At 63.1% G+C, this 56,115-nt stretch carries 55 protein-coding genes (2 of these 55 only partly in view); 32 read left to right on the forward strand and 23 right to left on the reverse strand.

The features are described 5' to 3' along the window. The 6 genes in view from V1293_RS03920 to V1293_RS03945 are tightly spaced (at most 47 nt apart) and all read right to left on the reverse strand, a layout consistent with a single transcriptional unit that may run on beyond the window. Nucleotides 1-38: the 5' portion of an O-antigen ligase family protein gene (locus V1293_RS03920; protein WP_442894205.1), read on the reverse strand. The gene continues 1,294 nt to the left of window position 1, outside the view; the window shows 38 of its 1,332 coding nt (coding positions 1-38); the start codon lies at nt 36-38; its stop codon lies beyond the left edge, outside the window. 47 nt (nt 39-85) lie between these two features. Then, a complete protein-coding gene (locus V1293_RS03925; protein WP_334506856.1) occupies nt 86-1,507 on the reverse strand; it encodes a glycosyltransferase family 4 protein in 1,422 nt (473 codons plus the stop codon). Continuing rightward, entirely contained in the window at nt 1,504-2,244 is a 741-nt protein-coding gene (locus tag V1293_RS03930) for an ABC transporter ATP-binding protein (protein ID WP_334506858.1), read from the reverse strand. Before V1293_RS03930 ends, V1293_RS03925 begins: the two co-directional genes overlap by 4 nt. A gap of 3 nt (nt 2,245-2,247) precedes the next feature. Next, entirely contained in the window at nt 2,248-4,176 is a 1,929-nt protein-coding gene (locus tag V1293_RS03935; RefSeq protein WP_334506859.1) for a glycosyltransferase, read from the reverse strand. A gap of 6 nt (nt 4,177-4,182) precedes the next feature. After that, complete coding sequence (locus V1293_RS03940; RefSeq protein ID WP_334506861.1) at nt 4,183-4,620, reverse strand: hypothetical protein; 438 nt, start codon at nt 4,618-4,620, stop codon at nt 4,183-4,185. 28 nt (nt 4,621-4,648) lie between these two features. Continuing rightward, the gene (locus V1293_RS03945) at nt 4,649-4,804 is read right to left on the reverse strand and encodes a hypothetical protein (protein ID WP_334506863.1); all 156 of its coding nucleotides are present in this window, start codon (nt 4,802-4,804) and stop codon (nt 4,649-4,651) included. Between the two features lie 116 nt (nt 4,805-4,920). Here V1293_RS03945 and V1293_RS03950 point away from each other — a divergent pair, with 116 nt between their 5' ends. Continuing rightward, nucleotides 4,921-5,793, forward strand: a complete 873-nt coding sequence (locus tag V1293_RS03950) for a DUF6502 family protein (protein WP_334506864.1) — start codon at nt 4,921-4,923, stop codon at nt 5,791-5,793. Beyond that, nucleotides 5,790-6,947 (forward strand): DUF5666 domain-containing protein, encoded by a 1,158-nt coding sequence (locus V1293_RS03955; RefSeq protein ID WP_334506866.1) that lies wholly within the window; start codon nt 5,790-5,792, stop codon nt 6,945-6,947. Before V1293_RS03950 ends, V1293_RS03955 begins: the two co-directional genes overlap by 4 nt. A gap of 80 nt (nt 6,948-7,027) precedes the next feature. Here V1293_RS03955 and V1293_RS03960 read toward each other — a convergent pair whose 3' ends face one another. Both V1293_RS03960 and V1293_RS03965 read right to left on the reverse strand, forming a co-directional pair. Further along, nucleotides 7,028-8,383 carry a M23 family metallopeptidase gene (locus V1293_RS03960; protein WP_334506868.1) on the reverse strand — a complete coding sequence of 452 codons (1,356 nt, stop codon included), beginning with the start codon at nt 8,381-8,383 and terminating at the stop codon, nt 7,028-7,030. Between the two features lie 101 nt (nt 8,384-8,484). After that, on the reverse strand, nt 8,485-9,519 hold the full coding sequence (locus tag V1293_RS03965) for a redoxin domain-containing protein (RefSeq protein WP_442894206.1): 1,035 nt from the start codon (nt 9,517-9,519) through the stop codon (nt 8,485-8,487). On the opposite strand from V1293_RS03965, the gene V1293_RS03970 reads away from it, so the two are divergent. Next, the gene (locus V1293_RS03970) at nt 9,463-13,134 is read left to right on the forward strand and encodes a YhdP family protein (protein ID WP_334506869.1); all 3,672 of its coding nucleotides are present in this window, start codon (nt 9,463-9,465) and stop codon (nt 13,132-13,134) included. The two genes, V1293_RS03965 and V1293_RS03970, sit on opposite strands and share 57 nt — an antisense overlap. A 24-nt stretch (nt 13,135-13,158) precedes the next feature. Here V1293_RS03970 and V1293_RS03975 read toward each other — a convergent pair whose 3' ends face one another. Further along, entirely contained in the window at nt 13,159-13,581 is a 423-nt protein-coding gene (locus tag V1293_RS03975; protein ID WP_334506871.1) for a hypothetical protein, read from the reverse strand. 7 nt (nt 13,582-13,588) lie between these two features. Then, complete coding sequence (gene bla, locus V1293_RS03980) at nt 13,589-14,383, reverse strand: class A beta-lactamase (RefSeq protein ID WP_334506873.1); 795 nt, start codon at nt 14,381-14,383, stop codon at nt 13,589-13,591. Nucleotides 14,384-14,589: 206 nt separating this feature from the next. Between bla and V1293_RS03985 the strand changes: the two genes are divergently transcribed. Beyond that, nucleotides 14,590-15,504 (forward strand): LysR family transcriptional regulator, encoded by a 915-nt coding sequence (locus tag V1293_RS03985; RefSeq protein WP_334506875.1) that lies wholly within the window; start codon nt 14,590-14,592, stop codon nt 15,502-15,504. Here the strand turns inward: V1293_RS03985 and V1293_RS03990 are convergent, their stop codons facing one another. Together V1293_RS03990 and tyrS are read right to left on the reverse strand one after the other, a co-directional pair. Next, on the reverse strand, nt 15,505-16,752 hold the full coding sequence (locus tag V1293_RS03990) for an MFS transporter (RefSeq protein WP_334506877.1): 1,248 nt from the start codon (nt 16,750-16,752) through the stop codon (nt 15,505-15,507). A 69-nt stretch (nt 16,753-16,821) separates the two neighbouring features. Then, nucleotides 16,822-18,075 (reverse strand): tyrosine--tRNA ligase, encoded by a 1,254-nt coding sequence (tyrS, locus tag V1293_RS03995; protein WP_334506879.1) that lies wholly within the window; start codon nt 18,073-18,075, stop codon nt 16,822-16,824. Between the two features lie 176 nt (nt 18,076-18,251). Here tyrS and V1293_RS04000 point away from each other — a divergent pair, with 176 nt between their 5' ends. Then, entirely contained in the window at nt 18,252-19,352 is a 1,101-nt protein-coding gene (locus tag V1293_RS04000) for an anhydro-N-acetylmuramic acid kinase (RefSeq protein ID WP_334506881.1), read from the forward strand. A gap of 130 nt (nt 19,353-19,482) precedes the next feature. Next, nucleotides 19,483-20,160 carry a glutathione S-transferase family protein gene (locus V1293_RS04005; RefSeq protein WP_334506883.1) on the forward strand — a complete coding sequence of 226 codons (678 nt, stop codon included), beginning with the start codon at nt 19,483-19,485 and terminating at the stop codon, nt 20,158-20,160. Nucleotides 20,161-20,359: 199 nt separating this feature from the next. Here V1293_RS04005 and V1293_RS04010 read toward each other — a convergent pair whose 3' ends face one another. Next, a complete protein-coding gene (locus tag V1293_RS04010) occupies nt 20,360-21,007 on the reverse strand; it encodes an alpha/beta hydrolase (protein ID WP_025589847.1) in 648 nt (215 codons plus the stop codon). A gap of 291 nt (nt 21,008-21,298) precedes the next feature. On the opposite strand from V1293_RS04010, the gene V1293_RS04015 reads away from it, so the two are divergent. From V1293_RS04015 to V1293_RS04050, 8 genes are all read left to right on the forward strand, one after another. Beyond that, nucleotides 21,299-22,453 (forward strand): cysteine desulfurase family protein, encoded by a 1,155-nt coding sequence (locus tag V1293_RS04015; RefSeq protein ID WP_334506885.1) that lies wholly within the window; start codon nt 21,299-21,301, stop codon nt 22,451-22,453. Nucleotides 22,454-22,541: 88 nt separating this feature from the next. Continuing rightward, nucleotides 22,542-24,023 carry a Fe-S cluster assembly protein SufB gene (gene sufB, locus V1293_RS04020; RefSeq protein ID WP_334506887.1) on the forward strand — a complete coding sequence of 494 codons (1,482 nt, stop codon included), beginning with the start codon at nt 22,542-22,544 and terminating at the stop codon, nt 24,021-24,023. Nucleotides 24,024-24,152: 129 nt separating this feature from the next. Next, nucleotides 24,153-24,905, forward strand: a complete 753-nt coding sequence (sufC, locus tag V1293_RS04025) for a Fe-S cluster assembly ATPase SufC (protein ID WP_334506889.1) — start codon at nt 24,153-24,155, stop codon at nt 24,903-24,905. Nucleotides 24,906-24,916: 11 nt separating this feature from the next. Then, a complete protein-coding gene (gene sufD, locus V1293_RS04030; RefSeq protein ID WP_334506891.1) occupies nt 24,917-26,242 on the forward strand; it encodes a Fe-S cluster assembly protein SufD in 1,326 nt (441 codons plus the stop codon). Then, nucleotides 26,239-27,486: a cysteine desulfurase gene (locus V1293_RS04035; RefSeq protein WP_334506893.1), complete on the forward strand. Its 1,248-nt coding sequence runs from the start codon at nt 26,239-26,241 to the stop codon at nt 27,484-27,486. Before sufD ends, V1293_RS04035 begins: the two co-directional genes overlap by 4 nt. Continuing rightward, on the forward strand, nt 27,483-27,854 hold the full coding sequence (locus V1293_RS04040) for an SUF system Fe-S cluster assembly protein (RefSeq protein WP_334506895.1): 372 nt from the start codon (nt 27,483-27,485) through the stop codon (nt 27,852-27,854). Before V1293_RS04035 ends, V1293_RS04040 begins: the two co-directional genes overlap by 4 nt. Nucleotides 27,855-27,920: 66 nt before the next feature. Then, nucleotides 27,921-28,325, forward strand: a complete 405-nt coding sequence (locus tag V1293_RS04045) for a HesB/IscA family protein (protein WP_334506897.1) — start codon at nt 27,921-27,923, stop codon at nt 28,323-28,325. Between the two features lie 26 nt (nt 28,326-28,351). Beyond that, nucleotides 28,352-28,801, forward strand: coding sequence for a TfoX/Sxy family protein (locus V1293_RS04050; RefSeq protein ID WP_334506899.1), 450 nt, complete (start codon nt 28,352-28,354; stop codon nt 28,799-28,801). A gap of 1 nt (nt 28,802) precedes the next feature. Here the strand turns inward: V1293_RS04050 and V1293_RS04055 are convergent, their stop codons facing one another. After that, nucleotides 28,803-29,870 carry a GGDEF domain-containing protein gene (locus V1293_RS04055; RefSeq protein WP_334506901.1) on the reverse strand — a complete coding sequence of 356 codons (1,068 nt, stop codon included), beginning with the start codon at nt 29,868-29,870 and terminating at the stop codon, nt 28,803-28,805. Nucleotides 29,871-29,999: 129 nt separating this feature from the next. Then, complete coding sequence (locus V1293_RS04060) at nt 30,000-31,502, reverse strand: DEAD/DEAH box helicase (RefSeq protein ID WP_334506903.1); 1,503 nt, start codon at nt 31,500-31,502, stop codon at nt 30,000-30,002. 388 nt (nt 31,503-31,890) lie between these two features. Here V1293_RS04060 and V1293_RS04065 point away from each other — a divergent pair, with 388 nt between their 5' ends. Next, entirely contained in the window at nt 31,891-33,390 is a 1,500-nt protein-coding gene (locus V1293_RS04065) for a caspase family protein (RefSeq protein ID WP_334516615.1), read from the forward strand. Nucleotides 33,391-34,248: 858 nt separating this feature from the next. Here the strand turns inward: V1293_RS04065 and V1293_RS04070 are convergent. Beyond that, complete coding sequence (locus tag V1293_RS04070; RefSeq protein WP_334506905.1) at nt 34,249-34,536, reverse strand: hypothetical protein; 288 nt, start codon at nt 34,534-34,536, stop codon at nt 34,249-34,251. Nucleotides 34,537-34,546: 10 nt separating this feature from the next. Here V1293_RS04070 and V1293_RS04075 point away from each other — a divergent pair, with 10 nt between their 5' ends. The 3 genes from V1293_RS04075 to V1293_RS04085 all read left to right on the forward strand — a co-directional run bounded on the left by V1293_RS04075 (nt 34,547) and on the right by V1293_RS04085 (nt 38,063). After that, nucleotides 34,547-35,665, forward strand: a complete 1,119-nt coding sequence (locus V1293_RS04075) for an O-antigen ligase family protein (protein ID WP_334506907.1) — start codon at nt 34,547-34,549, stop codon at nt 35,663-35,665. A 149-nt stretch (nt 35,666-35,814) separates the two neighbouring features. Next, a complete protein-coding gene (locus tag V1293_RS04080; protein WP_334506909.1) occupies nt 35,815-37,032 on the forward strand; it encodes an FAD-dependent oxidoreductase in 1,218 nt (405 codons plus the stop codon). A gap of 263 nt (nt 37,033-37,295) precedes the next feature. Continuing rightward, nucleotides 37,296-38,063: an outer membrane protein gene (locus V1293_RS04085; protein WP_334516617.1), complete on the forward strand. Its 768-nt coding sequence runs from the start codon at nt 37,296-37,298 to the stop codon at nt 38,061-38,063. 93 nt (nt 38,064-38,156) lie between these two features. On the opposite strand, the gene V1293_RS04090 is transcribed toward V1293_RS04085, so the two are convergent. Together V1293_RS04090 and V1293_RS04095 are read right to left on the reverse strand one after the other, a co-directional pair. Further along, on the reverse strand, nt 38,157-38,927 hold the full coding sequence (locus V1293_RS04090; protein WP_334506911.1) for an SDR family NAD(P)-dependent oxidoreductase: 771 nt from the start codon (nt 38,925-38,927) through the stop codon (nt 38,157-38,159). Nucleotides 38,928-39,190: 263 nt separating this feature from the next. Next, entirely contained in the window at nt 39,191-39,376 is a 186-nt protein-coding gene (locus V1293_RS04095; protein ID WP_334506913.1) for a hypothetical protein, read from the reverse strand. A gap of 212 nt (nt 39,377-39,588) precedes the next feature. Between V1293_RS04095 and V1293_RS04100 the strand changes: the two genes are divergently transcribed. Beyond that, nucleotides 39,589-39,924 carry a hypothetical protein gene (locus tag V1293_RS04100; protein WP_334506915.1) on the forward strand — a complete coding sequence of 112 codons (336 nt, stop codon included), beginning with the start codon at nt 39,589-39,591 and terminating at the stop codon, nt 39,922-39,924. Nucleotides 39,925-40,007: 83 nt separating this feature from the next. Here the strand turns inward: V1293_RS04100 and V1293_RS04105 are convergent, their stop codons facing one another. Continuing rightward, on the reverse strand, nt 40,008-40,775 hold the full coding sequence (locus V1293_RS04105; RefSeq protein ID WP_334506917.1) for an outer membrane protein: 768 nt from the start codon (nt 40,773-40,775) through the stop codon (nt 40,008-40,010). Between the two features lie 223 nt (nt 40,776-40,998). Further along, a complete protein-coding gene (locus V1293_RS04110; RefSeq protein WP_334506919.1) occupies nt 40,999-41,187 on the reverse strand; it encodes a hypothetical protein in 189 nt (62 codons plus the stop codon). A gap of 48 nt (nt 41,188-41,235) precedes the next feature. Between V1293_RS04110 and V1293_RS04115 the strand changes: the two genes are divergently transcribed. The 4 genes from V1293_RS04115 (at nt 41,236) to V1293_RS04130 (ending at nt 42,658) form a co-directional block, all read left to right on the forward strand. After that, a complete protein-coding gene (locus V1293_RS04115) occupies nt 41,236-41,580 on the forward strand; it encodes a type II toxin-antitoxin system RelE/ParE family toxin (protein WP_334506921.1) in 345 nt (114 codons plus the stop codon). Then, complete coding sequence (locus tag V1293_RS04120) at nt 41,577-41,909, forward strand: helix-turn-helix domain-containing protein (protein ID WP_334506923.1); 333 nt, start codon at nt 41,577-41,579, stop codon at nt 41,907-41,909. Before V1293_RS04115 ends, V1293_RS04120 begins: the two co-directional genes overlap by 4 nt. A gap of 182 nt (nt 41,910-42,091) precedes the next feature. Continuing rightward, nucleotides 42,092-42,367: a type II toxin-antitoxin system RelE/ParE family toxin gene (locus V1293_RS04125; protein WP_334506925.1), complete on the forward strand. Its 276-nt coding sequence runs from the start codon at nt 42,092-42,094 to the stop codon at nt 42,365-42,367. A gap of 3 nt (nt 42,368-42,370) precedes the next feature. Then, nucleotides 42,371-42,658: a HigA family addiction module antitoxin gene (locus V1293_RS04130; RefSeq protein WP_334506927.1), complete on the forward strand. Its 288-nt coding sequence runs from the start codon at nt 42,371-42,373 to the stop codon at nt 42,656-42,658. 22 nt (nt 42,659-42,680) lie between these two features. Here V1293_RS04130 and parE read toward each other — a convergent pair whose 3' ends face one another. Then, a complete protein-coding gene (gene parE / locus V1293_RS04135; RefSeq protein WP_334506929.1) occupies nt 42,681-44,735 on the reverse strand; it encodes a DNA topoisomerase IV subunit B in 2,055 nt (684 codons plus the stop codon). A gap of 366 nt (nt 44,736-45,101) precedes the next feature. On the opposite strand from parE, the gene V1293_RS04140 reads away from it, so the two are divergent. From V1293_RS04140 to V1293_RS04170, 7 genes are all read left to right on the forward strand, one after another. Then, nucleotides 45,102-45,632 (forward strand): DedA family protein, encoded by a 531-nt coding sequence (locus tag V1293_RS04140; RefSeq protein WP_334506931.1) that lies wholly within the window; start codon nt 45,102-45,104, stop codon nt 45,630-45,632. Nucleotides 45,633-45,825: 193 nt separating this feature from the next. Further along, complete coding sequence (locus tag V1293_RS04145; protein WP_334506933.1) at nt 45,826-46,815, forward strand: MBL fold metallo-hydrolase; 990 nt, start codon at nt 45,826-45,828, stop codon at nt 46,813-46,815. A 328-nt stretch (nt 46,816-47,143) separates the two neighbouring features. After that, a complete protein-coding gene (locus tag V1293_RS04150) occupies nt 47,144-47,830 on the forward strand; it encodes an FMN-binding negative transcriptional regulator (protein ID WP_334506934.1) in 687 nt (228 codons plus the stop codon). Continuing rightward, nucleotides 47,827-48,819, forward strand: a complete 993-nt coding sequence (argC, locus tag V1293_RS04155; RefSeq protein ID WP_334506936.1) for an N-acetyl-gamma-glutamyl-phosphate reductase — start codon at nt 47,827-47,829, stop codon at nt 48,817-48,819. Before V1293_RS04150 ends, argC (V1293_RS04155) begins: the two co-directional genes overlap by 4 nt. Nucleotides 48,820-48,915: 96 nt before the next feature. Then, on the forward strand, nt 48,916-49,965 hold the full coding sequence (argC, locus tag V1293_RS04160) for an N-acetyl-gamma-glutamyl-phosphate reductase (protein WP_334506938.1): 1,050 nt from the start codon (nt 48,916-48,918) through the stop codon (nt 49,963-49,965). Beyond that, nucleotides 49,962-50,573, forward strand: coding sequence for a class I SAM-dependent methyltransferase (locus tag V1293_RS04165; RefSeq protein ID WP_334506939.1), 612 nt, complete (start codon nt 49,962-49,964; stop codon nt 50,571-50,573). The genes argC (V1293_RS04160) and V1293_RS04165 overlap by 4 nt, the downstream gene beginning before the upstream one ends. Before the next feature lie 181 nt (nt 50,574-50,754). Then, entirely contained in the window at nt 50,755-52,161 is a 1,407-nt protein-coding gene (locus tag V1293_RS04170) for an outer membrane protein (protein ID WP_334516618.1), read from the forward strand. A gap of 85 nt (nt 52,162-52,246) precedes the next feature. Here the strand turns inward: V1293_RS04170 and V1293_RS04175 are convergent, their stop codons facing one another. Together V1293_RS04175 and V1293_RS04180 are read right to left on the reverse strand one after the other, a co-directional pair. Then, entirely contained in the window at nt 52,247-52,645 is a 399-nt protein-coding gene (locus V1293_RS04175) for an MAPEG family protein (RefSeq protein ID WP_334506941.1), read from the reverse strand. An 81-nt stretch (nt 52,646-52,726) separates the two neighbouring features. Further along, the gene (locus tag V1293_RS04180) at nt 52,727-54,532 is read right to left on the reverse strand and encodes a PHA/PHB synthase family protein (protein WP_334506943.1); all 1,806 of its coding nucleotides are present in this window, start codon (nt 54,530-54,532) and stop codon (nt 52,727-52,729) included. A 296-nt stretch (nt 54,533-54,828) separates the two neighbouring features. Here V1293_RS04180 and V1293_RS04185 point away from each other — a divergent pair, with 296 nt between their 5' ends. Together V1293_RS04185 and V1293_RS04190 are read left to right on the forward strand one after the other, a co-directional pair. Beyond that, nucleotides 54,829-55,122 (forward strand): hypothetical protein, encoded by a 294-nt coding sequence (locus tag V1293_RS04185; protein ID WP_334506945.1) that lies wholly within the window; start codon nt 54,829-54,831, stop codon nt 55,120-55,122. 292 nt (nt 55,123-55,414) lie between these two features. Continuing rightward, a protein-coding gene (locus V1293_RS04190) for an LL-diaminopimelate aminotransferase (RefSeq protein WP_334506947.1) crosses the window boundary here: on the forward strand, nt 55,415-56,115 show its 5' portion. The gene runs 520 nt beyond the window's last position; the window shows 701 of its 1,221 coding nt (coding positions 1-701); it begins with the start codon at nt 55,415-55,417; its stop codon lies off the right edge, out of view.

A 56,115-nucleotide genomic window follows, 5' to 3' on the forward strand; every position in this document is an offset into this window, starting at 1 on the left:
CTCGTGGGTGCGTGCATTGCGCCGGATTCGACCGTCATATGCTGTTATCCCGGATATCCCTGATATCCCTGATATCCCGGCGCGCTTAGGTGCCGTGCGCGGCGAGGCCGTCAAAGGCCGGTGCTGCGGCAACCGGAACCTGGACAAGGCGGTCGGTGGACTTGCCATGGGCAAGAAGGTCGCGTGCCTGGGTTTCGTGGCCGAAACGCGTGGCGAGCTCTGCGCGCTGTCCTCGGATCTTCTCGCGCCATTCCTCCTGCCGCGACAACACCCGTGTCACCGAAGCGCAGATCGACTCGGTCGAGAACGGGTCGAAATAATCGGCGAGTTCTCCGGCTACCTCGTGGAATACCGCGATGTCAGAGCAGAGCACCGGTGTATTGGCGGCAAATGCCTCGATGATCGGAACGCCAAAGCCTTCGGCGAAACTCGGCATGATCAGGCCGTCGGCGCCGGCGATCAGCGCGATCTTTTCATGTTCTTCGACATAGCCGGTGAAGTGGACGTTCGGCGGCAGGTTGCGCATCTGGCCGATGGCGCCGGCTTGTCCGATCACGATGAGATCGGCCTGCGGCAGACGGCGGAAGGCGCGGATGACCGCGGTGAGGTTCTTGCGCGGTTCGTTCGAGACGATGACGACAAATCCGGGCTGGGCGGAGCGCGCCGTCGGCACAGCTCCGTGCTGCACCTCCGGCAGGTCGAAGCGGGTGCGCGGGTAGACCACCCGCGCCGGCAGATGCGCGAACTGCGGAAGCAGGGCGCGGAAGCGGTTCATGCTGTAGTTCGATACGAAGGCCAGTTCGTCGGCCTGCTGCAGGCTGGTGAAGAGTCGCGACAGGAACAGGCGCGTCGCGACATCGCTCAGCTTCAGATCGGTAATCGGCAGCAGGTCATGCACCACGCAGATGACCTTGGTGTCGGGGCCGCGCTGGATCGCGGCCCGGGTCGGCGTATCGATCAGAACGACGTCGTAGCCGCGGGCGTCGACCCGGGGCGGCGGCAGCCGGGTCAGGGCAGAGGCATCCTGATAGCAGTAAAATCCGGGCTCCAGCATGAAGTTGCGGAACAATTCGAGATGACGCAGGTCAGTCGGGACATATTCCAGATCAGCTGTCCTGTTTTCGATCAGTTTGATCCGCATCGGCAGCAGACCCATGGCGCGCAGGAACGAGACCAACACTTCCCATGAGGCGGCGGCGCGGAGCTTGTGACCGATCCAGTCGGCGGTCCTGCGCAATGCGCCACGCGCGCTTGGCGCATTCATGTCGGATTCGTCGAGGAAACGGTAAAGCGCGAGCAGCTCGATCAGACGTGAATCGCGAGGCAGCAGCGGCGTCTGCTGCTGACGGCGGCGCATTTTGCGATAGCGCCGCGAGGTCTCCACCACGAGCGTGAGGTTGTGGCCTTCGGCTGCAAGCGAGCGGATCAGCTCACGCGTGAAGTGAAAGATGCCGCGTTTGTGGTTCGGCTCGCCGAGCGCTTCACTGACGACAAGGATCTTCTTCATGCGCGCTTCTCTCGCAGGCTGAGTTGATGTGCGGCCGGTGCGTCGACATGGATCGTGCTGGCGATGCGGCCGTGGTCGAGGTTGATGATGGTGTTGCAGGTGCGGCGCAACAGCGGCTGGTCATGGGAGGCGATGATCACGATCGCAGCGCTCTCGACCAGCTTGAGCAGGCGCTTTTCCGCCTTTGCCGAAAAATTCTCGTCGACCACGCTCAACCATTCGTCGAGCAGCAGGATGTCGGCGGGGAAGGCGGTCGCGGTGGCAAACAGCACGCGCATCAGCATGCCTGAGGAGAACATGCGCAACGGCAGGCGTTGCATACGCGGTTCGAGCTCGGTGAATGCCCATATCTCGTCGATGATCGCTTGCGTCGGCTTTTGGCCACTGATCCGCAGCAGCAGGCTGATATTGTCAGCGGCGACGAAATCGAGATTGGCGCCGGCGTTGAGGCCGAGAAGCGGCACGATATTGCCCGATATCGCGACGTTGCCACGGGTGGCCGGAAACACGCCGGCAATCAGCCGCAGCAGCGTCGATTTGCCGGAACCGTTGGGCCCGGCAAGGCCGATGCGCGCGCCGGCGGCGGCTTCCATCGAGACGTCGTCGATCGCGCGGATCATCCGCATCTCGCCGGGCTCGCGGATCAGACGCCCGATCAGCCGGCGCTTGAGCGAGAAATCGTATGCGCCATAGAGCGGATAGTCGAGGCAGACGTTGCGAAGGCTGATTCTTGCCATGCGTCAGATCCAGAATGCGGCCTTGCGCAGATGGCTAACGGCCACCGCGCTCGCCACCGCGAGGATTGCCAGGCACGTCAGCGCATAGATGACGCTTCCGATCGCGACGTGACCGGTGGCCAGCGGCTCACGCCAGATCGCGAACAGATGCGTCAGGGGATTGAGGCGCAGCACCGTCGAGCCGCGGTTGATCATCTCCGGGGTCCAGATGATCGGCGAAGACAGGAACGCCAGCGTCAGCGACGATTCGACGATCGGCTTGATGTCGCGGAAGCGCGTCGCCAGTGCGCCGAGAACGAGACTGAGGCCAATAGTGCAGAGGACGAAGAGCGCCAGGCCGGGTACCGCAGCCAGCGCGCCGCTTGGATCAGACGGCGTCAGCGCCAGCCAGAGCACCAGCGGCACACAGGCATTGTGGAGCGCGAACAGCGCCTGCCGGAACGTACACTGCAACAGAAAGATCAGCGGCGGCAGCGCGCGATCCTTGATCAGGCTGGCCGAGTTCTGCAGCGCCGTGGTGGCGTCGAGCACGACGCCGTTGAGGAAGGTCCATGCCGTGAGGCTGAGCGCGAGCATGGGCAGGCGCGCGACCGCGCTGTCGTTGGAGAGATGGCCGATCACCGACCCCAGTACGGCGACCATGATGGCCATCTGGAACGACATCCAGAAGGGTCCAAGGAGGGAGCGGACGTAGCGGTGACGCATGTCGGACCAGGCAAGCGCCGCCGCAATCCGTATCGCGCTAAGGAGATCGGTCGCCTCGGGTCGCGGCGCGGGGGCTGGTACGCGTGCGACCTTTGCGGCGATGACCTGGCGATACACCGTCTCAACTCCCTCCTTGAAGGCTGTGGTGGAATATTTCGTGATGGCGCGTTGGCGCGCAGCCAGGCCCATCCGCTGACGCCGTTCGGGATCGGCGATCAGCGTGTTGATGGCGTCGCCGAGCTTTCGGGCGTCGCCCGGCGGCACGGTGATGGCCTCGATCCCGTCGCGCGCCACGTGCGGAACGCCGGTATCGAGCGCGGTGTTGACGATGGGACGGCCCGCCGCCATCGCCTCGAGCTGAACCAGGCCGAACGTCTCCGCGCTGGTTACCGACGGCATCACGAACACATCGGCGATCGACATCAGCTTGACGCGTTCGCTCTCCGGAACGGAGCCGAGCAGGCGAACGCGATCCTGAACGCCGAGGCTCTCGATCAGTTGCTCGAGCCGTTCCCGTTCGCGGCCTTCACCGACGATCCAGACCTCAAACGACTGGCCAACGGCGGCGCGGACCAGCACATCAAAGCCCTTGTAGGGGACGAGACGGCCGCAGGCGAGGACCAGCCGTCCGCGCGTGTTGACGCGGTCGTGCCATGGCGTCGCCCGGTGATATTTCGCGACATCCACGCCGAATGGAACGGTGTGGCATTTGCCTGCGAACTCGCGGAGCAGGGGCGTATTCTCGACGAGGGCTGTGTCGGACACGATGATCGCATCCGCCCGCCGCAGCGTTCGCCGCATCAAAGGCTCCACGAAGGGCCGCAACGCGGCGTGTGAAACGATGTCCGCATGCCAGTGGACGACCAGCGGCCGGTTGCGGCCAAGTCCGAATGCGAACACGAGGTCGGCGAGCGGGAAGGGCGCATGCAGCGCGAGCAGATCGTGCTCGGCGATCCGGCGCCACAATCGCAACGGATAGGTCGGCGCTGCCGGCAGCGACAGCACATCTCCGAACGAGCGCACCCGTTCCACCGCGACGTCGTTGACGACGATCTGGCTGCTCCCGCCGCCGCTGGAACAGACCAGGACACCAGCCGAGAAGATATCCTTCAGGCCCGCGCAGACGTCGCGGATCACTGAAAGCGTCCCGCCGAACAAATCGGGGTAGTAGACCTTGAAGATGTGAAGCACCGACGGACGCCGGGCGGACTGGTTTGCGGGGATCATGGACTGCTATGAGTTCCGAGTTTGCGCTTCGCAGGTTTGCTCTTCGCAGTGGCGTTCGACCCGCCTGTTCAGGAATTTTCGAATCGCGGGGATGTTGAACTCGATCTTTTCGGGCCGCGTTGGGTATGAGGGCGCACGTGTCTTGCGCTCGACCACCACCCGCTTGCCTTCGTGCGGCGTCAGGACGATGGCGATGGATGTCGCGTCCGCGTTCGCTCTCAGCGCGCCATGCACGCGGCCGGCATATTCGCCGGCGCGCAAGACGTCTAAACCGAAGGCAAGCAGCCGGCCGTAAACGTAGAGCGTGAGCAGATCGGTTTCGTCGAAGGTGCGGGGAGAGCCGGGGACAGCGCCCGGCAGGCAGGGATAACCGCCGGTAGCGATCGTCAGGATGAAGTCGTCATAGGGGACGTCCGCCGTCCTGCACGCATCCGCCAGCCACAAGTCGAAGCGCATGGAATTATACCAATCGTCAGCGGGCGAGCAGTGCGACGACGAACGGCGCCGCCAGTCCGGCGAGGAAGACCACGGCGCGCAGCAGCGCCGGCAGCATTGGTGCGATGGCTGCGCGCCCGTCCAAGGCATTTCTGGTGGAAGCAGCGGAAACTCGGACCGAGAGGCGAGACATGCGTCGATTTCCCCGTGGTTGATGTTTCCCTAATATGTGGGAAAAATTCACACGTCAATCCTAATCGACAAAAAAGTGGGATTGTATCCCACGCCGAAAGCCGGTACGATTTCACCATGAACGCCAAGTCCCGGGATCCGAAGCCGGCCTCGCACCAGCCGAACGCCGCGGCGAAGCTGCATGCGCCGCTGGCGCGGCTGTTGCGTCCGCTGGTCCGGCTTTGCATACGCAGCGGCATGACATTTCCGGCACTGGCGCAGTTGTTGCGCGAACTCTTTGTCAACGTCGCCGAGCACGACTTCGCGCTGGAGGGCAAAGAGCAGACCGACAGCCGCGTCAGCCTGCTCACCGGCATCCACCGCAAGGAGGTGGCGCGGCTGCGCGGCGCCGGCGCGCCGGTCCATGAGGCGCCGGCCACGCTGTCACGCACCAGCGCGATCATCGCGCGCTGGCTCGCCGCGCCGGAATTCACCGATGCGAAAGGCGAGCCGCTGCCGCTGCCGCGCACGGCCGACGACGATGCGCCATCGTTCGAGCAACTGGTCGAGTCGATCACCAAAGACGTGCGCCCGCGCGCGGTGCTCGACGAATGGCTGGACCGCAAGCTCGTCGTCATCAATGACGATGACGAGATCGTGCTGATCGACACCGGCTTCGTCCCGCGCGGCGACGACGATCGCAAATGGCACTATCTCGGCCGAAACCTGCATGATCATGTCGCAGCCGCCGCGGAGAACGTTTCCGGTCCGGCGCCGCGCTTCCTGGAGCGCGCGGTGCACTACGACGGTTTGTCGCCGAAACTGGCGAAGCGGCTGGAGGCGCGTTCGCGCGAGCTTGCGATGGAGGCATTGAAGGTCGCGAACCGCGAAGCCAACCGCGCGCTCGCCAAGGACAAGGGCGGCAACAGCCGGTGGAATTTCGGCGTCTACGTCTTTCACGAAGACCTCGACGGCCCCTCCGATGACGGCAGCGAAGGCGGCCTGTCATGACAAAGCCTCCGATCATCTCGCGTCGCTTGCTGCTGGCGGGATTTTGGCTCGCCGGGACCTCCTCGTTGTGGGCGCAGGTCAGGCGCGGCAACGATCAAGGCATCGGCGGAACCGGGATTTCGCGCGGCGATGATCACGGCATCGGCGGCACCGGCATCGTCGGCGTCATCCAGCGCTTCGGCAGCATCTTCGTCAACGGCGAACGCATCGGCTACGCGTCTGACGTGCCGGTGCGTATCGACGGCGAGGCTGCGTCGGTGAAGGCGCTGCGGATCGGGCATGTCGCGCGCGTGGTGGCGCAGCGCCAGGCCAACGGCACGCTGACCACCAACCGCATCGACGCGGTCAGCGAGGTCGTGGGGCCGATCGAAGGCGTCAAGGGCGGCGAGATGACCGTCCTCGGCCAGAAGGTCGCGTGGACCGGCCGTGAAAACTGGCGCGTCGGCACGCAGGTGGCGGTCTCGGGACTGCGGCGCACCGACGGCGTGATCGTCGCAAGCCTGGTCGAGCAGCGTCGCAATGCGACGGCGCGGGTGACAGGGCCGCTCGAACGGGATCGTGACGGCCTGCGGATCGGCGGCCTGCGGCTCGATGGCGTCGATGCTGCGCTCGTCGGTCAACGCGTTCAGGCCGAGGGACGCGTCGCACCGGGCGGCAAGCTGCAGATCTCGCGCGCACGAGCCGACGACCTCTCGGATTTATCCGGCGCCACGCGCCTGTCGATCGAAGCCTATGTGCGGCGCGTCGGCGCCAATCTGCAGCTCGGTTCGGGTTATGTGGCGCGCGACTCGTCGCGCTTCGAGCCGGGACAGGATACGCGCGTGGTGGTGAATGCCGTCCGCGACGGCTTGCAGGGCATGCGCGTTGAATCGGTCCAGTCGGTGAGCCACTTCCCGGGATCCTCGATGCAGGGCCCGCGCGCGCCGGATCGTGCGCCCGGCGGAACGCCGGGGCACGGCGGTGGCGGACACAATGTCCCCGGCGGCAATCGTCCTGATGCGCCCGGCGGGCGCGGCCCCGGTTCTAGCGATCCTCCCGGCGGCGGTCCTGGTGGACCCGGCGGTGGTTTTGGACCTCCGGGCGGTGGTCCAGGCGGTCCCGGTGGCTTCGGCGGTGGGCCGGGTGGCGGCTTCGGTGGAGGCGGGCGCCGCTGACGGCCGGTCTCCGCATCGCGTGGCCGCGGCCGCGCGGGAGGCGCGCCGTGTGTCTTTCTTCAGGTTTTAGGGGTGGGCTCCTAGCCCGAGCTGAGCCTGACGCCGGCGCGCAAAAACTTCTGCGGGTCGACGGCATCGCCGTCGATCCGCGTTTCATAATGCAGATGCGGGCCGGTGGAGCGGCCGGTCGAGCCGACCGCGCCAATCACCTGTCCGATCTTGATGACGTCGCCGACCTTGACGTGAATTTCCGAGAGATGGCCGTAGCGGGTCGACAACCCGTTGCCGTGGTCGATCTCCACCATGCGGCCATAGCCGCCCATCCATCCCGAGGACAGCACCTTGCCATTCGCGGTGGCGCGGACGGGATCGCCGGTGGCGGCGCGGAAATCCAGGCCGGTGTGCATGGCGGGGCGGCCGAGGAAGGGATCGCTGCGGACACCGAAGCCCGAGGTGAATTCGACCTCGCCGACAACAGGCTTGCGGTAGGGCACCAGCGCCAGCGTCGCGTTGAGACGCTGCATCTGCGAACGGGTGATGTTGATCCGGTAGAGCTGGCGCTCGAACGCGCCGGCGTCGGCCGAAAGCTTCACCGGCACGAACGGGCCGCCGATGGCCGAGCGCGGCGTCGCGGCTTCGAGCTGCGCCATGTCGAGGCCAAGATCGGTGAACACGCCGCGCATCCGGCGCAGGCGCGATTCCATGCCGTCCTCGACCGAGCTCAAGGCCGCCATCTGCCGCCGCTCGACGGAATCGAGCGAGCTCTGCAGGCGAACCAGCACGTTGTCGACGCCCTGAACCTTGGCGAACTGATTGGGCTGCGGCTTGACGACGACGGGCGCGCGCGATTCCAGCCGCGCTTCGCGATCCGGCGGCGCCACGAAGATCACGGTATCGCTGATCGGAGAGGGTTTCAGGCTACCGGAAGCCGGCGTCTCCACGGCCGCGCCGCGGGCCGGAGGCCTGATCGAACCGGTGGCCGCGGTATCCGGGATCGAGCCGAGGGCCGTGGCGCGCGATTCGAGCGCGGTCTGGCGGCGCATGATCTGGTCGAGCTTCTGGTCGAACTGTTCCTGATCGAGCAACTGGCGGCTCGTGGTGCGGTCGACCTTGGCGCGCAGCTCCGCGATGCGGTCTTCATAGGCGTATTGCATTTCGGCCTGACGGGCGATCAGCCGGGTCAGGACGTCGTCGCGAAACGCGAAATAGGTGGCAGTCGCCGCAGACCACATGCCGAGCAACACGATCGTGCCGACAACGATCCAGAATACGACAGGGCCGAGCCGGACTTGCTTGCCGGCATGAACGATGGTGTAGCCGTCACCGTCTATCGCAGCGGCCTTTGCCACATAGGAGGCGGGCCGGCGGGGCGGCGTCCGGCCATGATCGTGGGGATGGTGGTGATCGGAATAATGGTGACCGGAACGGTACGACATCGGCACTCCCGCGCCGGTCGGAGATGAGTTCCGTACGGCTCAATTTGCGAGGCCGATTTGACCCTTTCATGGTTAATTTTTGGGAAATGGAACCTCCCAAATCATATGGCGCGAACGGCGGCCAGCACCTCGTCGGCATGGCCGTCGACCCGAACGTTGCGCCAGATTTTGGCGATCCGCCCATCGGCGCCGATCAGAACCGTCGTTCGAATGATTCCCATGAAGCTCCTGCCGTACATCGATTTTTCGCCCCAGGCGCCATAGGCCTCCAGCATCTCATGTTGCTCATCCGAGATCAGAGGAACCGAAAGCTGGTGCTTGGTGCGGAAGGATTCCTGAGCTTTTACGGTGTCTGCAGAGATGCCCAGGACCGCGGCTCCCTCATCGGCAAACGCATCGTTGAGCCGCGTGAAGTCGATCGCTTCCCGGGTGCAGCCGGGGGTGTCGGCGCGGGGATAGAAGAACAGCACCAGTTTCTTGCCCGCATAGTCGGCCAGCGACACGCTGCCGCCGCCGTCGCGCGGCAGACTGAAGCCGGGGGCCGTCGCGCCCGCGACCAGTTCGGTTCCCGCAACCGGTTTGGTCGGAGCCGACAGATTGGATTTTATTAACTGTTTCGATGTCGGCTTGTGCGACGCTTTTGCTGACGTGGTTTTGGCCGTCTTCTCCGGTTTTGCGACGGTCGCCTTGGTGGCGGTTTTGACTGCCTTGCCGGCTACCTTTGCGGCCGGCTTTTTGGCCGATGTCATCCCGCTGCGGGGGGCGGCTTTGCTGGGGGTCTTGGCCGCGGTTGGTTTTCGGGCGGGCGTCTTGCGGCTTTTGGGGGCTGGCTTGGAGGATTTCTTGCGCGTTTTCTTGGACATACGCCTTCCTTTCGTCGCTTTCCGCGGATCAACCATTAGGGTATTGCGGGTCTCGCCCTTGACCGTCGGATTCGCTCCGGCCGCCGGGCAAGTTTGATGACCCGGGAGTATGGTTACAACGAATTCGACGCTACCCCCGTCCGCTCGTCGATGGGACCGCCCAATCAATCCTTGGGCCCGACCACGAGTAACAGTATTAATCGAGGATTGGCAGCGATGCCGGCACGGGAACGCTCGATAACGATTGAAGAGCGCGCCCCTGACGGCGGTCAACCTCAGCGCCGGCACCGAGAGGCAATGGCTAGGAATACTTCGCCCAAGGGGTCGAAACCGCGTGCCGAGGCCCACATCTCTCAGTGGGATGATGCGGGCGGCTGGGATCAAGAGCCGGACGAGGCGGCGCGCCATCGGGCCAAGCGGCTGCTCTCCCGCCCCAGTTCCGGTTTTCACCGGCTGGGCGACAAATTTGCAGCGCTGCAGCTCTGGCTGACCGGCGAACGCTGGGTCAAGCGCCTGGCGATCGTGATCGCCGTGCTGGCGGCAATCTTCAGCGGTTGTTTCGGCGGTCTGTGGTGGCGGCTCGGCGCCGGGCCCATCAATCTCGACGTGGCAACGCCCTGGCTGGCGGCCGCGATTGAAGACAATATCGGCCATGGCAATACGGTCGAGGTCGGCGGTACGCAGATCGAGCGGGCCGGACGGATTCGAATCGCGGTGCGAATCCGCGACATCGTGGTCCGCGACCGTGATCAGGTCATCGTCGCCACCGCGCCGAAGGCCGAGGTGAAACTGTCAGGCACGGCGCTGCTGATGGGACGGCTGCGTGCCGAAAGCCTCAACCTCGTCGATGCCGAACTCGCGGTGCGAATCACGCCGGACGGCCAGGTGACGGTATCGGCCGGCGACACCGCCAAACCGCTGGCGACCGGCGTTGCCTCCAAGCGCGATGCCGGCATGGCGCCGACATTCCCCCGTCCAGCGCCCGCCCAGGGCGCGACGGCGACGGCGCCCGACACGACACAGAACGGACTGCTGGCTGGCCTCGACTGGCTCGATAGCCTCAGCCTGACCGGCCTCGACGGGCAGAACCTGAACGAGATCGGCCTCAAGAACGGCAATCTCGTCGTCGACGACCAGCAGCGCGGCAACAAATGGACGTTCGAGAATATCAGCCTCAGCATGCGCCGGCCGAGCGGCGGCGGGGTCGCGGTCAGCCTTGGCGAGGAGGGCGCGCGTCCATGGTCGCTCAAGGTCGTGGTCGGGCCGCCGCAGAACGGCGTGCGGTCGGTCGATCTTCGCGCCGACAAAGTGCCGGCCGCCAACATCCTGCTGGCGATGCGGGTCAAGGATCTCACCTACAGCGCCGACCTGCCGCTTTCCGGCGAGCTGAAAGGTGAATTGGGCCGCGACGGCCTGCCGACCTATTTCCGCGGCAAGGTCACAGCCGGCGTCGGCAACCTCATTGACACCGATACGCCCGACTATCCGATGCCGATCGATTCGGCAGAGATGAGCGTCGAATGGGATTCCGGACGGCGTGTGCTGGTCGCGCCCTTCAAGGTCGTTTCCGGCGCGAACCGAATCACGCTGCTCGCCCATCTCGAACCGCCGAACGGCGCCACCACCGAATGGCAGGCCGGCTTTAGCGGTGGCACGATCCTGCTGGCCGGCACCGACAATGAACCGCCGCTGATCTTCAACCGCATCGCGATCGGGATGAAGTTCGACACCGACCGGAAGCGCGTGCTGCTCACCCAGGCCGATATCAGCAATGGCGAGATCGGCATCGCCGGCACCGGCAGCATCGACTATGCGAACGAGGCGCGTCTCCAGCTTGGTTTCGCGGGCACGCCGATGTCGGCATCCGCGCTGAAACGGATGTGGCCGATCCTGATCGTGCCCGAAGTGCGCGAATGGGTGATCGAGCGGATCGAGAAGGGTACGCTCCAGCGCATCGAAGTCGGCGTCAATTCGCCGGTGCGCAATCTGTCGCGCAAGGGGCCGCCGATTCCGGATGATGGTCTCGCCGTCAACATTGCCGCCTCGGGAGTCACGGCGCGTCCGGTCGACGACATGCCCGCGGTCCGCGATGCGGATTTGAAAGCACGGGTTACCGGGCGAACCGCAACGGTGACGATCGGGCAAGGAATTGCCGACACGCCCGCCGGTCGCAAGATCAATATTTCCGATTTCACGTTCGAGGTGCCGGACATGGCGCCGAAGCCGTCGCCATCGCGGGTCAAGTTCAGGGTGGATTGCCCGGTGCCGGCAGCGGCTGAGATTCTGGCTTCCGATCGCATCAGCGATCTCTCCGGGACGTTGATCGATCCGAACGCCAGCAAGGGAATGGTTGCCGCGAACATCACGCTCGCCATGCCGGTCAAAGGCTCGATGACCAAGGCCGACACCACCTACACCGTCATGGCCGATCTGGCCGGGTTTGCTGCCGACAAGCTGGTGATGAACCAGAAACTGGAATCCAATACGCTCAAGGTGCTCGCCAACAACGCCGGCTACCAGGTCAAGGGCGACGTCAAGATCAACGGTCAGCCGGCCTCGCTCGACTATCGCAAGCAGAACGAGGGCGACGCCGATATCAGGCTGCAGGCAACGCTCGATGACGCCAGCCGCGCACGCCTCGGGATCGATCTCGGACCCGCCGTCAGCGGCTCCATTCCGATCAAGGTGATCGGCAAGATCGGCGAGAACGACAGCCGCGTCGGCATCGAGGCTGACTTGACCTCGCTGCGCCTCGACAACATCCTGCCGGGCTGGGTCAAGGTGCCCGGCAAGTCGGGCAAGGCGACGTTCAACGTCGTGAAAAAGGAGCAATCGACGCTGTTCCAGGACATCGTGGTCGAAGGCGGCGGCGTTTCGATCAAGGGATCGCTGGAAGTCGACCAGAACGGCGATTTGTTGAACGCGAACTTCCCGACCTACGCGCCGTCGGACGGCGACAAGACCTCGCTGAAAGCCGAGCGCGGCGCCGACGGCGTCGTGAAGGTCATGATGCGCGGCGACGTGTTCGACGGCCGCGGATTCCTCAAGTCGGCGATCTCGGGCAAGGAAGCCGATCCCAAGAGCAAGTCCAGGAACATTGACCTCGACATCGACGTCAAGCTCGGCGCGGTGGCGGGCTTCAACGGCGAGCCGTTGCGCAGCGTCGATATCAAGTTCTCCCGCCGCAACGGCATCGTGAAAAACTTCACGCTCTCCGGCAAGGTCGGGAAAGATACGCCGGTGATGGCCGATTTGCGCGGCCGCGGACAGGGGCAGGGCCGCGACATCATTGTGCTGCAGACCGGCGATGCGGGTGCCTTCTTCCGCTTCACCGACATGTACTCCAAGATCATTGGCGGCCAGCTCGAACTCGCGTTGGAGCCTCCGACCGTCGAACCCAGCGCCAAGGAAGGCCTGATCAACGTCCGCAACTTCTCCATCAAAGGCGAGGCTTCGCTCGACCGCGTGGCCGCAGGGGGGTCTACCGGCACTCAGAGCGGCGTATCCTTTTCGGCACTGCGAGCCGAGTTCACCCGGCAGAGCGGACAGCTCACGATCCGCGACGGCGTCGTGAGTGGGCCGATGATCGGTGCGACCATCGAAGGCAGCATCGATACCGTCGCCAATCAGGTTCGGATGAGCGGCACCTTCATTCCGATGTACGGGCTGAACAACATGTTCGGCAGGATTCCGGTGCTTGGCCTGGTCCTCGGCAATGGCAACAATGAAGGCCTGTTCGGCGTAACCTATGAAGTGGTCGGCACCCCCGGCCAGCCCGTGCTGCGCGTCAATCCGATCTCGGCCATGTTTCCGGGCGTGACGCGAAAGATCATGGAATTCAATACCGGCAAGCAAAACACCCCGATCGAACTGCCGCCGAATAACTAGGCTGGAGGCCGCTTTCGGCCAAAATCACTGCTCCGGTCTGTTTGCCAGACAAGGATCCAACATGACATGGTTGGCGTCGCGTCGCTGATATCCGCCTTTGACGATGACCCTGTCGCCAATCGCCATGCCGTTGGATTGGTAGGTCACGCACATGATTCGGATATCCGGTGCTGAACACAGCACCAGATACCACAACACCTGGTCCGTCTGTACCGCCGTGAGGCTGCCGACCACGGAGAGATCGATCCGGTAGTTGAGTTCAGGAATGCCGTCGGCCATCCGCCTGACATCACTGCATTCGGCGGGCGTCTGCACAGGCTGCTCCGCTTCGGAAAATGCCGGCCGGTCGGCGAATACGTCGCCCGACGCCATCGAAGGAGCCAAACCCGGCGCCACAAGGCATAGAAGGATGGTGGCGACCGACAATCCGGCCGTTGCTGCCTGCATTCCGCACCTAGCCCGATGTCATGGTCGAGACCGCCCGCGCGACCGAAGCCAAAATGGCGTTCTGCTGCGCGGTAGAAACGGTGGCGCCAGTCAGATAGGCGGCGATCACGATGGGGGTGTTGTTGGGTGGCCAGACCACGGCGACGTGATTGTTCGTGCCTCGATCACCAGCGCCGGTCTTGTCGCCGACACGCCAGTCTTTCACCAAACCTGCACGCAGCCGCGTATCGCCAGTCTTGTTGGCGATCAGCCATGCCGTCAGTTGCTCGCGTGATGCAGCCGACAGCGCCGTAGTCCCGAGGATGAGTGCCTGCAAATTCGAAGCCATCGCATTCGGTGTCGTGGTATCGCGGGGGTCGTCGGGCAAAGCCTCGTTGAGCGAGGGCTCATCGCGATCCAGCCGCGTGACCTGGTCGCCGAGACTTCGTGCGAAGGCCGTCAGTCCCGGAGGTCCGCCGATGCCGGCGAGCAGCAGATTGCCGGCCGTGTTGTCGCTCCGCGTTAGCGCCGCATCGCAAATTTCGGCGACCGTCATGCCGTCGCCGCCGACGCGCTTTTCGGTTACGGGTGAGTTCACGACGAGTGTGGACGCCTCGAAGGTTATGCGCCGCGTCAACTGTTCCTTGCCGGCGTCTACGCGCGCCAAAGTCGCTGCGGCTGCCAGCACTTTGAAGGTGCTGCACATCGGAAAACGCTCGTCACCCCGATGGGTAGTGTGGCGGGCACCCGTTGCCGTCTCAAGGACACAGACACCCAGCCGGCCGCCGCTCTCGCTCTCCAGACGCTTGAGGTCATCGATCAATCGTTGATTTGCGGTCGATGCGCGCACCGCTTTAAGTCGGCCGCTCACAGCAGTCGCTATCAGCGCTGTGCCGAATCCAAGCTGGAACTGTCTTCTGGTGATCACTGGCGAATCCCTCCTTGCTGCGGCGGGAAGGTGCCGACAGGTCGCTGTCTTGACAAACGATCAGTTCTGCGGGCAGGCATAAGAAAAACTAGGGACAAGCAATGCATCGCCGGCCGAAGCTTTCGCACCTTCCGCTCAATGCACTACGGGCCTTCGAAGCGACAGCGCGCCACCTGAGTTTCACCCGCGCCGGCCTGGAACTTCGGGTCACGCAGGCCGCCGTCAGCCAGCATGTGAAAGGGCTGGAGGACCGGCTTGGCGTGCAGTTGTTTCGCCGGCTGCCGCGCGGTGTCGCGCTCACCGATGAAGGGCAATTGCTGCTGCCCAGCATTGTCGAGGCTTTCGGCCGGCTCACCGAAACGCTCAATCGTTTTGAAGACGGTCACTACCAGGAAGTCATCACGGTGGGCGTGGTCGGCACCTTTGCTTCGGGATGGCTGCTGCCGCGCCTCGATGCTTTCAGGAAGGCCTATCCGCGGATCGATTTGCGCCTGTTTACCAACAACAATCGTATCGACATCGCGGGCGAAGGCCTCGATTACGCGATCAGGTTTGGCGATGGCCTTTGGCACGGCACCGAGGCAACCCATTTGATGGGAGCGCCATTTACCCCGTTCTGTGCGCCTTCGCTGGCTCGCAGTCTGAGTAGAACGGCCGATCTCAAGCGCGAGGTGCTGCTGCGTTCCTACCGGCAAGAGGAATGGCCGCGCTGGTTTACCGCAGCGGGACTGCAGAGCCCGGTCCTCAAGGGAATGGTGTTCGATTCGTCGATCACGATTGCCAGTGCGGCGGCCCGCGGTTTCGGCGTTGCGTTGTTGCCGGCGGCATTGTTTCAGGACGAGATCCGCCAACGGCGGCTGGTGCGTCCTTTCAAGATCGAAGTGTCGCTTGGCGATTATTGGATTACGTCGCTGCACTCCCGGCGACCATCACCCGCGATGCTCTCCTTCAAGAGCTGGCTGCTGGAAACGATCGCGGCAAAAAAAGCGAGTCCCGGCAAGCAGGCCGAGGCTTAGCTAACGCCGCAGCGCCGGCACCACCAAAAACGGGATCATCCCGAGCACCACGGCGACCAGCGCGAACGCGATCACGGGATCATAGCTGTGGGTCCAGTCGTGGATCAGGCCGCCGGCCCAGGCGCCGAGCCCTGAGCCAAGGCCGCTGCCGATCGAGATCGTGCCGTAGATCGTGCCGACGCGCTCGCCGCGGAAGATCTTCATGGCTGTCGCCGTGATCAGCGGCCCGCGCGAACCGATCATGCTGCCGAAGGTCACGACGAAAGCCGCGAGCAGCCAGAAGTTCGGATAGTACTGCAGCAGCCAGAGCAGGATGATGCCGACGATCGAAATGGCGTAGCTGAGCAGTACCGACGGCCTTCGTCCGATTACCGCATCGAGCTGCGTCACGCCCAGCATGCCGAACAAAAGCACGACGCCGGAGAAGCCCCAGGCGGTCGCCGCCTGCAGCGGCGGGAAGCCGGCGTCGATCAAATAGGCGACGATCTGCGCGGCAAGCGCATACATCCCCACCGCCGTGAAGAAGAAGGTGGCAAACAGCGCCCAGAACGCGTGGTGGCGCATCGCACTCGCGAGCGTCCAGCCTCCGTCCACGAAATCGGGATCGGCCTTTTTGGCGATGTGCGGCGAGCCCGTGGAAAACAGCCGCCATGGCAGCAGCAGCAACGGCGCCAGCAGGCCAAGCGCTGCGATGCCGAAGATCTGGTAGGCGCCGCGCCAGCCGAAATGGTCGATCAGGATTTGCGACGCCGGCAACAGCACCAGCACGCCCGCGCCGGCCGCGGAATAGACCACCGCCATCGCCGTCGGCAGGCGTGGGCCGAACCAGCGGCCGAGCAGGATCGAATTCGGCACATTGCCGATGAAGGCGATGCCGATCCCGACGGCGAGCCCGACGCTCAACTGGAATTGCCAGAGCGCCTGCGCCTGCGACGCCACCAGGAACGCGCCGCCGAGCAGTAGCAGTCCCAGCGAATAGACGGAGCGGGGGCCGTAGCGGTCGAACAGGCGGCCGACGACGGGCGCTGTCAATCCGCCCGCCAGCCAGGTCAGCGAATAGACCGAGACCACCTGGGCGCGGTCCCAGCCGAAATTCTCCGAAATCGGTTTCAGGAAAACCGTAAAACTCTCGCCGAGGCCGCGGCCGACAAGCGCGAGCGTAAAGCAGAGCGCCAGCACGTTGAGTGCAACCCGCCCCGGCTTGAGCGGCCTGGCTAGCGCATCTCCCTCTGGTGTCTTGTCATCCATGGGACGCAGGGAGCGCGTTTCCGCTGGCCCCCGCAAGCATCAAAAGCGAATGCGCCTATGCAGGCCCGTTCAGGCGGGTTTCAGCAGGACGTGCTTTTTCTTCCCCATGGAAAGTTTGATGACGCCTTCCGGCGTGAGGTTGGACGGCGTTAGCACCATCTTCTCGTCGGTGACGGCCGCATCGTTGACGCGCAGGCCGCCGCCCTTGATCTGGCGGCGCGCTTCGCCGTTCGAGGCCACGAGGCCCGCTTTCACGAACAGCCCCAGTACCCCCGCGCCGGTTTCGAGTTCGCCGGAGGAAATTTCCACCGTCGGCAGGCTTTCCGCGATCGCGCCTTCCTCGAAAGTTTGCCGGGCGGTTTCCGCGGCCGTGTTGGCGGCATCGCGGCCGTGCAGCAGCGTGGTCGCCTCGGTCGCGAGAGCCTTCTTGGCCTCGTTGATTTCACCGCCCTTGAGTGCCGCAAGCTTTGCGATTTCGCTCATCGGCAGGATCGTGAACAGCTTTAGAAACTTGACGACGTCAGCGTCCTCGACGTTGCGCCAGTATTGCCAGAAATCGTACGGCGAGAACTGGTCGGCATTGAGCCACACCGCGCCCTGCGCGGTCTTGCCCATCTTGGCGCCCGACGCGGTCGTGAGCAGCGGCGTCGTCAGCGCGAACAATTGCTCCGTGCCCATGCGACGGCCGAGATCGACGCCGTTGACGATGTTGCCCCATTGATCGGAGCCGCCCATCTGCAGCCGGCAGCCGGTGCGCCGCGCCAGCTCGACGAAGTCGTAGGCCTGGCAGACCATGTAGTTGAACTCGATGAAGCTCATCTCCTGCTCGCGTTCGAGACGGAGCCGCACCGAGTCCATCGTCAGCATGCGGTTGACGGAGAAATGCCGGCCGATGTCGCGCAGCATCTCGATCCAGTTCAGCTTGGTCAGCCATTCGGCGTTGTCGAGCATGATCGCGTCGCTCGGGCCGGAACCGTAGCGCAGTACCTTTGCGAACACGCCGCGGATCGAGGCCTTGTTGGCTTCGATTTCCTCGATCGAGCGGATGGCGCGCGATTCATCCTTGCCGGAGGGGTCGCCGACCATGGTGGTGCCGCCGCCCATCAGGGTGATCGGCTTGTTTCCGCTCTGCTGCAGCCAATGCAGCATCATCATGGTGAGGTAGTTGCCGATATGCAGCGACGGCGCCGTGCAGTCGTAGCCGACATAGGCGATCGCCTGGCCCTTCGCGGCGAGCGCGTCGAGGCCCTCGAAATCGGAGCATTGGTGGATGAAGCCGCGCTCCTGTAAAATGTTCAGGAAATCTGATTTAAATGCGGTCATGGCGGGCTGCTTTGATCATTCTATTTTCACTGTAATTGTAGCGAGTTGCGGAACCATGGCGGAACGGGCTGCCGCAAGCTTGGGCGCTGTGGCATTATAAGATGTCTGTGTTTGGCACAAGCTGATCGTCGTCGGCGGGACGGATCGAGCAGGGCGTTGCAAAGGCACGATTTAACATGATGTTGACGGCGCTAGGTCTGATGAGCGGCACCTCGCTCGACGGGGTCGATGTCGCTATGATCGAGACCGACGGCCGCCGGGTGAACGCCCTGGGGCCATCCGGCTACCGCCCCTACACCGAAATGGAGCGCAGCCTGCTGCGGCAGGCGCTGTACGAGGCCGCCGACCTGCCGGATCGCGCGGCGCGGCCGGGCTGCCTGCGCGAGGCGGAGCGGGTCGTCACATCTGCCCATGCCGAGGCGGTGGCCGCCTTCACCGCGCAACACCGCCTGCGCTTCGACGACATCGACATCGTCGGCTTTCACGGCCAGACCGTGCTGCACCGGCCCGAGAAAAAGTTGACGGTCCAGATCGGCGACGCGCTCGCGCTCGCCAGGACGATCCACATTCCCGTCATGTACGATTTCCGCGCTGCCGACGTCGAAGCCGGCGGGCAGGGCGCGCCCTTTGTGCCGGTTTATCACCGCGCACTTGCCCAATCGCTTGACTGGGAGGGCCCGACGGTCGTGGTCAACATCGGCGGGGTCGCCAATATCACCTATATCGACGGCGACACGCTGATTGCCTGCGATACCGGCCCGGGCAACGCATTGCTCGACGACTACATGTTCCGCTGGCTCAACCAGCGTTTCGATACCGAGGGCCGCACCGCCGCGCTGGGCAAGGTCGATGCCGCCTGGATCACCCGCGCGCTGGAGATGCCGTTCTTTTCGCTGCCCCCGCCGAAATCGCTTGATCGTAACGATTTTGCGGGGCTGAGGCTCGGCGATGTACCGCCCGAGGACGGCGCGGCCACGCTGACCGCCTTTACCGCAGCTGCGATCGCCCGCGTGGTGCCGCTGCTGCCGAAGGAGCCCAAGAACTGGATCGTGGCCGGCGGCGGCGCCCGCAACCTGACCATGCTGCGGATGCTGCGCGAGTGTCTGGCGCCGGCGACCGTCCGGGCGGCGGACACGCTGGGCTGGGCATCCGACGCCATTGAGGCGCAGGCCTTCGGATTTCTGGCGGCGCGGGGCCTGAAAGGCTTGCCGCTGAGTTACCCCGCCACCACGGGGGTGCCGTACCCGATGACCGGGGGGATCGTCGCCCGGCCGTGACGGATCGGGGTGACCGGGATCAAGATCTGTTGATGCAACTGCATCGACCTTGACGACTATATGCAGATGCATCTAATTAGATGCAGATGCATGGAGCGAGGCTGGTCGGCCTTCGCCTTTAGAGGTCGTCATGACGCAGAAACTTACTCTGATCAGCCACAAGCTTTGCCCCTATGTGCAGCGCGCCGTGATCGCGCTCACCGAAAAGGGCGTTCCGTTCGAGCGGATCGATATTGATCTCGCCAACAAGCCGGACTGGTTCCTGAAGATTTCGCCGCTGGGCAAGGTGCCGGTGCTGCTTGTCGCAACCGCGGACGGCGAGGCGGCGCTGTTCGAGAGCAATGTCATCTGCGAGTACATCGAAGATACGCAAGGCGGCGCTAGACTGCATCCGCAGGATCCGCTCCAACGTGCGCAGCATCGCGCCTGGATGGAGTTCGGCTCCACGATTCTGAGCGAGCTCTGGGGCCTGGAGACGACGGGTGATCCCGCGGTCTTTGAAACCAACCGGAAGGCAGTAGCCGCGAAGTTCGCGCAGGTCGAGAAAACGCTCGGCGCGGGAACGTTTTTTGCCGGCAAGGATTTCAGCCTGGTGGACGCGGTGTTCGCACCGATCTTCCGCTATTTCGATGTGTTCGATCAGTTGATCGATCTTTCGGTGTTTGCCGATACGCCGAAGGTCCGCGCATGGCGAACCGAACTGGCGAAGCGCGCGAGTGTCCGCACCGCGGTGGGTGCCGATTATCCGCAATTGTTGCACGCGTTCCTGGTGCGTCATGACGCGCACATGCTGAAGCTGGCGGCTTAGCGCTTTGCCGGGTAGGCTTTTACGATGGGCTCATTTACGGGCTGCAAACGTAATGCGCGTGTCCCGGGCGCGATGCAGCGCGTAGCGCTGCTTCGCAGAACCGGGACCCATGTTGGCAACGGAAACAACAGGAAGGATAGGCCCCGGCTCTGCAGTGCACCACTTCGTGTTGCACCGCGTCCGGGGCACCGACCGGACGTCAGCGCACGTTGGCGAGCCGCATGTCGAGATAGCCGGTCACCGTCTCCATCAGCGGCTCCAGCTTGCCGTCGAAGAAATGGTTGGCGCCCGGGATGATCTGCTGATCGATCACGATGCCTTTTTGCGTCTTCAGCTTCTCGACCAGCGTGTTGACGTCCTTCGGCGGCACCACCGCGTCCTTCTCGCCGTGCACGATCAGGCCTGACGACGGGCAGGGCGCCAGGAAGGAGAAGTCATAGAGATTGGCGGGCGGCGCGATCGAGATAAAACCTTCGACCTCGGGACGGCGCATCAAAAGCTGCATGCCGATCCAGGCGCCGAACGAGAAACCGGCGACCCAGCAGGCGCGCGCTTCGGGGTTGATGGTCTGCGCCCAGTCCAGCGCGGAGGCCGCATCCGACAATTCACCGGTGCCGTGATCGAACGAACCCTGGCTGCGGCCGACGCCGCGAAAATTGAATCGCAGCACCGAGAAGCCGCGATGCGCAAACGCGTAGTAGCACTGGTAGACGATCTGGTGATTCATCGTGCCGTGAAACTGCGGATGCGGATGCAGGATCATCGCGATCGGCGCGTTCTTCTGCTTGGCCGGATGGTAACGGCCTTCGAGGCGGCCCGCAGGGCCGGTGAAAATAACTTCAGGCATTCATGATCCTTGGAAGTGGTCCTTGGCAACGGCCGTGATCCGGCGGAGAAGAAATGCGATCAGGCGTCGTTGGGTGGTGCGCAAACGGCGCTCCCGTGAAACTGGTGGCGGCGTTCTAGCATGAGGCGAGGGGCAAAAAGCAAGCATCTTGAACATCTGGAAGGCAGTTCAAGGCGTTAGGCTTTGATTGTAAGAGACGGCGCGATCCCCAATTGTCATAAGGCATCTTGCGCCGGCGTGAGGCCGAGGCTCGCGGGAGCTGCTGGCCGATATAGGTAATATTGTACGGAAATGCCCGACCGGGTCTATCTCGACTGGAATGCGACGACGCCGCTTCGCCCCGAAGCCAGGCAGGCGATGGCGGCTGCCTGGGAAGTGGCCGGCAATCCGTCCTCGGTCCACGCCGAAGGGCGTCAGGCGCGCCGGCTGGTCGAGGACGCCCGTGCCGCCATCTCGGCGGCCGTCGGAGCCCGGCCGCAGGATGCGGTGTTTACGTCTGGTGGTACGGAGGCGAATGCGCTGGCGCTGACGCCGACACTACGCCGGGGTGGGGGCGAGCCGGTCCGTCGATTATTGGTCTCGGCCATCGAACATACGTCGGTGCTGTCAGGCGGGCGTTTCTCGCCGGAGGCGATCGGGACCATCCAGGTCACCGGCTCCGGCCTGATCGACATCGACCATCTGCGCAGGCTTCTCGCCGTTGGGCCGCCGGCGCTTGTCTCGGTCATGCTGGCGAATAACGAGACCGGCGCGCTTCAGCCGGTCGGCGAAGTCGCTGACATCGTACATGAAGCAGGCGGGCTGCTGCATGTCGATGCAATCCAGGCGTTTGGAAAAATACCGTGTGATATCAAATTGATGAAGGCCGATTTGGTCACGCTTTCTGCGCACAAGATCGGCGGCCCCAAGGGCGTCGGCGCGCTGGTTCTGGCCGGGGACGTGCAGGGGCTGGAGCCGCTGCTGCGTGGCGGCGGTCAGGAGCTCGGGCGGCGGGCCGGCACCGAGAATGTCGCGGGCATTGCGGCCTTTGGCGCTGCCGTGCGGGCGGCCATGGCAGCCCTTGAAGTCGATGCAGCTCGGTTGCAGGACCTGCGGAACCGTCTCGAGAAGGGTCTCCAGCAGACCCCTGGAATGATTGTGTTTTCGGCGGGCACGCAGCGGTTGCCAAATACCAGCCTGTTCACGGTACCCAGCCTCAGGGCCGAAACGGCAGTGATTGGCTTCGATCTCGGCGGTATTGCGGTATCCTCGGGTTCCGCCTGTTCGTCCGGCAAGGTCCAACCGTCCCACGTCCTGGCCGCCATGGGGGTCGGCAGGGAACTCGCGCAGGGAGCGGTGCGGCTTAGTCTGGGCTGGTCTACCACGGAGGCAGACATTGATTTGGCCCTTCAGGCTTGGCGAAAGCTTGCCGATGCCTTACTTAGAGGGCGACGAAACACGGCTTGAAACGTTCTAAGTCCGTTTCGCCGGAACGCTTCGTCGCTGATTTTGAATTGTTCCACCGCGGTCCTTGAAACCGCGAGCGGAGGATAGAATGCCAGCCGTACAAGAGACGGTCGAGCGCGTGAAGCGCATCGACGTCGACCAGTATCGATATGGGTTTGAAACACTTATCGAGTCCGACAAGGCCCCCAAGGGGCTGTCGGAAGACACCGTCCGCTTCATCTCCGCAAAGAAGAACGAGCCGGCCTGGATGCTGGAATGGCGGCTGGAGGCCTATCGCCGCTGGCTGACCATGACCGAGCCGACTTGGGCCCGCGTCAATTATCCCAAGATCGACTACCAGGATCTCTATTACTACTCCGCGCCGAAGCCGAAGAAGCAGATCGGCTCGCTGGACGAGATCGATCCGGAAATCCTCAAGACCTACGAGAAGCTCGGCATCCCCCTGCGCGAAGTCGAGGTGCTGGAAGGCGTCGTGAAGCCGGAAGGCGAGCGCAAGATCGCGGTCGACGCCGTCTTCGACTCGGTTTCCGTCGCCACCACGTTCCAGAAGGAATTGAAGGCGGCCGGCGTGATCTTCATGCCGATCTCGGAGGCGATCCGCGAGCATCCCGAACTGGTGCAGAAGTATCTCGGCTCGGTCGTGCCGACCTCGGACAATTACTTCGCGACGCTGAACTCCGCGGTGTTTTCGGACGGCTCGTTCGTCTATGTGCCGCCGGGCGTGCGCTGCCCGATGGAGCTGTCGACCTACTTCCGCATCAACGAGCGCAACACCGGCCAGTTCGAGCGCACGCTCATCATCGCCGACAAGGGTTCTTACGTCAGCTACCTCGAAGGCTGCACCGCGCCGCAGCGCGACGAAAACCAGCTCCATGCCGCCGTGGTCGAGCTCGTCGCCCTCGACGATGCCGAGATTAAATATTCGACGGTGCAGAACTGGTACCCCGGCAATTCCGAGGGCCTTGGCGGCATCTACAATTTCGTCACCAAGCGTGGCGACTGCCGCGGCAACCATTCGAAGATTTCCTGGACCCAGGTCGAGACCGGGTCGGCGATCACCTGGAAATATCCGAGCTGCATCCTGCGCGGCGACAATTCGCGCGGCGAGTTCTACTCGATCGCGATCTCGAACGGTCACCAGCAGGTCGATAGCGGCACCAAGATGCTCCATCTCGGCAAGAACACGACCAGCCGGATCATCTCCAAGGGCATCGCCGCCGGCGTTTCCCAAAACACCTATCGCGGTCTCGTTACCGCGCATCGCAAGGCGACCGGCGCGCGCAACTACACCGCCTGCGATTCGCTTTTGATCGGCGACAAATGCGGCGCGCACACCGTGCCTTATGTCGAGGCGAAGAATTCGTCCGCGACCTTCGAGCACGAAGCGACCACCTCGAAAATCTCCGAGGACGTGCTGTTCTATTGCATCCAGCGCGGGCTGAGCCAGGAGGAAGCCGTCGGCCTCGTGGTCAACGGTTTTGTCAAGGACGTGTTGCAGCAACTGCCGATGGAATTTGCGGTGGAAGCGCAGAAGCTGATCTCGATCTCGCTGGAAGGTTCGGTTGGATAGCGACCTCATCCTGAGGAGGCCGCGTAAGCGGCCATCTCGAAGGATGAGAGGAAAGATTGTGGGCCACGTTCTTCGAGACGCGCCTATCGGCGCTCCTCAGGACGAGGGCAAAGAACGGAACGGAAAACAATGTCATTGCTTGAAGTGAAAGACCTGAAGGTTCGTGTCGAGGATCGCGAAATTCTCCACGGGCTGTCGCTCACGGTGAACCCGGGCGAGGTGCACGCGATCATGGGGCCGAACGGCTCCGGCAAATCGACGCTGAGCCACGTCATCGCGGGCAAGCCCGGTTATGAAGTGACTGGCGGCGAAATCCTGTTCAGGGGCGAGGACCTCCTGGAAATGTCGCCGGACGAGCGCGCCGCCAAGGGCGTATTTTTGGCGTTCCAGTATCCGGTCGAAATTCCTGGCGTCGCCACCATGAACTTCCTGCGCACCGCGCTGAACGCGCAGCGCAAGGCACGTGGCGAGAGCGAATATTCGACGCCGGACTTTCTGAAAAAGGTGCGCGAGGTCGCCAAATCGCTCAACATCCCGCAGGACATGCTCAAGCGCGGCGTCAATGTCGGGTTCTCCGGCGGCGAGAAGAAGCGTAACGAGATTTTGCAGATGGCGCTGTTCGAGCCGGCCGTCTGCATTCTCGATGAAATGGATTCCGGCCTAGATATCGACGCGCTCAGGATCGCTGCCGACGGCGTCAACGCGCTGCGTTCGCCGGATCGTGCGATGGTGGTCATCACCCACTACCAGCGATTGCTGAACTACATCGTGCCCGACTTCGTGCACGTGATGTCAAATGGCCGCGTCGTGAAGAGCGGCGGGAAGGATCTGGCGCTGGAGCTCGAGGCTTCCGGCTACGCCCAGTTCGAAGACGCAGCCTGACAGGTATCGTGATGAATTTGGCTTTGGCAAAGAACGAGACGGGACGTGCGCTGAGCGACAGCTTTGCCGTCGTGCGCGACCGGCTGCCGGGCACAGGCAAGGTCGCCGAGGCGCGAAGTGCCGCCTTCGAGGCTTATGATCGTGTGGGCCTGCCGCACCGGCGGATCGAGGATTGGAAGTACACTGATCTGCGCGCGCTGATGCGCGAAGTGCTGCCGCTGGCGCCTGCGCCGGATTCTGCCGCGCTGACGCGGGCTGCGGCGGCGGTGAAGCTGCAGGCGATCAAGGGCGCGCGCCGGCTGGTGCTGGTGGACGGCGTGTTCGCGCCAAAACTTTCTGAGCTGGACGGGCTGGAGAAGGGCGTTGCCGTCGGTACCCTGCGCGGCGTTCTGGAATCCGGCGAAGCCGCCCTGCAGGCTCAATTGTTGACGCTCGACAGCGCCAATCCGATGGTCGCGCTCAACAGTGCGATGATGACCGACGGCGTGGTGATCCAGATCGCCAACGGCATCGTGCTGACGCAGCCGCTGCAAATCATTCATGTCGCGACGGGCACCACTCCCGCGGCGATGTTCACACGCTCGCTGCTGCGGCTCGGCAAGGATGTCGGCGTGACGCTGGTCGAAAGCTACATCGCAGCCGACGGCGCGAAGACCTATCAGGCCCATGACTCGCTGGTCATCGCGATCGGCGACAATTCGCGGCTTGACCACGTCCGCCTGGTCGAGGACAGCCGCGAGGCCCTCAACATTTCCTCCGCCGTGGTGACGCTGGGCGCGCACGCGCATTTCAACACCTTTGGCATGACCTCAGGCGCTGCCGTCAGCCGCTATCAGGCGACCATTACGTTTGCAGGCGAACATTCCCGCGTGGAAACCAATGGCGTCAATCTGCTCAATGGCCGACAGCACGCCGACACCTCGCTGTTCATGGACCATGCCGTGCCGCATTGCGCCAGCCGCGAGGTGTTCCGTGCCGTCGCCGACGACCGCGCCCATTCGGTGTTCCAGGGCCGCATCATCGTTCGCCCGCATGCGCAGAAGACCGACGCCAAGATGATGACGCGGGCGCTGCTTTTGTCCGACGAGGCCGAGGCCGACAACAAGCCGGAGCTCGAAATTTTTGCCGACGACGTCACCTGCGGCCATGGCGCCACCACCGGCGCGCTCGACGAGAGCCTGCTGTTCTATCTGCGCGCCCGCGGCCTGTCGGAAAAGGAAGCCCAGGCGCTGCTGATCCAGGCTTTTGTGGGCGAAGCCATCGAATCGATCGTCAACGACGATCTGCGCGAACTCGCGATTGCAGCGGCGCATCGCTGGCTGGAGGCAAGGGCATGACCCAGCATCCGGCGGTCAAGAATGGCGCTTATGACGTCGCCCGCGTGCGGGAGGATTTCCCCGCGCTGGCTATGAAGGTCTACGGCAAGCCGCTGGTCTATCTCGACAACGCCGCCTCGGCGCAGAAGCCGAATGCGGTGCTCGACCGCATGACGGAAGCCTACAAGAGCGAGTACGCGAACGTGCACCGCGGCTTGCACTATCTCGCCAATGCCGCGACAGAGGCTTACGAAGGCGCGCGCGGCAAGGTCGCGAAATTCATCAATGCGGCGCGCAATGAAGAAATCATCTTCACACGCAATGTCACCGAGGCCATCAACCTCGTGGCATCGTCATGGGGCGAGCCCAACATCAAGCAGGGCGACGAGATCGTGCTCTCGATCATGGAGCACCACTCCAACATCGTGCCCTGGCACTTCCTGCGCGAGCGCCATGGCGCGGTGATCAAATGGGCGCCGGTCGATGACGACGGCAATTTCCTGATCGAGGAATTCGAGAAGCTGCTGACGCCGCGCACCAAGCTCGTTGCCATCACCCAGATGTCGAACGCGCTCGGCACTTTCATCCCGGTCAAGGAGGTCGTGAAGCTCGCTCATGACCGCGGCATTCCGGTGCTGGTCGACGGCGCGCAAGGCGCGGTGCATCTGCCGATCGACGTGCAGGACCTCGATTGCGATTTCTATGCATTCACCGGCCACAAGATCTATGGTCCGACCGGTATCGGCGCGCTCTACGCCAAGCATGAGCACCTGGTGGCGATGCGGCCCTACAACGGCGGCGGCGAGATGATCCGCGAGGTGGCAAAGGATTGGGTCACCTATGGCGACCCGCCGCACAAGTTCGAGGCCGGTACGCCGCCGATCGTCGAGGCGATCGGGCTGGGCGCTGCGATCGACTACGTCAACTCGATCGGCAAGGAACGCATCGCCGCCCACGAGCAAGATCTTCTGACCTACGCCCAGGAGCGCTTGCGCGAGATTAATTCGCTGCGCCTGATCGGCACCGCCCGCGGCAAGGGACCGGTGATCTCCTTTGAGATGAAGGGCGCCCATCCCCATGACGTCGCGACCGTGATCGACCGGCAGGGCATTGCGGTGCGCGCCGGCACCCATTGCGTGATGCCGCTTTTAGAGCGGTTCAATGTCACAGCCACCTGCCGCGCGTCGTTTGGAATGTATAATACCCGGCAAGAAGTCGACCATCTGGCACAGGCGCTGATCAAGGCGCGGGAATTGTTCGCATGAGTGACACGGCCGAAGTCAAAACTGCCAATATGGAAACGCAGTCGGCGCTGCCGCCGGAGGAGACCGAGCGGCTGGGCACCGAAATCGTCGCCGCGCTGAAGACGGTGTTCGATCCGGAAATTCCGGCCGACATCTACGAGCTCGGCCTGATCTACAAGGTCGATCTCAAGGACGACCGTGCCGTCGACGTGACGATGACGCTGACCACGCCGAACTGTCCGGCGGCTGGCGAACTGCCGACCATGGTGGAAAACGCGATCGCCAGCGTTCCCGGCGTCGGCGTCGTCAGCGTGAACCTGGTGTGGGATCCGGCCTGGACGCCGGATCGCATGTCCGACGAGGCGCGCCTCGTCCTCAATATGTGGTAATTGAGTGAGGCCCTAACAGCTTTGCGGGAAGATGACTGGCATTGATTTGCCGTTGGAAATGATCATATGACTAGCATGACACCTGCTTCACCCACGCCCGCCGCCAAGCCGAAGCCGCGTCCGCGCCCGCAGGTCATGAAACTGACCGAGGCCGCCGCCCAGCGGATTACGGAGCTGACCAAGCGCGCCGATTCCGAGATCGTGGGCTTGCGCGTCGGCATCAAAAATGGCGGCTGCGCCGGACAGTCCTACACGGTGGAATACGCCCATGAGATCCGGCCGACCGACGAGGTGGTCGAGGACCGCGGCGTGAAGATCCTGGTCGATCCCAAGGCGGTGTTGTTCCTGCTTGGCACCGAGATGGACTACAAGGCCGACAAGCTGCAGGCCCAGTTCATCTTCAACAATCCGAACCAGGTTTCCGCCTGCGGCTGCGGCGAGTCGGTGCAACTGACGCCGGCGAAGGTGTAACGACCGCATCGCCGGGGCGGTGAGCAATGGACCGCGATTTCCTGATCGACCTGTTTGCCGATTTCGGCCCCGTCACAATCCGCAAGATGTTCTCCGGCTTCGGCATCTCCGCCGACGGCACCAATTTCGCGCTCGCGCTGCGCGCCGGGCTTTATTTCCGCGCCGATGACCAGACGATTCCGCAGTTCGAAGCGGAGGGATCGCAGCCGTTTCAGTATCAGACGCGCACCAAGACGGTCACGATGAACTCGTACTGGCAGTTGCCGGCACGCCTGTTCGACGATTCCGAGGAGTTGGCCGACTGGGCGAGGGCGGCATTGGCCGCGGCGCAACGCGCGGCCTTACGCAAGCGGCCCAAGGCGCGCAAGGCAGCGAAGCCAAAGATATCTAGCAAGGCTGCGAGCAAGCCGGCTGTTGGCCGCAAGCCGGCGGCGAAGCGGCACGCAGCGAAGGCGAGGAAGGCACCGCGCAGGTAGCTTAAGCGACCTGGCTGCGGGTCTCGGCGGCGTATTCGGGATCGACTTCGCAGATCACGCGGTTGCGGCCGTTACGCTTGGCAGCGTAGAGGCAGGCGTCGGCGCGCTCGATCAATGAATCCGTATCATCGTCCGGTTTCAGCATGGAGACGCCGACCGAGATGGTGACGCGGCCGAGAATTTCGCCTGTCGATTTCTTCTTCAATTCCTTCGACATCACGGCGCGGCGAATGTGGTCGGCGACCGTCAGGGCCTGGCGCAGCGCCGTGTTGGGCAGCACCACCGCAAATTCCTCGCCGCCATAGCGGGCGGTGATGTCCTGGCCCTTGATGGTCTGCTTCAGCGACATCGCAACCAGACGCAGCACCTGATCGCCGGTGAGGTGGCCGTAGGAATCGTTGAACGATTTGAAATGGTCGATGTCGAACATCATCAGCGACAGCGGTTCGCCGCTCGCCAGCGCCGCCCGCACCGCCATCTCGATCGAGCGGTCGAAATATTTGCGGTTGCCCAATCCGGTCAGCGGATCGGTCAGGCTCTCGGCGCGGATCGCCTCGAGGCTGTGCTGGAGGTTGCTGATCTCGGTCTTTGACAGCGCCAGCCGGTTTTCCAGCGCCTTGTTGGTCTCTTGCATCTCGCGGGTGGACTTCATCAGGCCTTCGATGACCGCCTTGATCTGATCGCAGTTCTTGGCATTCCGGAGTTTCTCGCTGGCGCCGCTCAGCCTGGCGTCATAGCTCTGCGACATGTCGAGCGCGTCCGTGATCAGGTTCATCACGTCGTCGATTTCGCCGATCACGCGCGCGCCGACCTTGTCGATGCGGTCGGAGGTCTTGATGTGCGAGAGATAGGTTTCGTAGATTTGTTCGAGATCGGACTCGCTCAGTCTGCCGTTGCGCGCCAGCGTCTCGTTGATGATCTTGTTGAGGGGAGCATTGTATCCGGTCGCGTAGACGTACCAGATTTCGTAATTGCGCGGGACGGCGGTCTGCCGGAGGGATTTGATCTGGCCCAACGCGACTTCGGCAAACGCCAATGTGCGTTCGTGTTCGTCCAGCAGCCTGACCACTGATCCGTCCCCAATATCGAGCAGCGCCGCTCGTGCCGTGCCGCAATGATTAAATTATCGTCGGCAGGTTAAGGGAGGAGAATGAACGGCCGGTAAATGGTTCCGGCCGTTGGGTCGCGCCGAGTTCGTTCAGACGCGGGCGCGAACCGGCCGCAACAGGAACGCCGGAAGATGCGAGTGATCGGCGGGCTCCGATTCAGCGTCGCGCTGGGCGCGCCGCGGTTCCGGACGACCGATCGAGGGCACGCGCGAAGGCTGTGCAGGGGCGGGCGGCACGAAGGCTGCGGCCGCTGCCTGCGGCTGCGGGCCGGCACTGCGGCCAGCGCCCTTGGCATGCCGCGGTTCGCGTTCACTGCGCTTGTCAGCACCCTTATCAGTACCCCTGGCAGCGCGCGGCTCGCGCTCGCGCCGCGGCGTGCGGCCGCCGCGCGAACCTTCCCGGGAACCCTCGCGCGAGCGATGTTCGCGCGGCTGATCGGTCTCGCCGGACGAATCCGAGTGCACGGCATAATCGCCTTCGGCGGTGGGGATGTTCTGGCCGATCAGCCGTTCGATCGCAGCAATCGATTTGTTGTCGAGCGGGCTGACGATCGAGATCGCGGTGCCGGCGCGTCCGGCACGTCCGGTACGGCCGATGCGATGCACGTAGTCGTCGGCATGATGCGGCACATCGAAATTGAAGACGTGGCTGACGGCGGGAATGTCGAGGCCGCGGGCCGCGACATCGGAGGCGACCAGCAACGGGATCTCGCCCTTGCGGAATTGATCGAGCGCCGCGGTGCGCGCCGACTGATCCATGTCGCCATGCAGCGCGCCGACGCTGAAGCCGTGCTTCTGCAGCGATTTGTAAACGACGGCGACTTCGCGCTTGCGGTTGCAGAAGATGATCGCATTCTGAAGATCCTTGGCGTCGCGCAGCAGGCGGCGCAGGATCTCGCGCTTCTCGTGTACCTCGCGTCCGGCGGGGACCTGGAATTGCGACACGCCCACAGCTGTGGTCGCCGGCTTCGAGACTTCGATCCGCGCGGGATTGTGCAGGAAGGCTTCGGTGATGCGGCTGATTTCCGGCGGCATCGTCGCGGTGAAGAACAGGGTTTGCCGCGTGAACGGCACCAGCTTGCAGACGCGTTCGATGTCGGGGATGAAGCCCATGTCCAGCATGCGGTCGGCTTCGTCGATCACCAGCAGTTCGACGCCGGTGAGCAGCAGCCCGCCGCGTTCGGTGTGGTCGAGCAGGCGGCCGGGGGTCGCGATCAAGACGTCGACGCCACGGGTCAGTTTACTGTCCTGGTCGCCGAACGAGACGCCGCCGATCAGGAGCGCGACGTTGAGTTTCTGGCCGACGCCGTATTTGTCGAAATTCTCTTTCACCTGTGCCGCGAGTTCGCGGGTCGGTTCGAGGATCAGGGTGCGGGGCATCCGTGCCCGCGCGCGGCCCTTTTCCAGCATGGTGAGCATGGGCAGGACGAACGCAGCGGTCTTGCCGGTGCCGGTCTGGGCGATGCCGAGAACGTCTCGACGGGCCAGAACGTGGGGAATCGCCTGTTCCTGGATGGGGGTAGGGGTCGTGTAACCGGTGGCCGCAACCGCGGCGAGGACCTTATCGGAAAGTCCGAGATGGGAAAAAGACATTGAGCCTCTAGTCGACACCGCCGTTCGGAATCGAGGGTAAAAAGGCTGTCGCGTTTTGCCCCGAAACGGCGCGCTTTTGAAAAGCTGGGGGCTCTGACTTACGCAGACGAGCGGCTAACCTAGGGAATCGCGTTTCGATCCAAGGCCGCGTTGAGCCGGAACATAGGGGCGAAATGGCCAAAGTCAATCTGGGAACGGCCATATCGCCGAAAAAGCTTAATGTTCTCGCACAAATAACGGCCAAAACCGTCATTTGGCCGTCAAATCGAGCCGCAGTATTCCTACCACCCGGGGCCATTGAACCGTGGGCATCGGGATGCCGACTATGGCATGAAGCGGCTTTGCACGGCCCAAACCAGGACCATTCGTGCGCCGGGGGAATTCGATGATGGGTTGGCTTTCCAGATTGCTCGCGGTGACGAGTCTCGCAACATGCATCGCGGCTTTCGCCGCGCCCGCGCACGCCGAAAAGCGCGTCGCGCTGGTCGTCGGCAACAACGATTACAGGAACGTGCCCAAGCTGCAGAAGGCGGTCAACGACGCCCGCACCATGGGCGATACGCTCAAGCAACTCGGCTTCACGGTGATGGTGGCCGAGAATCAGAACCGGCAGGCGTTCAGCCAGACGCTGCTGGCGTTCGACAAGGCGGTCGGGGCCGGTGACACCGCGTTCTTCTTCTATGCCGGCCACGGCTTTGAAATCGCCGGCCAGAATTTCCTGCTGCCGACTGACGTGCCGGCGGCGACCGAAGGCCAGGAAGAACTGGTGCGCGACGCCTCGATTCTGGCCGACCGCATCATCGAGCGGATGCAGAACCGCAAGGTGCGCACCGCCATTCTGGTGTTCGATGCCTGCCGCAACAATCCGTTCGAGCGTGCCGGCACCCGTGCGGTTGCCGGCGGTGGCGGCCTTGCGCCGATGACCCAATTGCCGGAAGGCGTGTTCTCGGTGTTCTCGGCGGGGCCGCGGCAGACCGCGCTCGACCGGCTTTCCAATGACGACACCAATCCCAATTCGGTGTTCACGCGCACCTTCGCCAAGGAGCTGACGCAGCCTGGCGCCAACCTCGTCCAGGTCGCGCAGCGCACGCGGCGGCTGGTCAGCGAACTGGCGGAGACGGTTCGCCACAAGCAGATCCCGGTCTATTTCGACCAGATGGTCGACGACGTATTTTTGAATGGCATGGCGAGCAAGGCGCAGCCGGAAGCCGCGGCGAAGCCCGCCGAGCCGCTGCAGAAGCTGGCGGCCCTGCCGCCGGTGCAGCAGCTCAAGCCGCAGAACGATTCCGTCAATGCGCCGATCGCGATGTTCTCGCGCCACAATGGCGGCTGGACCGTGGTGTTCTCGATCGCCGACCCGACGCTCGGTATTTCCTGGCGAATGGGCGACGCCGGCGATTTCCGCGAAACCGGCTTCATCGACACGCTCGACCCGCGCACCCGCAAGCGGATGCCCAACCCCTCGATCGAGTTGCCGGCCGATGCGCCGGCGGCCATGATCCAGGTGCGCTATGTCGACACCAATGGCGAGTTGCAGGGCCCGTTCCCGATCCGCTTCGACCCCGAGGCCGCCCTGATCCGCGACCAGCGCAAGATCCTCGACATGACCGCAACAAGCTGGCTGTCGTTCCGCGAATTCAACGGCCTGCTGGTCTACTACACGCATCTGATGTCGTATCGCTGCGCGATCCGCGAGGTGCGCGTCGGCATCGACAGCGCGGTGCCCGACAAGGTTCTGAAAATGCCGCCGTGCGATCCCCGCGATCCCAGCGCCATTCCACATGAAGCGCAGCCCTATTTGAAGCTCGCGCCGGCGACCAAGTCGGTCTCGGTGGAGCTGACTTATCGCGACGGCAGCGTCTCGGAGATCAAGAGTTTCCGGCGCTGACCGCCGCATCGAGGCCTCATGGTACGCGACGCGCGGCGTTGCCGCGATTCTCACCATGAGGGTCTGAGACCTGGCCCAAGCGCTAGCTGTCATGCCCCGCGAAGGCGGGGCATCCAGTACGCCGCGGCTTCTCGATTCAATCACTGCTGCCTCTGGAATACTGGGTCGCCCGGTCAAGCCGGGCGATGACAGTTGAATGTGTGTCGGCGTTCTCGCAACGCAGAACGCGCCCGAGGTTTGCTTAAAAGCCTTTCCCTCAAAACAGAGGGAGCAGGGAATGCCGGGTGCTTGCTGCACCCGCGGTCTCGTGTGCAATGTATGCATAAGATGCGCACACGAGCATACAGGTACAGCCGGAGCACTCCGGCATTCCCTGCGCAATGGTTTGACGGCTTATGGCGCGCTCCCTGGAGACGAATTCGTCTTGCCTCCATCGCTGTCGGCTTGATGGCTCAATCGATCCGGTCGGATCAAATGCGCCACCGGCAGCTTGGCACCAGCCACGGGTGTCGGGACCACACGGTTTTGCCGTACGCTTCAGCGCTGATCATCTTGCGCGCTGTGCTCGCTCACGGATACCCGCCCTGCAAACACGCTTCGCGCCTGACGCTGCCGCGTCCATCGCATCCCGTCCCGCGTTCATGACGACGCGCGATCCGCCCCTCTTGTCGAGACGGGACGCGCGGAAAAGCCACCGATTTGGGGCGGATGGGAAGCGGAATATTTTTGCGCGGGAGGCTGGATGACCAAAATCAGCCTGAAAGTGTTCAACAAATCGCCGTTTGTGCGCAACGATAGTGGGAGCCTTTGCAGGGCGGGGGCGAGCCGGAAGGCGATGCCACTGTGGCCAAGTCGTACTTATTCAAGCAGGTATATGTATGCGGGCATTTCAGATGACCTTTCGAAAGCCTTCCCGATCGCTCCGGGGCCGCGTCCGCCAGCAGCACTGCAGTTCTTTTCTTGCAGATCATGATCGAGTTGTAGGCGCGCGATGTCAGAGCTGACCGCGCCCGTCGTACGGCCGGGGATTTCTGCGCTCATCGGCTCGTGGCCGCAATCACGGGTCTGGCTTCTCTGTGTCGATCTTTTCCCGGCACTGGCCGCCGCCTCGCTTCCATGGTCCACAACGGCGGTTTCCATTTTCATGGTGCTGTGGATGCTCGTGGTTCTTCCCACGATCAACTGGCAGGCGTTTTTCGAGTCCTTGCGTGCACCGGCCAGCTTCCTGCCGCTGGCCTTCTTCGCACTGGCGATGGCGGGGCTGTTCTGGACCGAGGACACCTGGCCGGTTGGAATTCAAGGCCTCGTGCCCGTATCAAAGCTGCTGGCCGTTCCGCTTCTCCTGTATCACTACGAACGCTCCCAGCGCGGGCATTGGGTGCTGTTCGCGTTCCTGGCTGCCTGTGTCCTGCTCATGGGATTGTCATGGGTGACATACTTCGCCGACTGGAAAGCCTCCTCGCCGGGTGCGCTGGCTGGAGTTCCCGTCAGAAACTACATCGATCAAAGCCACGAATTCGCGCTGTGCCTGTTTGTCATGGCGCCGCTGCTCCTGTCATTCGCAGCGAGCGGTCATCGCGCGTGGACCTTCGCCTTCGCAGCCGTCATGCTGGGCTTCTATTTCGACATGCGGTTTGTCGCGACCTCGCGGACGGCATTGGCCTACTTTCCGATTCTGTTGATCCTTTTCGCCGTCAAATATCTGAACCGGGCACATGCGATCTATTTTCTGATGCTTGCGGCAGTTGTCGAGTTCGGAGTTCTGCTCTCATCGCCCTATTTGCGTGACCGGCTCGCGCGCACGGCGCAGGACTACAAGGTGGATCGCGACAGCAATGCCGCGACGTCGAACGGCCTGCGACTGACGTATTGGCGCGTTTCCATCAGGTCGATTTCCGAGGCGCCCGTTTTTGGGCACGGCACCGGATCGACCCAGCAGCTCTTCAGCCGCGAGGCGGAAGGCAAGAGGGGCGAATGGGGCAACGTCATCCGCAATCCTCATAACCAGACACTCTATGTCGCGATCCAATGGGGCGTGCTCGGTTGCCTCGTCCTTTATGCGATGTGGTACTTTCATCTGCAGCTCTTCTGGGGATCGCTTTTTCCTTCATGGACCGGCCTGGTGATCGTGGTGCAGAACTTCATCAGTTCGCTGCTCAATTCCCATCTGTTCGACTTCCACGAGGGGTGGGTATACGTGCTGGGCGTTGGTGTCGCGGGCGGCATGGTGCGCTCGCGCGCAACGCCCGTCCGGCCCGGCGCCAGCCCGGAGTAGACAAGTTCCCGGCGAGCTCTCCAGCGGCCATGATCTGGCGCTTGCAGGCGCATCTATTGCGCTGGCAGCAGCACAATATGCAGCACAATATGGTTGAGTAGGCTCGATGGCCGAGTAGGCTTGGCTCTATCGATGCGAGGGAGCGAGCGATGAAAACACGTTGCTGCATCGTCGGCGGCGGCCCGGCCGGCATGATGCTGGGTTACCTGCTCGGACGCGCCGGCATCGATGTCGTGGTGCTGGAAAAGCACGCCGACTTCTTCCGCGACTTTCGCGGCGATACCGTGCATCCCTCGACGCTGCAGGTGATGGACGAACTCGGGCTGATCGACGGTTTCCTGAAACTGCCGCATCAGCGCCTGCAGAAGATGGCGGGGATGTTCGGCGGCGAGACCGTGCGGCTCGCCGATCTCGGCCGGCTCAACGTCAAATATCCGTTCATCGCCTTCATGCCGCAGTGGGACTTTCTCAATTTCCTGCGCGAGAGCGGCAAGCGGTTTGCTTCGCTCAAGGTGATGATGTCGACGGAAGCGGTCGATCTGCTTCGTGACGGCGAGCGCATCACGGGCGTGAAGGCGAAGACGCCGGATGGCGTGATCGATATCGAGGCCGACCTGACCATTGCCTGCGACGGCCGCCACTCGCTGGTACGCGAACGCGCCGGGCTTGAAGTCGAGGAAATCGGCGCGCCGATGGATGTGCTGTGGTTTCGTGCCGGCAAGCGGGACGGCGAAAACGAAAACCTGTTTGCCCGCGTCGATCCCGGCAAAATGATGGTGACCTTCGACCGCGGCGACTACTGGCAATGCGCCTTCGTCATTCCGAAGGGGCAGTATGAGGCCGTGAAGGCGAGGGGACTGCCCGCGCTGCTCGACGACATCGCGCGGATGGCGCCGATCCTGAAATCGGGGCTATCAGGGGTGAAGGGCTGGGATGAGGTGAAGCTGTTGACGGTTGCGGTCAACCGCCTGAGGCGCTGGACGCGGCCGGGACTCCTGTGCATCGGCGACGCCGCGCATGCGATGTCGCCGATCGGCGGCGTCGGCGTCAACCTCGCGGTGCAGGATGCGGTCGCGGCCGCGAACCTGCTGGCGGCGAGGCTAATGAGCGGCTGCCCATCGGAGGACGAACTCGACGCGGTGCGCCGGCGCCGCGAATTCCCGGTGAAGATGACGCAGCGGATGCAGGTCGTCGTGCAGAACAATATCGTCAACGCCGCGCTCAAGCCCGGCAATCAACCGCTGAAGGTCCCGCTCGTGATGCGGCTCGTCACCGCTGTGCCCTGGCTACAGGGCATCACGGCGCGGTTTGTCGGCCTTGGCGTGCGGCCCGAGCATGTGCAGTCGCCGCGCGCGCCGTCGCCGTGAAGGCTGATATCGAAGCCGGTTTATCTCGATGTGGAAACAGGTCGCTCCACCGGCCGGGCGTTGGCCGCCATGGCGGCGGGCGAGGCCGTTCCGGGCTCCCCCTTGGCCAGGCAAGGAATCGCTAACCAAGTGGAACGCCAAAGCCGCAATCGAGCCGTGCAAAAATCGAAATGCCGGCGCTGTTGCGAGCAGGTTACAGCTTTTCCGAGCAGTATTGGTTAGTTTCGCGGCAGAATTTTGGTTTTATCACTGTGGGAAATATTATGAAAAAGATCGCTATCGCAGCCGCCGCCCTTATGATGGGCTCGATGTCTGCTTCAGCCGCCGATCTGGCGGCGCGGCCTTATACGAAGGCGCCGCCGCCGGTCGTGTCCGTTTATAACTGGGGCGGTTTCTATATCGGCGGCCACGTCGGTGGCGCCTGGACTAACCAGGAGTGGATCAATACCGCTAACACCACCGGGTTCGGTGATCTCTCGCCCGGCGACGGCTTCCGCCAGCGGGGCTCGGGCATTTTCGGTGGTGGCCACGTGGGCTACAACTGGCAAGCCAGCAACTTCGTGTTCGGTCTCGAGGGCACCGTCTCGGGCCTCGACAACCACGGCACCGTGCTCAACACCGTCTTCGGCGCCGGACTTGATGACCAGTTCAGCTGGCGCGCCGACTGGATGGCGACGATTACCGGCCGCGCCGGTATCGCGGTGAATAACAACCTGTTCTACGTCAAGGGCGGCTACGCAGGCGTCAACAACCGCTTGTCGGTGGTCGATGCGGTACCGTTGACGGGTTCGGGATCGCAGACGCAGTGGCACAACGGCTGGACCGTCGGCGCCGGTTGGGAATACGGCATCACCGCGAACTGGATCGTAGGATTTGAATACGATTATTCGCAGTTCGAGCGGAAGAGCTACCAGCTCGCCGGCGCAGCGGCTCCGGCCGTCTACACCTTCGATGCCAAGCCCCGCGATATTCAGTCGGCTGTGGTCCGCCTGAGCTACAAGTTCGGCGCCCCGGTCGTCGCGAAGTACTGACACAAATAAATGATCCAAACGAGGAAGCCCCGGCGCAAGCCGGGGCTTTTTCTTTTGGGTCGATCAGGCAAACCTTGATCTCCGATTCCCGCTCTAACCCATGATCGAGTAGCCGCCGTCGACGGGAATCGCTGACCCGGTGACGAAGTCAGAGGCGGGCGAGGCGAGAAATACCGCGATCCCGGCAAAATCATCGATGGCGCCCCAGCGCGCTGCCGGCGTGCGCGCCAGCACCCGGTCGTGCAGGCCGTCGATCTCGTTGCGGGCGCGCTTGGTCAAATCGGTATCGATCCAGCCTGGCAGCACGGCGTTGGCCTGGATGTTGTCGGCGGCCCAGGCACAGGCGCAGGAACGCGTGAACTGCACGATGCCGCCCTTGCTGGCGGCATAGGCCGGTGTGAAGCTGGCGCCGAAGATCGACATCATCGAGCCAATATTGATGATCTTGCCGCCGCCGGCCGCCTTCATCGCGGGATAGACCGCCTGCGAGCACAGGAAGGCGCTGGTGAGGTTGGTCTGGATCACGCTGTTCCACTCGGCGATATCGAGCGCATGCGGCGGCTTGCGGATATTGATGCCGGCGTTGTTGATGAGGATATCGATTCGGCCGAGCTCACCGGCGACGCGGCTGGCCATGGCGGCAACCGCTTCCTTGTCGGTGACGTTGGCCGCGACCGCAATCGCCTTGGCGCCGCCTTGGTTGAGCTCGGCGACTGCGGCGGCCGACTTGGCCTCGTTGCGGCCCACCACCGCGATCGCCGCGCCGGCTTGTGCAAGCCCCCTGGCCATGCCGAGCCCGATGCCGCCATTGCCGCCGGTGACGATGGCTACCTTGCCGGTGAGATCGAATAGTTTTGCAGCCATTGCTGTTCCCTTCCTCGTCATGCCCGGGCTTGTCCCGGGCATCCACGTCTTTCTTGCCGTCGATGTTTAAGGACGTGGATGGCCGGGACAAGCCCGGCCATGACGGGACGGTGTTCCCCGGATGCTGCGCAGCGCGCCGCGTCAGCGGCGTGGTGCGCTGCTGATCCGGGGTCTACGGGGATGCGGCGGTGGGTCCCGGCGCTGCGGTGCATCGTCAAGAGACGCTGCACCGCGTCCGGGACATGGATACCGATACCGCAGGTTCAGCGGTTGCCCTGCCAGATCAGGATCAGGCCGACGGCGCCGAGCACGGCGCCATATCCGGCCCATTGCAGTTGATTGATCATGAAGCTCGATGGCGGCCAGGGAATTGCGCCGGTGCCCTGACCGATCCACAACAGGCCGATCGCAAGCGCCAGAAAGCCGATGATCGAAAGCCATCTGGCCATGGATTTCTCCCTGTTGCTGTCTCGGACCTGGGCTCGGCCGCGGCTTGTCGTATGCCGGCCTAAGGAAACCGTTGCCCGCGGCGGCCGTAGCTTCCGATCGAATAGAAAGCCGGCCGGCTTCGCAAGGCCGGAAGTCGTTGCACCGCGATTCCCTGGGGCCATCATGAGCCGCCGGACGGTCATTCTGGCGCGCGCTTGTCGTCGCGCTCGTTTTGGGCGCCATCGGCGCCTACGTGGCGTGGCCGCGGCATGCGGATTTGCGCGGCTTCGAGCCGGCGGAGATCTCCCGGCTGGAGACGGCGATGTGGCGCGATTATTACGAGAAGCGCTATGTCGCGCTGTTCGGCCATCTCTACGAACTGTCGCGGACGCAGTTCGGCAAGCCGGCGGACGACCCGTCGCTCCCAATATCAGGCATCGGCCGCGCCGAGGCGATGGCCTATCGCGACGCGCGCGGGAAGGCGATGAGGGATCCAGACTGGTCCGAGATCGAGTGCCGGCTGCGGCGCGCGTACCGGTCGCTGAAGGCGGCGGTGGCAGGCGGTTGATGCGGTCCGAAAGTCCTCGAAATCCAGACAACAAAAAAGCCCCGGACGATGCCGGGGCTTTTGAGCTGCTGATTTAGCAGAGATCAGTACTTGGCGACGAGCGGGCCGCCCCAGTTGAAGCGGTAGACGAGCTCGCTGCGCACGCTGTGCTCACGCAGTTTCTCGGTCGTGGAGAATCCAACCGGAACGCCAGTGGCGAAGTCGTTGAGCGTCAGATTTACCCGGTCGAATTCCGAATAGCGATACTCAGTCTTCCAGAACAGGCCAGGGAGGAAGTTCAAGGCATACTCATCGCCAGTGCCAATGAACCAGCCGTTCTTGGTAAACCCAGGCGAGGTGAGGGCCGGGGCAAATCCAAGCGCGTTCAGATTCGTGGACTTCCAGTGGCCCTGCGTGTAACCGCCCGAGACATAGGTCAGCAACTGCGGGAAAATGAGGTAGCCGACACGGGCACCGACCGCCCACTGCCAATCCTGCTTTTGCTGTCCGGCGAAACCTGGGAACAATTGAGCGTCGCCGTGCACGTCCATGAAATCATAGTCGGCGAAGGCACCGACCACCCAGTTGTTGAACTGGTAATCGCAACCACCCTGGACGGTGCCAAACCAGCCCCGCGCGCCGCTCGTCGAATTCCTGGTAAGTTGAACGCCGGTCGCCGTGTCAAAGACGTTGTTGTCATTGTTGGTCATAGCACCACCGCCGCCGGCGCCGATGTAGCAGCCGGTCCAGGACGGAGCATAGGCAACGGGAGCTGCCGGAGCCTTGGTATAGGGGCGGGCAGCGAGATCAGCCGCCGAGGCCGATCCGGTGAAAGCCGCCAGTGCGGTCAGAGCGAGCAGTACCTTTTTCATTTTCAATCCCTCAGTCCAAAAGCGTCAAATCTGATCGCTCTAACGATGCGCGAGCACCCGATTCCCAAAACCCAGTATCGTGACTATACGCAGTTCAGCCCAAAAAGCTGTTGCGGGGGGAACACAGCCTCCGGAAAACGAATGACCGGGAAATGCCCGAAAAAAGGGCAAATTCGGGCGCTAACCGGCCCGAAAATGCCGGAAATTGCCCGAAAGTCGCCTCTCAGGGTGAAATCAGACGGTCCAGCAGGTCGTCGCTGGCGAATTCCGCCTCGTCGGAGATGAAGGCGAACCGGGCCTCGGCCTTGGTTCCCATCAGCCGCTCGACAGAATCGGGGGTGCCTTCGCGGTCGTCGGCCAGCAGCATGGGGTCGCGGGTACCCGGCTCATTGTCTCGCCAGAGACCGATCATTTGTACGCTGCTTGAATTTCGTATAAAATCTTATACACGGAACTTGTCATGGGGCAGGAAAAGGAGATTCGCTGGCTAGGCTCGGCCTATGAGGATTTGCTGGCGTTTCCCGATGATGCTCGCCGCCAGGCGGGTTTCCAGTTGGGCAAGGTGCAAGCGGCATTGGAGCCTGATGACTGGAAGCCCTTCGACGACATCGGCCCGGGCACACGGGAAATCCGATCCGCGAGGCGAGCGGAACCTACGGGGTTGATGTATGTCGCCAAGTTCGAGGAAGCTGTGTACGTCCTGCATTGTTTCCAGAAGAAGACACAGGCGACGAGCCGGCGGGACAAGGCCATCGCCGAGACTCGCTACCGAGCCGTGGTCAACACGCGAAAGGTCGGGAAATGAAGATTGATGCCGAAATCCGTCATGTGACGAAGCCGGGGACGAACATCTTCCTGGAGCTGGGGTTCTCGCCGGCGGAGGCCAAACGCCTGCAAGCGGCTTCGCGCAAGCAGATCAACGACACCAGACGGCTCAAAGAGCAATTGATGACCGAACTGGCGGCGTGGATCGGAAAACACCACCTCAAACAGGCCGAGGCTGCAGACATTTTGATGGTCTCGCGGCCTCGGGTATCCGACGTGGTGAACAAGAAGGCCTCGAAGTTTACCATCGACACGCTAGTGGAGATGCTCAGTCGCGTCGGCAAGCCGGTCAAACTGACCGTGGATTGAAAACGCCGTTAAGCCCCCGTCATGGCAATGACGGAAGGGCTTAGCCCTTACGCTCACACGTCCAGCAGGTCGTCGCTGGCGAATTCCGCCTTGTCGGAGATGAAGGCGAACCGGGCCTCGGCCTTGGTTCCCATCGGCCGCGTATACCGCCTGACGTAGTATGAATTTGCCATGATCCGATCGTGGCGGAACACGGCAACCCGGAAGGTTGGGAAGGCCATTCTTCGAATCAGTTGCGCGGTCTCGACGTCGATACCGCAGTTGATTTGTTATTGGCGCTCAACGTCGCCAAGAGCCTCCAAGATCTCAGTCCGCTGCGGAGCGTCGGATTGCACAAATTGAAAGGCGCCCGGAAGAAGCAGTGGGCCATGACGGTGAATGACCGCTGGCGCATCTGCTTCGAATTCCGCGCGGGCGATGCTTTCGACGTCGAGATCGTCGACTACCATAAGGGTTAAGACATGGCTCCCGCGATCCATCCAGGCCGGCTTCTGAAGCGCGAACTCGAAGCCCGCAAGCTCACTGCCAATCGTTTGGCGCTGGACCTCGGCGTCCCGTCGGGGCGAATCACCGACATTCTCAATGGAAGGCGCTCGATATCGGCAGATACGGCCGTGCGGCTGGGCCGCTATTTCGGCAACAATCCGCAGTTCTGGCTCGATTTGCAGGGTCAGTACGATATTGCCGTGATTGAACGGGACAAGGGGGCCGACATCAGCAGGCGGGTCAGGCCCGCAGATGCGGCGTGAAAGGCCCGCGTCCTGCCCGTGCTCAGACGTCCAGCAGCTCGTCGCTGGCGAATTCCGCCTTGTCGGAGATGAAGGCGAACCGAGCCTCGGCCTTGGTTCCCATCAGCCGCTCGACAGAATCGGCGGTGCCTTCGCGGTCGTCGGCCATAAGCACCACGCGGAGCAGCGTGCGCCTGGCCGGGTCCATAGTGGTTTCCTTGAGCTGCGCCGGCATCATCTCGCCCAGGCCTTTGAAGCGGCCGACATCGACCTTGGCGTTGGCGTTGAACTCGTTCTTCAGCAGCGTGTCCTTGTGGGCTTCGTCGCGGGCGTAAACCGTCTTGGCGCCATGGGTGAGGCGATAGAGCGGCGGCACCGCCAGATAGAGATGCCCCTCGTCGATCAGCCGTGGCGTCTGCCGGTAGAAGAACGTGATCAGGAGCGAGGCGATATGCGCGCCGTCGACGTCGGCGTCGGTCATGATGATGATGCGGGAATAGCGCAGATCTTCTTCGCGATAATGCGCGAGCGTTCCGCAGCCGATCGCCTGCATCAGATCGGCGAGCTGCGCGTTCGCCGTCAGCTTGTCCTTGCCGGCGGAGGCGACGTTGAGAATTTTTCCGCGCAACGGCAGCACCGCCTGGGTCTTGCGGTCGCGCGCCTGCTTTGCGCTGCCGCCGGCCGAGTCGCCTTCAACGATGAAGAGTTCGGAGCCTTCGGTCGCCGTGTTGGTGCAGTCGGCGAGCTTGCCGGGAAGCCGCAGCTTCTTCACGGCGGTCTTGCGTGAAGTTTCCTTCTCGGCGCGACGGCGCAGCCGTTCGTCGGCGCGCTCGATGACGAAATCCAGGAGCTTGTTGGCCTGCAGCGGATTGCCCGACAGCCAGTGATCGAACGGATCCTTGATCGCCTGTTCGACGATCTTCTGGGCTTCCGCGGTGGCAAGGCGGTCCTTGGTCTGGCCCTGGAATTCCGGCTCGCGCACGAACACCGAGAGCATGACGGCAGCTCCCACCATGACGTCTTCCGAGGTGATGGGGGCGGCGCGCTTGCCCTGGCCGATGCGCTCGGCGTGGTCCTTCAGGCCGCGCAGCATCGCGCTGCGCATGCCGGACTCGTGCGTGCCGCCGTCGGGCGTCGGCACCGTGTTGCAATAGGAGGAGAGGAAGCCGTCGGCATCCGCCGTCCAGGCGACCGCCCATTCGCAGGCGCCATGGGCGCCGTTGCGGCCCGATTTGCCGGAGAAGATATCCGGATGCACCAGCGTGTCGGCGTGGATGGCGGCGCCGAGATAATCCTTCAGGCCGCCCGGGAAGTGGAAACTATCCTCGGCCGGCACATCCTCGATGCCCTTCAACAGCGCGGGATCGCAGCGCCAGCGAATCTCGACGCCACCGAACAGGTAGGCTTTCGAGCGCGTCATCTTGAACAGGCGCTGCGGCTTGAAGGCGGCCTTGGCGCCGAAGATGTCGGTGTCGGGCTTGAAGCGGATGCGGGTGCCGCGGCGGTTGTTGATCTTGCCGAGGTCTTCGATCTTTCCCTTCGGATGGCCGCGCTCGAAACTCATTCGGTAGAGCTTCTGGCTGCGCGCGACTTCGACCTCGAGACGTGAGGAGAGGGCGTTGACGACGGAGACGCCGACGCCGTGCAGGCCGCCCGAGGTCTCGTAGACCTTGGAATCGAACTTGCCGCCGGAATGCAGCGTGCACATGATGACTTCGAGCGCGGATTTTTTCGGAAATTTCGGATGCGGATCGACCGGGATGCCACGGCCGTTATCGGTGACGGTCAGAAAACCGGCGGCGCCCAATTCGACTTCGATGAACGAGGCATGCCCCGCCAGCGCCTCGTCCATGGCGTTGTCGATGACTTCGGCGAACAGGTGATGCAGCGCCTTTTCGTCGGTTCCGCCGATGTACATGCCGGGGCGGCGGCGCACCGGCTCCAATCCTTCCAGCACCTCGATGTCGGCCGCGGTATAGCCGGCCTCGGCGCTGGTCGCCCGCGACGCCGCCTTGGGCGCCGCGCGGCCCTTCGGTTCCGCCCCGAAGAGGTCGTTGGCTGATTTCGGTTTTGTAGCTGATTTCAATGACTTGGACATGGCTCTTTAGGTGTTGCGCGCGATGTCGCGCCGCGAATCGGTCAGTCTGACTATGCCACGGATGGGCTCAAAAGGTGACGGCCGGCAATGCGCCAAGCGCCTTGTTCCGGCCACGGCACCTGATGGCGAGCCTCTATCAGGCAAGCGCGGCGCTGAACAGATAGCCGTAACGCCATCGGCCAAAGTCTGGAGAGACCACGGATTTTGGCTGGCGCGGAAGGCCGCCGCGGCGGGCGGAATTGAGTGTAATCACAAGCTTTGCCAGCCTTTGTGACTTGAAGTCACGCAAGCGGCTGGCTTAGCTGTCGTGACCCTTGAATCAGAGGAAAATTCAACGGCGGAAACGGGCGGGAAGGCACTCAGGATATGCAAGACTTTGCGCGCGCTCTGGCTGATTTCGTGCGCGACAATCAGGCCTGGGCCGCTCCGATCGTTCTGGTGCTGGCATTCGGCGAATCGCTTGCCTTCATCTCGCTGCTGGTGCCGGCCTGGGGGGCGCTGGTCGCGATCGGCGCGCTGATCGGCGTCAGCGGCATCAGCTTCTGGCCGGTCTGGCTGGCCGGCGGCCTCGGCGCGGCGCTCGGCGACTGGGTCTCCTACTGGTTCGGCTACCGCTACAAGGAGCACGTCGCCGAGATGTGGCCACTGTCGCGCTATCCCGAGATATTGCCGCGTGGCGAGGCGTTCGTGAAAAAATGGGGCGTGCCCTCGATCTTCATCGGCCGGTTCTTCGGTCCGCTGCGGGCCTCGGTGCCGCTCGCCGCGGGTATCTTCGAAATGTCCTACTGGCCGTTCCAGATCGCCAATTTCGTCTCGGCGCTGGTGTGGTCGGCCGCCCTGCTGCTGGTCGGCGACGTGATGGGCAAGCTCGCCGAATGGCTGTGGCGGGTGGCGTAGGGGCAGGCTGGAATAAGCGGATGATGGGGGTGTTTTCCCAACGTACGTAGACCGGAGCATCTGCGCATTGCCGTCGCCTTGCCGTCGTCGTGCTATCGCAGAATCGCTGGTAGTTTCAGCGGCAATCAAGGGCACGGCTAGAAGCGGAAGAATCCCGCGAACCGCATTCATCGTCTTACTGGGAGGACTTCACATGGAATTGACACGTCGTCACGCTCTCGCCGGAGCCGCGGCTCTGGCCGCTTCGCCCTTGTTGCCTTCTGCGCCCGCCAACGCCGCCGCGCCGATGGCCGACAAGCAGGCGCCGAGTTTCTATCGCTACAAGGTGGGCGACGTGCAGGTCACCGTCATTTCCGACGGCGTGAATACGTTTCCGCTCGGCGATAGCTTCGTCCTCAACGCGAAGAAGGACGAAGTCGCCGCGGCGCTCGAGAAGGCCTACATGCCGAAGGACAAGGTCAGCATCCAGTTCGGACCGCTGGTGATCAATTCCGGCGGCAAGCTGATCGTGCTCGACACCGGTAACGGTCCGGGCGCGTTTGCATCGAGCAAGGGCAATGTCGGCCAGTTCGCCACCAACATGGCTGCAGCCGGCTTCGATCCGAAAAACGTCGACATGGTGGTGATCTCGCATTTCCATGGCGACCACATCAACGGCCTGCTCAATGCCGAAGGAGCGCTCGCGTTCGCCAACGCCGAAGTGCTGGTGCCGTCCGTCGAGTGGAAATACTTCATGGACGATGGCGAAATGGCCAAGCAGACCGGCGAGCGCATGCCGGGCGTGTTCAAGAACGCCCGCCGAGTATTCGAGGCCGGGCTCAAGAAGAAGGTGACGCCCTATGAGTGGGGCAAGGAAGTAGCTCCCGGCCTGCTCGCGGTCGAGACCGCCGGCCACACGCCGGGCCATACCTCCTACGTGCTGTCCTCGGGCTCGGGCAAGGTGTTCATCCAGTCCGACGTCACCAACATTCCCTACCTGTTTGCGGCCAATCCCGGCTGGCACGCCTTCTTCGATCAGGACGCCGCGATGGCCGAAAAGGCCCGCCGCAAGACCTATGACATGTTGGTGGCGGACAAGCTCCAGGTTCAGGGCTTCCACTACCCGTTCCCGGGGCTCGGCAACGTCGAAAAGGACGGCAACGGCTACCGGGTGATCCCCGCATCGTGGAATCCGGTGATCTGACACGCGGGAGTCATTCCGGGGCGCGCGCCAAGCGTGCGAACTATGGTGCGCAATTGCGCACCTGGGAATCTCGAGATTCCGGGTTCGATGCTGCGCATCGCCCCGGAATGACCACGCTCTTGACGTCCGGCGGGCGCGGCCTTATAGCCGCGCCCATGATCAACGCTTCGACCATGTTCGCCGCTCGCCGCCGCCGCATTATCGCGGTTCGGGCGGTTGTCTGCGTTTGAGATCGTCGCCCCTGCCGCCGGATCGGATCCCGCGGCTTCTTCCTTTTCCAGAAAACGCGGTCTGAACTGGCGGCTCCTACGTCAAGCAGGAGTTTGAGATGTATACGCCTCCACCGTTCAAGTCCGACCGCGCCGCGAGCCTGGCGTTCGCGGAAGCGCGCGGGTTTGGGCTGGCCTGCGCGTGGGACGGCAACAAGCCGGTCGCCTCGTCACTGCCGTTCTATCTGACCTCAGCCAATGACGGCACGCCGCGCGCAGCGTTTCACGTCGCGCGTCACAACCCGCTGGTAAAGCTCGCGGACGGGACCACGTCCTGGCTGCTGGCCGTCACCGGCGCGGATGCCTATGTGTCGCCTGACTGGTACGTCTCGCCCGACCAGGTGCCGACCTGGCTCTATCAGGCGGTGCATCTGACCGGTCCGGTGCGGGCGATGTCCGACGACGAGCTCGCCGCGCAGATCGAGGCGCTCAGCGCCAAGTTCGAGGAGCGGCTGTTGCCGAAGAAGCCGTGGCTGTCGTCGAAGATGACAGCCGGGCGGCTGGAAGCGATGAAGAAAGCGATTGTGGGCCTTGAGATGACGGTTGAAGAAGTGGAGGGCAGCTTCAAGCTGAACCAGCACAAGTCCGAGACCGACTATGCAGCAGTCGCGGGGTCGCTGGCCTCGCAGGCCGATGCCGGCGCGCAGCAGATCGCGCATTTGATGAAAGAGGCACGGCCCAACGCCTTTGTAAACGAAGAGGCCTTTGCCAGCGAAACGAACCAGCTCGAAAGGACCGTGCCATGACCCTCACCGACAGCCACCAGCCCAAGACTGCCGGGGAGACCGCCGGCGCCGCGACCAAGCCCGCCGTGTTCGTTGATGGCGCATCCGGAACGACGGGGCTCGGCATTCAGGAGCGCCTGCGCCTGCAGAACGACGTCGTGGTGAAAAACATCGCCGAGGACAAGCGCAAGGATGCCGGCGCCAAGCGCGCGCTGATGGAGGAGGTGGACCTCGTCATCCTCTGCCTGCCTGATGATGCCGCGAAAGAAACCGTTGCCCTGATCGACAGCATGGGCGCTTCGGCGCCCAAGGTGCTCGATGCGTCGACGGCTTTTCGCGTGGCCAGCGACTGGACGTACGGCTTTCCCGAGCTCACGCCTGATCAGGCCGACAAGATCAGGGCGGCGCGAAAAGTCTCCAATCCCGGCTGCTATCCGACCGGCGGGATTGCGCTGCTGCTGCCGCTGGTCGATGCGGGTCTCGTGCCTGCGGACTATCCCGTCACCATCAACGCGGTCTCGGGCTATTCGGGCGGCGGCAAGTCGATGATCGCAAGTTTTGAGGATGGCAGCGCGCCGTCCTTCGAATTGTATGGCCTTGGCTTCGAGCACAAGCATCTGCCGGAGACGCAGCTTTACTCAAAGCTGACGCGACGGCCGATTTTCGTGCCGTCGGTCGGCAATTACCGGCAGGGCATGCTGGTCTCGGTGCCGCTGCATCTCGACACGCTGGCGGGCAAGCCAAGCGGGGCTGATCTGCACGCCGGGCTGGCGAAGCGCTACGCGGGAAGCAAGTACGTCTCGGTCATGCCGCTCGAGAACGCGGCGACCAAGGGCGGGCGGCTGGAGCCCGAGGCGCTCAACGAGACCAACAAGCTCGAGCTTTACGTCTTTGCCAGCGAGAAACATCGCCAGGCGGTGCTGGTCGCGCGGCTCGACAATCTCGGCAAGGGCGCGTCGGGCGCGGCGGTGCAGAACATGCGGCTGATGCTCGGCTTGGCCGACAAGTAGCTGATCGAGTATTGCTGCGAGGCGAACCGGTGGACGGAGCGACGCTGCAGTTCTTTCGCGGCAAGACAATCAGATGACGCCTCAAAGGAACGCGCGATGAGCACGAAGAAGAAGATCGGCATTCTCGGCGCCTCCGGCTACACCGGAGCCGACGCGGTGCGCCTGTTGGCGCGGCATCCGAATGCCGAGATCACCGCGCTCACCGCCAATACCCATGCCGGCAAGGCCATGAGCGACGTGTTTCCGCATTTCTTCATGCTGGATCTGCCGGAGCTCGTGGAATGGGAAAAGGTCGACTGGACCAGCCTCGACGCGGTGTTCTGCGGACTGCCGCACGGCACCACGCAGGAAATCATCGCGGCGGTGCTCAAGGCCAATCCCAAGATCAAGGTCCTCGACATGTCCGCCGATTTCCGGCTGCGGGACAAGGACACCTATGCGCAATGGTACGGCCATGAGCACCGGGCGCTCGAATTGCAGGGCGAAGCCGTGTACGGCCTCACGGAGTTTTACCGGGAGAAGATCGCCGCGGCGCGGCTGGTCGCCTGTCCCGGCTGCTATCCCACTGCGGCGCTGCTCGCGCTGGTGCCGCTTGCGAAAGCAAAACTGATCGACGTCGACGACATCGTGATCGACGCCAAATCCGGCGTTACGGGCGCCGGCCGCGGGCTGAAGCAGAACACGTTGTTCAGCGAGGCGGGCGAGGGGCTGTCGCCCTATTCGGTCGGCACCCACCGGCACGCGCCCGAGATCGAGCAGGAGATCGGCGTCGCCGCAGGATCAGCGGTGACGGTGAACTTTACGCCGCATCTGATTCCGATGGCGCGGGGCGAACTCTGCACGTCCCACGTCAAGCTCAATGGCGCGACGCCGGACGATTTGCGGGCCACGCTGGAGAAGGCCTACGCCAACGAACCCTTCGTGCATGTCGCCAGGAAGGGCCTATTGCCGCAGACCCAGAACGTGCGGGGCTCCAACTACGTGCAGATCGGCGTCGTCGCCGACCGCATCAAGAACCGGGCGATCGTTATCTCGACGCTCGACAATCTGGTAAAGGGTTCTGCTGGCCAGGCAATCCAGAACATGAACCTGATGTTCGGGCTGCCCGAGATGGCGGGGCTGGAACAGATCGCGCTGTTTCCATGACACGAGGTGCCGCGGTGGACGAGGAGACGCTGCAGTTCTACCGCGGCAATGCCGAGGCTTATGCCAAGCGCACGTTCACCTCGCGCCAGGCGCGGCTGATGGCGTTTCTGGCGCAGCTTCCGCCGGCCGCTTGCATCCTCGAACTCGGATGCGGCGCCGGCGGCGACACCGTGGAAATGCTGGCGCGCGGGTTCGAAGTTCGCGCAACCGACGGGTCGCGGGAAATGGCTGATATCGCGTCAAAGCATCTTGGCCGCACGGTCGAGACGCTGCTGTTTCATGATCTCGATGAGGTCGAGACCTATGATGCTGTTTGGGCCAATGCCTGCCTGTTGCATGTGCCGAGGCCGGAGCTCGCGGATGTTCTTGCGCGGATTTGGCGCGCGCTGAAGGCCGAGGGCGTCTTCTACGCGAGCTACAAGGAAGGCGAGGCTGATGGACGCGACACGCTCAATCGCTACTACAATTATCCGTCGCCGGACTGGCTGCGTGCGACCTACGCCGATGCTGGCAAATGGAACTCGCTGTCAATCGAAACCGGCGAAGTCATAGGGTTTGATGACAAGATGGCGTCGATGCTGTTCGTCGTTGCCCAGAAAAGCGGCTGACTTTCGCCCTTCAAGCATCGTGAAATTTCCCACGGTCAATCGAGCGAGAGAGTTCTCGCAAGGTGTGGCCGTCTGGCTATAGCTTTGAGACGCGAATCCAGTAGAACATTAGCCGGATACCGGCAGCACGTATGTCGGAAAACGTTCTGGGAATGCCGGACTGGGAATGCCGTAAATGAAAATGAGAAAATACCTGCTGGCCACCGCTCTCGTTGGCCTGGGATCAGCCCCGACGATCGCCGCAGACCTCGCCGCCCGGCCTTACACCAAAGCTCCAGCACTCACCGCCGTCTACGACTGGACCGGCTTCTACATCGGCGTCAACGCAGGCGTCGGCCTCGGCCGCGATCGTGTTGTGCACGACATGGGCGGCGAAGGATTTCCCTACTCGTTCTACACGTCGCCGCAGGGGGGATTCGGAGGCGGCCAGATCGGCTACAATTGGCAGACGGGTTCGATGCTCGGCCCGATCGTGTTCGGTGTCGAGGCAGATATCCAGGGTGCCGGCCTGCGCGATGACCGCACCAATTTTTCCGATCTCGGCATTACGACAGCCTATGGTCAGAAACTCGACTGGTTCGGGACTGCTCGCGGGCGCATCGGCATCGCCAATGGTCCGGTGCTGAGTTATGTGACCGCCGGCTATGCGTTCGGAAACGTCAAGACCAACGCGACCCAGACTATAGCCGGCGTGACTACAACTTTTGCTACTGACCGCACGCAGGGCGGGTGGGTCGTCGGCAGCGGCGTCGAAGCGGCGCTGGGCGGCAACTGGACCGGAAAGATCGAGTATCTCTACCTCAATCTCGGCAACAATACCGACGTTTCCACTCTCAACGTTCCGACCCCAATCAACACCGAAATTCGCGAAAACATCTTCCGGGTCGGTTTGAACTATCGGATCGGTGGCAAGCCTTACGCGCCGGTCGCTGCCGCCAATTGGGGTGGTTTCTATCTCGGCGGCAATTTCGGTTCCGGCACCGGTCGCGATCGCAGCTCATTGAATATCCCGGCGGCGCCGATCTTTGAGACATTCAACCTCGCGCCTGACGGTATCAATGGTGGCGTCCAGGCGGGCTACAACTGGCAGGCAGCCAATTGGGTGTTCGGTGTGGAGGCCGATATTCAGGGCAGCACCCAGAAAGACAACAAGACATGCGTGATCTTCTGTACCCCCGGGATTCAGGCCGCTTATGACGCCACTTTGCCGTGGTTCGGCACGGTTCGTGGACGGCTCGGTTATTCGGTTGGGTCGACCCTGTTCTATGCGACCGGCGGTCTTGCTTACGGCAGCATCAAGACGAAGATCAACACGACCTCCTTTGTCGGCCCGGTCACGCAATCCTTCTCGCACACCAATACCGGTTGGACCGCGGGTGCGGGCATCGAAACGCCCTTTACCCTATTGGGCCTGTTGGGGCCGAACTGGACCGTCAAGACGGAATATCTCTACGTCGATCTCGGCTCGACTTCGGATTCCTTCGTCTTCGGCGCTGATCCGGCGACGGCGAACCGTTCCGTCACCGAACACGTCTTCCGCACCGGCATAAACTATCACTTCAATTCGCCGGTTGTTGCGAAGTACTGAGCGCTGTTTGAGAGGCGCGAATGAAAAACCCCGGGGCCGAGCCCCGGGGTTTTTTGCGTTGGCTTTCGAAGTCCGGAAGGACGCCTCACACCACCTGGAAGATCGCCAGCGCCAGCACGACTTGCGCCAGGAAGCCGACGGTGAAGGCGAGCGTGCGGAATACCGGCAGGCCCAGCGTGTAGACGATCAGATGCGCGACGCGGGCCCAGAAATATACGGCGCAGGCATAGACGGTCCATTTGGTGGAATAGTCGAGGTCGTTGAGGATCAAGACGAGCGGCGCGAAGATGATCAAATTCTCGACCGCATTGTCATGCGCGAACATCAGCCGCGTCGCCCATTCGGCTTGCGGCTTGTCGTTGCGCGAGGGGTTGGCCATGCCACCGGAGAGGCCGCGCACCTGATAGCGATTGATCATGTAGGGAATCCACAACAGCCCGGTCAAAATCACGGTCAGCGTCAGCCAGAACAATTCACGCGTCATTGGTTCCCCCGCAACTGATTTCAAGTCCCGGCCAAGTCCCGGCGCAGGACGGCTGATTATAGCGAACCGTGCCCGCCCGCGCTATGCGCGGACCTTGACGTAGCTGCCGGGTGCGTCCTCGATCGGCGGCATCTCCTCGGAGCCGACGGCGCGCGCAGGCACCTGCTCGGCGTCCAGGCTCTCCAGCCATTGCTGCCAGTCGGGCCACCACGAACCCTTGTGTTCGGTCGCGTTCTTCATCCAGTCGGCGAGCGTGACGTCCTTGATGTTGTCGTTGGTCCAGTACTGGTACTTGCCGCCGGCCGGCGGGTTGACCACGCCGGCGATGTGGCCGGAGCCGGACAGCACATACTTCACCGGGCCGCCGAAGAACTGCGAGCCGTAGAGCACTGAATCCGCCGGCGCGATGTGATCCTCTTTGGTCGCCAGATTGTAGACCGGCACCTTGACCTTCGACAGGTCGAGCAGCGTGTTGTCGAGCACCATGCTGCCGGAGGAGAGCCGGTTCTCCAGATAGCAGTTGCGCAAGTAATAGGAATGGTTGGCGGCCGGCATCCGCGTGGCGTCGGAATTCCAGTGCAGCAGGTCGAACGAGGAGGGCGGCTGTCCCTTCAGGTAGTTGCTGACGACATACGACCAGATCAGATCATTGGAGCGCAGCATGTTGAAGGCCATCGCCATCTTGCTGCCTTCGAGAATGCCTCTTTCTTCCATCTCGCGTTCCAGCGTCGAGATCTGGTCTTCGTCGACGAACACGAGCAAATCGCCGGCATGGGTGAAATCGACCTGCGCCGCAAAGAACGTCGCCGACGTTACGCGCTGGCGCCGCTTTTCGGCGAGCCAGGCCAGCGTCGAGGCGAGCAGGGTGCCGCCAACGCAGTAGCCGGCGGTATGGACCTTCATCTCGCCCGTCACCTTTTCGATGACGTCCATCGCGGTCAGCGGGCCTTGCTTCATGTAGTCGTCGAAGGTCTTCCTGCCGAGTTCCTTGTCCGGATTGACCCAGGAGATCACGAACACCGTGATGCCCTGATCGACGCACCATTTGATGTAGGATTTTTCCGGTTTGAGATCGAGGATGTAGAACTTGTTGATCCAGGGCGGCACGATCAGGAGCGGCGTGCGCAGCACCGTCTCCGTGGTCGGCGTGTACTGGATCAGCTGCATCAGCTCGTTCTGGAAGATCACCTTGCCGGGCGTCGTCGCCATGTTGACGCCGACGACGAGGTTGGACGGGTCGGACTGGCGGATGCGCAGCGTGCCGCGGCCGGCCTCGATATCCTCGGCCAGCATCTTCATGCCGCGCACGAGGTTGTCGCCGTTCGAGGCCAGCGTCTCGCGAAGCACTTCGGGATTGGTGAAAACGAAATTCGACGGCGCGATCGCGTTGGTGATCTGCTGGACGTAGAACTCGGCCTTCTTGCGCGTGTGCGGATCGATGCCTTCGGCGTTCTTCACCAGTTCTTGCGCCCATTGCGCGGTGAGCAGATAGAGCTGCAGCACGAAATCGAAGAACTGGTTCGATTTCCACTCCGGATCCTTGAAACGCTTGTCGCGCGGCGACGGCTCGATCGCAGGCTTGGCCGCTTCGCCGGCCATTCGGCGCGCGGCCTGGCCCCAGAGATCGAGATAGGCCTTGCCCATCCTGGTCTGCAGGTCTTCGGCGCGTTGCGTGTCCGTCAGCCAGTATTCCGCCACCTTGGTGAAGGTCTTGATGACCTCACCGATTTCGCTGGGCGGCTTGTCCTTCGGTTCCCCGTCCTCGCGCGGCTTAAGATAGGCCGCGAGCGCCTGGCCGCTGGTCTCCATCGCCTTGGCGATGTTCATGGCGAAGGCTTCGGCGTTGAAGGTCTTCGGAGCCTGGGTTTCGGTGTTGACGTCACTCATAGCAAGGACACTATAGCTTCATTTCGCATTCGTCACCGCGCTGATTGACGGCAAGAGGGTTGGGGTTAACCCTGCTGCACTGCGATAAAGTTTGCGTGTTCAGACCCATTGCACACATTGCAGCCGCACCGATCACATTTGCTCTTTGGGCTTTAATCGTTTCGGGCGACAATGGTTTGAACGGTTCTAGCGAAATCAACGCCGCGGGACGGGTTGGCGTTGCAAAGCTCATACCACCGCATAAATGCGATCGTGTTGCGCGCGCGGTGTTCAGGTAGTTGGGGATTTCCGGACGGATGCCGGTCAATCGGACGATAAGGCTGTGGTCGATTGCCGCGCTGGTCGCGTCGGCATTCGCGCTCGGCGGCTGCTCGACGCAGATCGCGGATATGCCGGGCCTTGGCGTGCCGGCTGACGCACCCGAGCGTCCGAAGGAAGCCGGTGGATATCTACCGGTTCATGACCTGCCGCCGGACCGCAACGAGGAGGCGATCAAGCCGGCCGAACTGGCTAAAATGCAGTCAGAATTGACGGCCGCCCGGGACCGCCAGGCGACGGCCTCCACCCCGGCAAAGCCGGCCAAGAAGTGAGAAGGCCGCTGTCCTGACGCGCTGTCCTGGCGCGAACCGGCCGTGGCCGGACCGGGTCCGGAGCGGGGTTGAAAGCGGCATTGAAAGCGGCATAAAAACTGGCGCTGCCGGGCTCCCGTGGTAAAAAGAACCCAATTCAACCGCATTGCGGGTCCAGAGCTCATAGGATCTCGCGCCTGAATTCGCTCTAAATCATTGATTGAGCGCGACTTCTGACCGAAACCCGGTTCCGGTTTCGATAGCCGCGAAGGTTCCCCGATTCTGTCCCCTCGGTTGTCGGAGCAAGGGTCCCATGGAAGATTTTTATCGCATCCGCCGTCTACCGCCTTACGTGTTCGAGAAGGTCAACCAGGCCAAGGCGGCTGCGCGGAACGCCGGGGCCGACATCATCGACATGGGCATGGGCAATCCGGACCTGCCGACACCGCCCCATGTGCTGGAGAAGCTGAAGGAGACGCTCGGCAAGCCGCGTACCGATCGTTACTCGGCCTCACGCGGCATCAACGGCCTGCGCAAGGCGCAAGCCGCCTATTACGGGCGGCGGTTCGGCGTAAAGCTCAATCCCGACACGCAGATCGTAGCTACCCTCGGCTCGAAGGAGGGTTTTGCCAATGTGGCGCAGGCGATCACCGCGCCCGGCGACGTCGTGCTGTGCCCGAATCCGAGCTATCCGATTCATGCCTTCGGCTTCCTGATGGCGGGCGGCGTGATCCGCTCGGTGCCGTCGGAGCCGACGCCGCAGTTTTTCGAGGCGGTGGAACGCGCGATCATCCATTCGATCCCGAAGCCGATCGCGCTGATCGTCTGCTATCCCTCCAATCCGACCGCCTATGTCGCCGAGCTCGATTTCTACCGCGATCTGGTGGCGTTCGCGAAGAAGCACGAGATCTTCATCCTGTCGGATCTGGCCTACGCCGAAGTCTATTTCGACGACAACAATCCGCCGCCCTCGGTGCTGCAGGTTCCCGGCGCGATCGACGTCACCGTCGAGTT

The organism is Bradyrhizobium sp. AZCC 1693 (assembly GCF_036924745.1).
Taxonomy (GTDB): Bacteria; Pseudomonadota; Alphaproteobacteria; order Rhizobiales; family Xanthobacteraceae; genus Bradyrhizobium.

What these genes read in the sequence shown, in the direction of transcription:
- V1293_RS03990 (WP_334506877.1), bottom strand. Translation starts at nt 16,752, where the DNA reads ATGGATGACAAGACACCAGAGGGAGATGCGCTAGCCAGGCCGCTCAAG.
- sufD (WP_334506891.1), top strand. Translation starts at nt 24,917, where the DNA reads ATGAATTTGGCTTTGGCAAAGAACGAGACGGGACGTGCGCTGAGCGAC.
- V1293_RS04010 (WP_025589847.1), bottom strand. Translation starts at nt 21,007, where the DNA reads ATGCCTGAAGTTATTTTCACCGGCCCTGCGGGCCGCCTCGAAGGCCGT.
- V1293_RS04015 (WP_334506885.1), top strand. Translation starts at nt 21,299, where the DNA reads ATGCCCGACCGGGTCTATCTCGACTGGAATGCGACGACGCCGCTTCGC.
- V1293_RS04035 (WP_334506893.1), top strand. Translation starts at nt 26,239, where the DNA reads ATGACCCAGCATCCGGCGGTCAAGAATGGCGCTTATGACGTCGCCCGC.
- V1293_RS04170 (WP_334516618.1), top strand. Translation starts at nt 50,755, where the DNA reads ATGAGAAAATACCTGCTGGCCACCGCTCTCGTTGGCCTGGGATCAGCC.
- argC (WP_334506936.1), top strand. Translation starts at nt 47,827, where the DNA reads ATGACCCTCACCGACAGCCACCAGCCCAAGACTGCCGGGGAGACCGCC.
- V1293_RS04185 (WP_334506945.1), top strand. Translation starts at nt 54,829, where the DNA reads ATGCCGGTCAATCGGACGATAAGGCTGTGGTCGATTGCCGCGCTGGTC.
- V1293_RS04095 (WP_334506913.1), bottom strand. Translation starts at nt 39,376, where the DNA reads ATGGCCAGATGGCTTTCGATCATCGGCTTTCTGGCGCTTGCGATCGGC.
- V1293_RS04000 (WP_334506881.1), top strand. Translation starts at nt 18,252, where the DNA reads ATGATGTTGACGGCGCTAGGTCTGATGAGCGGCACCTCGCTCGACGGG.
- V1293_RS03950 (WP_334506864.1), top strand. Translation starts at nt 4,921, where the DNA reads ATGAACGCCAAGTCCCGGGATCCGAAGCCGGCCTCGCACCAGCCGAAC.
- V1293_RS04115 (WP_334506921.1), top strand. Translation starts at nt 41,236, where the DNA reads ATGGGGCAGGAAAAGGAGATTCGCTGGCTAGGCTCGGCCTATGAGGAT.
- V1293_RS04060 (WP_334506903.1), bottom strand. Translation starts at nt 31,502, where the DNA reads ATGTCTTTTTCCCATCTCGGACTTTCCGATAAGGTCCTCGCCGCGGTT.
- V1293_RS03960 (WP_334506868.1), bottom strand. Translation starts at nt 8,383, where the DNA reads ATGTCGTACCGTTCCGGTCACCATTATTCCGATCACCACCATCCCCAC.
- sufB (WP_334506887.1), top strand. Translation starts at nt 22,542, where the DNA reads ATGCCAGCCGTACAAGAGACGGTCGAGCGCGTGAAGCGCATCGACGTC.
- V1293_RS04075 (WP_334506907.1), top strand. Translation starts at nt 34,547, where the DNA reads ATGCTCGTGGTTCTTCCCACGATCAACTGGCAGGCGTTTTTCGAGTCC.
- V1293_RS04005 (WP_334506883.1), top strand. Translation starts at nt 19,483, where the DNA reads ATGACGCAGAAACTTACTCTGATCAGCCACAAGCTTTGCCCCTATGTG.
- V1293_RS04180 (WP_334506943.1), bottom strand. Translation starts at nt 54,532, where the DNA reads ATGAGTGACGTCAACACCGAAACCCAGGCTCCGAAGACCTTCAACGCC.
- V1293_RS04080 (WP_334506909.1), top strand. Translation starts at nt 35,815, where the DNA reads ATGAAAACACGTTGCTGCATCGTCGGCGGCGGCCCGGCCGGCATGATG.
- V1293_RS04065 (WP_334516615.1), top strand. Translation starts at nt 31,891, where the DNA reads ATGGGTTGGCTTTCCAGATTGCTCGCGGTGACGAGTCTCGCAACATGC.
- V1293_RS03975 (WP_334506871.1), bottom strand. Translation starts at nt 13,581, where the DNA reads ATGCAGGCAGCAACGGCCGGATTGTCGGTCGCCACCATCCTTCTATGC.
- tyrS (WP_334506879.1), bottom strand. Translation starts at nt 18,075, where the DNA reads ATGACCGCATTTAAATCAGATTTCCTGAACATTTTACAGGAGCGCGGC.
- V1293_RS04085 (WP_334516617.1), top strand. Translation starts at nt 37,296, where the DNA reads ATGAAAAAGATCGCTATCGCAGCCGCCGCCCTTATGATGGGCTCGATG.
- V1293_RS04175 (WP_334506941.1), bottom strand. Translation starts at nt 52,645, where the DNA reads ATGACGCGTGAATTGTTCTGGCTGACGCTGACCGTGATTTTGACCGGG.
- V1293_RS03985 (WP_334506875.1), top strand. Translation starts at nt 14,590, where the DNA reads ATGCATCGCCGGCCGAAGCTTTCGCACCTTCCGCTCAATGCACTACGG.
- sufC (WP_334506889.1), top strand. Translation starts at nt 24,153, where the DNA reads ATGTCATTGCTTGAAGTGAAAGACCTGAAGGTTCGTGTCGAGGATCGC.
- V1293_RS03970 (WP_334506869.1), top strand. Translation starts at nt 9,463, where the DNA reads ATGCCGGCACGGGAACGCTCGATAACGATTGAAGAGCGCGCCCCTGAC.
- V1293_RS04140 (WP_334506931.1), top strand. Translation starts at nt 45,102, where the DNA reads ATGCAAGACTTTGCGCGCGCTCTGGCTGATTTCGTGCGCGACAATCAG.
- V1293_RS04040 (WP_334506895.1), top strand. Translation starts at nt 27,483, where the DNA reads ATGAGTGACACGGCCGAAGTCAAAACTGCCAATATGGAAACGCAGTCG.
- V1293_RS03935 (WP_334506859.1), bottom strand. Translation starts at nt 4,176, where the DNA reads ATGATCCCCGCAAACCAGTCCGCCCGGCGTCCGTCGGTGCTTCACATC.
- V1293_RS04120 (WP_334506923.1), top strand. Translation starts at nt 41,577, where the DNA reads ATGAAGATTGATGCCGAAATCCGTCATGTGACGAAGCCGGGGACGAAC.
- argC (WP_334506938.1), top strand. Translation starts at nt 48,916, where the DNA reads ATGAGCACGAAGAAGAAGATCGGCATTCTCGGCGCCTCCGGCTACACC.
- V1293_RS03925 (WP_334506856.1), bottom strand. Translation starts at nt 1,507, where the DNA reads ATGAAGAAGATCCTTGTCGTCAGTGAAGCGCTCGGCGAGCCGAACCAC.
- V1293_RS03955 (WP_334506866.1), top strand. Translation starts at nt 5,790, where the DNA reads ATGACAAAGCCTCCGATCATCTCGCGTCGCTTGCTGCTGGCGGGATTT.
- V1293_RS04045 (WP_334506897.1), top strand. Translation starts at nt 27,921, where the DNA reads ATGACTAGCATGACACCTGCTTCACCCACGCCCGCCGCCAAGCCGAAG.
- V1293_RS03930 (WP_334506858.1), bottom strand. Translation starts at nt 2,244, where the DNA reads ATGGCAAGAATCAGCCTTCGCAACGTCTGCCTCGACTATCCGCTCTAT.
- V1293_RS04070 (WP_334506905.1), bottom strand. Translation starts at nt 34,536, where the DNA reads ATGAAAATGGAAACCGCCGTTGTGGACCATGGAAGCGAGGCGGCGGCC.
- V1293_RS04150 (WP_334506934.1), top strand. Translation starts at nt 47,144, where the DNA reads ATGTATACGCCTCCACCGTTCAAGTCCGACCGCGCCGCGAGCCTGGCG.
- V1293_RS04165 (WP_334506939.1), top strand. Translation starts at nt 49,962, where the DNA reads ATGACACGAGGTGCCGCGGTGGACGAGGAGACGCTGCAGTTCTACCGC.
- parE (WP_334506929.1), bottom strand. Translation starts at nt 44,735, where the DNA reads ATGTCCAAGTCATTGAAATCAGCTACAAAACCGAAATCAGCCAACGAC.
- V1293_RS04130 (WP_334506927.1), top strand. Translation starts at nt 42,371, where the DNA reads ATGGCTCCCGCGATCCATCCAGGCCGGCTTCTGAAGCGCGAACTCGAA.
- V1293_RS04090 (WP_334506911.1), bottom strand. Translation starts at nt 38,927, where the DNA reads ATGGCTGCAAAACTATTCGATCTCACCGGCAAGGTAGCCATCGTCACC.
- V1293_RS04110 (WP_334506919.1), bottom strand. Translation starts at nt 41,187, where the DNA reads ATGATCGGTCTCTGGCGAGACAATGAGCCGGGTACCCGCGACCCCATG.
- V1293_RS04145 (WP_334506933.1), top strand. Translation starts at nt 45,826, where the DNA reads ATGGAATTGACACGTCGTCACGCTCTCGCCGGAGCCGCGGCTCTGGCC.
- V1293_RS04050 (WP_334506899.1), top strand. Translation starts at nt 28,352, where the DNA reads ATGGACCGCGATTTCCTGATCGACCTGTTTGCCGATTTCGGCCCCGTC.
- V1293_RS04105 (WP_334506917.1), bottom strand. Translation starts at nt 40,775, where the DNA reads ATGAAAAAGGTACTGCTCGCTCTGACCGCACTGGCGGCTTTCACCGGA.
- V1293_RS03945 (WP_334506863.1), bottom strand. Translation starts at nt 4,804, where the DNA reads ATGTCTCGCCTCTCGGTCCGAGTTTCCGCTGCTTCCACCAGAAATGCC.